The organism is Ruegeria sp. A3M17, assembly GCF_003318255.1.
In the GTDB taxonomy this organism is placed as follows: domain Bacteria; phylum Pseudomonadota; class Alphaproteobacteria; order Rhodobacterales; family Rhodobacteraceae; genus Ruegeria.
In genome coordinates, this window is sequence record NZ_QOCF01000028.1 from 56,669 (window position 1) to 113,140 (window position 56,472).

55 protein-coding genes (2 of these 55 only partly in view) are annotated in these 56,472 nt (G+C 58.9%); 33 read left to right on the top strand and 22 right to left on the bottom strand.

Annotated elements, in window-relative coordinates; all coding sequences use genetic code 11:
- On the top strand, window positions 1-382 hold the 3' portion of the coding sequence (locus tag DS906_RS14645; RefSeq protein ID WP_113791210.1) for a hypothetical protein. 11 nt of this gene lie to the left of the window's left edge; the window shows 382 of its 393 coding nt (coding positions 12-393); its start codon lies off the left edge, out of view; it ends in the stop codon at window positions 380-382.
- Window positions 383-385: 3 nt separating this feature from the next.
- On the opposite strand, the gene DS906_RS14650 is transcribed toward DS906_RS14645, so the two are convergent.
- From DS906_RS14650 to DS906_RS14675, 6 genes are all read right to left on the bottom strand, one after another.
- Window positions 386-1,615: a DNA recombination protein RmuC gene (locus tag DS906_RS14650; protein WP_113790880.1), complete on the bottom strand. Its 1,230-nt coding sequence runs from the start codon at window positions 1,613-1,615 to the stop codon at window positions 386-388.
- Between the two features lie 52 nt (window positions 1,616-1,667).
- Window positions 1,668-3,512 carry a DNA mismatch repair endonuclease MutL gene (gene mutL / locus DS906_RS14655; protein ID WP_113790881.1) on the bottom strand — a complete coding sequence of 615 codons (1,845 nt, stop codon included), beginning with the start codon at window positions 3,510-3,512 and terminating at the stop codon, window positions 1,668-1,670.
- 281 nt (window positions 3,513-3,793) lie between these two features.
- Entirely contained in the window at window positions 3,794-4,723 is a 930-nt protein-coding gene (locus DS906_RS14660; RefSeq protein ID WP_113790882.1) for a metal ABC transporter permease, read from the bottom strand.
- A complete protein-coding gene (locus DS906_RS14665) occupies window positions 4,720-5,925 on the bottom strand; it encodes a metal ABC transporter permease (RefSeq protein WP_113790883.1) in 1,206 nt (401 codons plus the stop codon). Before DS906_RS14665 ends, DS906_RS14660 begins: the two co-directional genes overlap by 4 nt.
- A gap of 3 nt (window positions 5,926-5,928) precedes the next feature.
- The gene (locus tag DS906_RS14670; RefSeq protein WP_113790884.1) at window positions 5,929-6,732 is read right to left on the bottom strand and encodes a metal ABC transporter ATP-binding protein; all 804 of its coding nucleotides are present in this window, start codon (window positions 6,730-6,732) and stop codon (window positions 5,929-5,931) included.
- A gap of 3 nt (window positions 6,733-6,735) precedes the next feature.
- A complete protein-coding gene (locus DS906_RS14675) occupies window positions 6,736-7,689 on the bottom strand; it encodes a metal ABC transporter solute-binding protein, Zn/Mn family (RefSeq protein WP_113791211.1) in 954 nt (317 codons plus the stop codon).
- Between the two features lie 198 nt (window positions 7,690-7,887).
- Between DS906_RS14675 and deoC the strand changes: the two genes are divergently transcribed.
- From deoC to DS906_RS14695, 4 genes are all read left to right on the top strand, one after another.
- Entirely contained in the window at window positions 7,888-8,886 is a 999-nt protein-coding gene (deoC, locus tag DS906_RS14680; RefSeq protein WP_058275227.1) for a deoxyribose-phosphate aldolase, read from the top strand.
- An 11-nt stretch (window positions 8,887-8,897) separates the two neighbouring features.
- Window positions 8,898-11,231: an aldehyde dehydrogenase family protein gene (locus DS906_RS14685; protein ID WP_113790885.1), complete on the top strand. Its 2,334-nt coding sequence runs from the start codon at window positions 8,898-8,900 to the stop codon at window positions 11,229-11,231.
- Window positions 11,232-11,255: 24 nt separating this feature from the next.
- Window positions 11,256-12,071 (top strand): SDR family oxidoreductase, encoded by an 816-nt coding sequence (locus DS906_RS14690; RefSeq protein WP_113790886.1) that lies wholly within the window; start codon window positions 11,256-11,258, stop codon window positions 12,069-12,071.
- Between the two features lie 85 nt (window positions 12,072-12,156).
- The gene (locus tag DS906_RS14695) at window positions 12,157-12,888 is read left to right on the top strand and encodes a cyclic nucleotide-binding domain-containing protein (RefSeq protein WP_113790887.1); all 732 of its coding nucleotides are present in this window, start codon (window positions 12,157-12,159) and stop codon (window positions 12,886-12,888) included.
- Window positions 12,889-12,894: 6 nt separating this feature from the next.
- Here DS906_RS14695 and DS906_RS14700 read toward each other — a convergent pair whose 3' ends face one another.
- From DS906_RS14700 to DS906_RS14730, 7 genes are all read right to left on the bottom strand, one after another.
- Window positions 12,895-14,199 (bottom strand): pitrilysin family protein, encoded by a 1,305-nt coding sequence (locus DS906_RS14700; RefSeq protein ID WP_113790888.1) that lies wholly within the window; start codon window positions 14,197-14,199, stop codon window positions 12,895-12,897.
- The gene (locus DS906_RS14705; RefSeq protein ID WP_113790889.1) at window positions 14,196-15,536 is read right to left on the bottom strand and encodes a pitrilysin family protein; all 1,341 of its coding nucleotides are present in this window, start codon (window positions 15,534-15,536) and stop codon (window positions 14,196-14,198) included. Before DS906_RS14705 ends, DS906_RS14700 begins: the two co-directional genes overlap by 4 nt.
- 81 nt (window positions 15,537-15,617) lie before the next feature.
- Window positions 15,618-16,136 carry a DUF3035 domain-containing protein gene (locus DS906_RS14710; RefSeq protein ID WP_113790890.1) on the bottom strand — a complete coding sequence of 173 codons (519 nt, stop codon included), beginning with the start codon at window positions 16,134-16,136 and terminating at the stop codon, window positions 15,618-15,620.
- Between the two features lie 50 nt (window positions 16,137-16,186).
- On the bottom strand, window positions 16,187-16,657 hold the full coding sequence (lspA, locus tag DS906_RS14715; RefSeq protein ID WP_113790891.1) for a signal peptidase II: 471 nt from the start codon (window positions 16,655-16,657) through the stop codon (window positions 16,187-16,189).
- On the bottom strand, window positions 16,657-18,246 hold the full coding sequence (purH, locus tag DS906_RS14720) for a bifunctional phosphoribosylaminoimidazolecarboxamide formyltransferase/IMP cyclohydrolase (protein ID WP_113790892.1): 1,590 nt from the start codon (window positions 18,244-18,246) through the stop codon (window positions 16,657-16,659). The genes lspA and purH overlap by 1 nt, the downstream gene beginning before the upstream one ends.
- 22 nt (window positions 18,247-18,268) lie before the next feature.
- Window positions 18,269-20,008 carry a heparinase II/III family protein gene (locus DS906_RS14725; protein WP_113790893.1) on the bottom strand — a complete coding sequence of 580 codons (1,740 nt, stop codon included), beginning with the start codon at window positions 20,006-20,008 and terminating at the stop codon, window positions 18,269-18,271.
- 90 nt (window positions 20,009-20,098) lie between these two features.
- Window positions 20,099-21,355: an RsmB/NOP family class I SAM-dependent RNA methyltransferase gene (locus DS906_RS14730; protein ID WP_113790894.1), complete on the bottom strand. Its 1,257-nt coding sequence runs from the start codon at window positions 21,353-21,355 to the stop codon at window positions 20,099-20,101.
- An 89-nt stretch (window positions 21,356-21,444) separates the two neighbouring features.
- On the opposite strand from DS906_RS14730, the gene DS906_RS14735 reads away from it, so the two are divergent.
- Window positions 21,445-21,627, top strand: a complete 183-nt coding sequence (locus DS906_RS14735) for a DUF1674 domain-containing protein (protein WP_113791212.1) — start codon at window positions 21,445-21,447, stop codon at window positions 21,625-21,627.
- Between the two features lie 4 nt (window positions 21,628-21,631).
- On the opposite strand, the gene DS906_RS14740 is transcribed toward DS906_RS14735, so the two are convergent.
- Window positions 21,632-22,486, bottom strand: coding sequence for a LysR family transcriptional regulator (locus DS906_RS14740; protein ID WP_113790895.1), 855 nt, complete (start codon window positions 22,484-22,486; stop codon window positions 21,632-21,634).
- A gap of 99 nt (window positions 22,487-22,585) precedes the next feature.
- Here DS906_RS14740 and DS906_RS14745 point away from each other — a divergent pair, with 99 nt between their 5' ends.
- The 4 genes from DS906_RS14745 to DS906_RS14760 all read left to right on the top strand — a co-directional run bounded on the left by DS906_RS14745 (window position 22,586) and on the right by DS906_RS14760 (window position 25,933).
- Complete coding sequence (locus tag DS906_RS14745; RefSeq protein WP_113790896.1) at window positions 22,586-23,722, top strand: gamma-butyrobetaine dioxygenase; 1,137 nt, start codon at window positions 22,586-22,588, stop codon at window positions 23,720-23,722.
- Window positions 23,719-24,309 carry an HD domain-containing protein gene (locus DS906_RS14750; RefSeq protein ID WP_113790897.1) on the top strand — a complete coding sequence of 197 codons (591 nt, stop codon included), beginning with the start codon at window positions 23,719-23,721 and terminating at the stop codon, window positions 24,307-24,309. The genes DS906_RS14745 and DS906_RS14750 overlap by 4 nt, the downstream gene beginning before the upstream one ends.
- On the top strand, window positions 24,306-24,974 hold the full coding sequence (locus DS906_RS14755; RefSeq protein WP_113790898.1) for an ureidoglycolate lyase: 669 nt from the start codon (window positions 24,306-24,308) through the stop codon (window positions 24,972-24,974). The genes DS906_RS14750 and DS906_RS14755 overlap by 4 nt, the downstream gene beginning before the upstream one ends.
- A gap of 98 nt (window positions 24,975-25,072) precedes the next feature.
- Window positions 25,073-25,933 carry a hypothetical protein gene (locus DS906_RS14760; protein WP_113790899.1) on the top strand — a complete coding sequence of 287 codons (861 nt, stop codon included), beginning with the start codon at window positions 25,073-25,075 and terminating at the stop codon, window positions 25,931-25,933.
- Between the two features lie 6 nt (window positions 25,934-25,939).
- On the opposite strand, the gene dapB is transcribed toward DS906_RS14760, so the two are convergent.
- A complete protein-coding gene (dapB, locus tag DS906_RS14765) occupies window positions 25,940-26,749 on the bottom strand; it encodes a 4-hydroxy-tetrahydrodipicolinate reductase (RefSeq protein ID WP_113790900.1) in 810 nt (269 codons plus the stop codon).
- 91 nt (window positions 26,750-26,840) lie between these two features.
- Between dapB and rbfA the strand changes: the two genes are divergently transcribed.
- The 7 genes from rbfA to DS906_RS14800 all read left to right on the top strand — a co-directional run bounded on the left by rbfA (window position 26,841) and on the right by DS906_RS14800 (window position 31,628).
- Window positions 26,841-27,236, top strand: a complete 396-nt coding sequence (rbfA, locus tag DS906_RS14770; RefSeq protein ID WP_058274960.1) for a 30S ribosome-binding factor RbfA — start codon at window positions 26,841-26,843, stop codon at window positions 27,234-27,236.
- Window positions 27,233-27,970, top strand: coding sequence for a phosphodiester glycosidase family protein (locus tag DS906_RS14775; protein ID WP_113790901.1), 738 nt, complete (start codon window positions 27,233-27,235; stop codon window positions 27,968-27,970). Before rbfA ends, DS906_RS14775 begins: the two co-directional genes overlap by 4 nt.
- 60 nt (window positions 27,971-28,030) lie before the next feature.
- The gene (gene truB, locus DS906_RS14780; protein WP_113790902.1) at window positions 28,031-28,936 is read left to right on the top strand and encodes a tRNA pseudouridine(55) synthase TruB; all 906 of its coding nucleotides are present in this window, start codon (window positions 28,031-28,033) and stop codon (window positions 28,934-28,936) included.
- A gap of 21 nt (window positions 28,937-28,957) precedes the next feature.
- Window positions 28,958-29,461 (top strand): DUF1643 domain-containing protein, encoded by a 504-nt coding sequence (locus DS906_RS14785; RefSeq protein ID WP_113790903.1) that lies wholly within the window; start codon window positions 28,958-28,960, stop codon window positions 29,459-29,461.
- A 95-nt stretch (window positions 29,462-29,556) separates the two neighbouring features.
- Entirely contained in the window at window positions 29,557-30,564 is a 1,008-nt protein-coding gene (locus DS906_RS14790; protein ID WP_113790904.1) for a calcium-binding protein, read from the top strand.
- A gap of 144 nt (window positions 30,565-30,708) precedes the next feature.
- A complete protein-coding gene (gene rpsO / locus DS906_RS14795; RefSeq protein WP_113790905.1) occupies window positions 30,709-30,978 on the top strand; it encodes a 30S ribosomal protein S15 in 270 nt (89 codons plus the stop codon).
- Window positions 30,979-31,202: 224 nt separating this feature from the next.
- Window positions 31,203-31,628, top strand: a complete 426-nt coding sequence (locus tag DS906_RS14800; RefSeq protein ID WP_113790906.1) for a VOC family protein — start codon at window positions 31,203-31,205, stop codon at window positions 31,626-31,628.
- A 45-nt stretch (window positions 31,629-31,673) separates the two neighbouring features.
- Here DS906_RS14800 and DS906_RS14805 read toward each other — a convergent pair whose 3' ends face one another.
- Complete coding sequence (locus DS906_RS14805; protein ID WP_233494809.1) at window positions 31,674-32,642, bottom strand: LysR family transcriptional regulator; 969 nt, start codon at window positions 32,640-32,642, stop codon at window positions 31,674-31,676.
- Between the two features lie 80 nt (window positions 32,643-32,722).
- Between DS906_RS14805 and DS906_RS14810 the strand changes: the two genes are divergently transcribed.
- The 4 genes from DS906_RS14810 to DS906_RS14825 are packed head-to-tail and all read left to right on the top strand — an operon-like array spanning window position 32,723 to window position 40,315.
- The gene (locus DS906_RS14810) at window positions 32,723-34,252 is read left to right on the top strand and encodes a trimethylamine methyltransferase family protein (protein ID WP_113791214.1); all 1,530 of its coding nucleotides are present in this window, start codon (window positions 32,723-32,725) and stop codon (window positions 34,250-34,252) included.
- Complete coding sequence (locus tag DS906_RS14815; protein ID WP_113790907.1) at window positions 34,252-36,618, top strand: FAD-dependent oxidoreductase; 2,367 nt, start codon at window positions 34,252-34,254, stop codon at window positions 36,616-36,618. Before DS906_RS14810 ends, DS906_RS14815 begins: the two co-directional genes overlap by 1 nt.
- A complete protein-coding gene (locus DS906_RS14820) occupies window positions 36,615-38,993 on the top strand; it encodes an FAD-dependent oxidoreductase (RefSeq protein ID WP_113790908.1) in 2,379 nt (792 codons plus the stop codon). The genes DS906_RS14815 and DS906_RS14820 overlap by 4 nt, the downstream gene beginning before the upstream one ends.
- A complete protein-coding gene (locus DS906_RS14825) occupies window positions 38,990-40,315 on the top strand; it encodes an aspartate aminotransferase family protein (RefSeq protein ID WP_113790909.1) in 1,326 nt (441 codons plus the stop codon). Before DS906_RS14820 ends, DS906_RS14825 begins: the two co-directional genes overlap by 4 nt.
- A gap of 118 nt (window positions 40,316-40,433) precedes the next feature.
- Here the strand turns inward: DS906_RS14825 and DS906_RS14830 are convergent, their stop codons facing one another.
- Entirely contained in the window at window positions 40,434-42,035 is a 1,602-nt protein-coding gene (locus tag DS906_RS14830; RefSeq protein ID WP_113790910.1) for a BCCT family transporter, read from the bottom strand.
- A gap of 292 nt (window positions 42,036-42,327) precedes the next feature.
- Between DS906_RS14830 and DS906_RS14835 the strand changes: the two genes are divergently transcribed.
- The 5 genes from DS906_RS14835 to DS906_RS14855 all read left to right on the top strand — a co-directional run bounded on the left by DS906_RS14835 (window position 42,328) and on the right by DS906_RS14855 (window position 47,038).
- Entirely contained in the window at window positions 42,328-42,681 is a 354-nt protein-coding gene (locus DS906_RS14835; protein ID WP_113790911.1) for a helix-turn-helix transcriptional regulator, read from the top strand.
- On the top strand, window positions 42,662-43,084 hold the full coding sequence (locus tag DS906_RS14840) for an SRPBCC domain-containing protein (RefSeq protein ID WP_113790912.1): 423 nt from the start codon (window positions 42,662-42,664) through the stop codon (window positions 43,082-43,084). Before DS906_RS14835 ends, DS906_RS14840 begins: the two co-directional genes overlap by 20 nt.
- The gene (locus DS906_RS14845) at window positions 43,081-43,449 is read left to right on the top strand and encodes a DUF1761 family protein (protein ID WP_113790913.1); all 369 of its coding nucleotides are present in this window, start codon (window positions 43,081-43,083) and stop codon (window positions 43,447-43,449) included. The genes DS906_RS14840 and DS906_RS14845 overlap by 4 nt, the downstream gene beginning before the upstream one ends.
- Window positions 43,450-43,680: 231 nt before the next feature.
- The gene (gene pnp, locus DS906_RS14850) at window positions 43,681-45,831 is read left to right on the top strand and encodes a polyribonucleotide nucleotidyltransferase (protein ID WP_113790914.1); all 2,151 of its coding nucleotides are present in this window, start codon (window positions 43,681-43,683) and stop codon (window positions 45,829-45,831) included.
- 229 nt (window positions 45,832-46,060) lie between these two features.
- The gene (locus tag DS906_RS14855; protein ID WP_113790915.1) at window positions 46,061-47,038 is read left to right on the top strand and encodes a Hint domain-containing protein; all 978 of its coding nucleotides are present in this window, start codon (window positions 46,061-46,063) and stop codon (window positions 47,036-47,038) included.
- Window positions 47,039-47,139: 101 nt separating this feature from the next.
- On the opposite strand, the gene DS906_RS14860 is transcribed toward DS906_RS14855, so the two are convergent.
- The gene (locus tag DS906_RS14860; protein WP_113790916.1) at window positions 47,140-47,775 is read right to left on the bottom strand and encodes a DUF1326 domain-containing protein; all 636 of its coding nucleotides are present in this window, start codon (window positions 47,773-47,775) and stop codon (window positions 47,140-47,142) included.
- 237 nt (window positions 47,776-48,012) lie between these two features.
- Between DS906_RS14860 and DS906_RS14865 the strand changes: the two genes are divergently transcribed.
- The 4 genes from DS906_RS14865 to DS906_RS14880 all read left to right on the top strand — a co-directional run bounded on the left by DS906_RS14865 (window position 48,013) and on the right by DS906_RS14880 (window position 50,463).
- A complete protein-coding gene (locus DS906_RS14865) occupies window positions 48,013-48,285 on the top strand; it encodes a PepSY domain-containing protein (protein ID WP_113790917.1) in 273 nt (90 codons plus the stop codon).
- A gap of 23 nt (window positions 48,286-48,308) precedes the next feature.
- Window positions 48,309-48,830, top strand: coding sequence for a LuxR C-terminal-related transcriptional regulator (locus DS906_RS14870; protein ID WP_113790918.1), 522 nt, complete (start codon window positions 48,309-48,311; stop codon window positions 48,828-48,830).
- A gap of 150 nt (window positions 48,831-48,980) precedes the next feature.
- Entirely contained in the window at window positions 48,981-49,670 is a 690-nt protein-coding gene (locus DS906_RS14875) for an outer membrane protein (protein WP_158541331.1), read from the top strand.
- 70 nt (window positions 49,671-49,740) lie between these two features.
- Window positions 49,741-50,463 (top strand): glycosyltransferase family 25 protein, encoded by a 723-nt coding sequence (locus tag DS906_RS14880; protein ID WP_113790920.1) that lies wholly within the window; start codon window positions 49,741-49,743, stop codon window positions 50,461-50,463.
- Window positions 50,464-50,519: 56 nt separating this feature from the next.
- Here the strand turns inward: DS906_RS14880 and DS906_RS14885 are convergent, their stop codons facing one another.
- Window positions 50,520-51,170, bottom strand: a complete 651-nt coding sequence (locus DS906_RS14885; RefSeq protein ID WP_113790921.1) for a peroxiredoxin — start codon at window positions 51,168-51,170, stop codon at window positions 50,520-50,522.
- A 206-nt stretch (window positions 51,171-51,376) separates the two neighbouring features.
- Between DS906_RS14885 and DS906_RS14890 the strand changes: the two genes are divergently transcribed.
- Entirely contained in the window at window positions 51,377-52,816 is a 1,440-nt protein-coding gene (locus DS906_RS14890) for an aldehyde dehydrogenase family protein (RefSeq protein WP_113790922.1), read from the top strand.
- Window positions 52,817-52,873: 57 nt separating this feature from the next.
- Here DS906_RS14890 and DS906_RS14895 read toward each other — a convergent pair whose 3' ends face one another.
- The 3 genes from DS906_RS14895 to DS906_RS14905 all read right to left on the bottom strand — a co-directional run bounded on the left by DS906_RS14895 (window position 52,874) and on the right by DS906_RS14905 (window position 55,283).
- Window positions 52,874-53,308 (bottom strand): glyoxalase superfamily protein, encoded by a 435-nt coding sequence (locus tag DS906_RS14895; protein WP_113790923.1) that lies wholly within the window; start codon window positions 53,306-53,308, stop codon window positions 52,874-52,876.
- Between the two features lie 178 nt (window positions 53,309-53,486).
- Window positions 53,487-54,380, bottom strand: a complete 894-nt coding sequence (locus tag DS906_RS14900) for a cation diffusion facilitator family transporter (protein WP_113790924.1) — start codon at window positions 54,378-54,380, stop codon at window positions 53,487-53,489.
- Between the two features lie 51 nt (window positions 54,381-54,431).
- A complete protein-coding gene (locus DS906_RS14905; protein ID WP_113791215.1) occupies window positions 54,432-55,283 on the bottom strand; it encodes a bifunctional helix-turn-helix domain-containing protein/methylated-DNA--[protein]-cysteine S-methyltransferase in 852 nt (283 codons plus the stop codon).
- 118 nt (window positions 55,284-55,401) lie between these two features.
- Between DS906_RS14905 and nth the strand changes: the two genes are divergently transcribed.
- Window positions 55,402-56,046, top strand: a complete 645-nt coding sequence (gene nth, locus DS906_RS14910) for an endonuclease III (RefSeq protein ID WP_113790925.1) — start codon at window positions 55,402-55,404, stop codon at window positions 56,044-56,046.
- Window positions 56,043-56,472: the 5' end (the start) of an adenosine kinase gene (locus DS906_RS14915; protein ID WP_113790926.1), read on the top strand. The gene runs 560 nt beyond the window's last position; only the first 430 of its 990 coding nucleotides appear in the window; the start codon lies at window positions 56,043-56,045; the stop codon falls past the right edge of the window. The genes nth and DS906_RS14915 overlap by 4 nt, the downstream gene beginning before the upstream one ends.

The window sequence follows — 56,472 nt, forward strand, 5'->3', positions numbered from 1 at the left end:
TCTTCCCCTTATGGGTTTTGCATCTGTCGCTTCGGCACAGCTGGTCGCTGACGTGAAGTTCGAACCGGGCAATTTCGGGACGATGGTCAATGGGACCGTTACAGGGAACGAGTACTTCGACTACAAGCTGGGCGCAAAGGCCGGGCAAGAGATGTTTGCCGACCTCAAAGTCAGCGATACAAACGGCAATGGCGTGATCTACTTCAACATCCTGCCACCGGACAGCGATGGCGTCGCGATCTACAACGGCTCGATCGACGGGAATACCGCTCGCATCGAACTTCCAGAGGATGGAGATTACACAATCCGAGTCTATCTGATGGGCAATGACCGCGATACTGACAAGACGGTCGGTTATAACCTGGATTTGTCAATCCAGTAGCGCCTACCCCTCGGACTGGCCCAGAGGCACAACGTTGGTCTGATCATCCGGTGCCAACTCCTCGAAATCGAAGTTATCCAACCGCTGAGCCCGGCGACCAGCCTTTTCGGCACTGATCTTGATTTCCGAGATATCCTTGGCCGCCTGCCCGAAATGGCGGTCCAGATTGCCGACCCGATCCCCCAGACGCTCAACATCCTTGTGAAGCAAACCCAGTTCTTTGCGGATCGCCCCAGCTTGTTCCCGCATCCGCGCGTCTTTGAGGATCGCACGCATCGTGTTCAGTGTCGCCATGCAGGTGGTGGGCGAGACGATCCATACGCGTTTGGTAAAACTCTCCTGCACCAGTTCCGGAAACTTGGCGTGCAGTTCGGCATAGACCGCCTCGGACGGCAGGAACATCAGTGCACCATCGGCCGTTTCACCGTCCAGAATGTACTTCTCGGAAATATCCGTAATGTGCTTGCGCACCGTGCTGCGGAACATCTGAACCGCCGCCTTCAGCTCCATGTCATTGGTTGAACCGATCAGCGCCTCATAGGCCTCCAACGGGAACTTGCTGTCGATCACAATCGGCCCCGGAGGGTTCGGCAGGTTGATCAGGCAATCTGCGCGTCGCCCGTTCGACAGGGTTGCTTGCAGCTTGAAACTGTCCGAAGGCAGCGCTTTAGTCACGATATCATTCAGCTGAATCTCGCCGAATGCACCGCGTGTTTGTTTGTTCGACAGGATGTCCTGCAGGGACAGAACATCGCCCGACAGCTTGGTGATGTTGTCCTGTGCCTTGTCGATGGCCGCCAGACGTTCCTGTAACTGCGTCAGCGATGTCGCGGTTTGTTTTGACGAACCGTGCAGGGATTCCTTCATCCGTTCCTGCATCTCGGCAAGCGCACGCGCCGACTTCATTGCATTGTCTGCCAGCCGGTCATTCATCTGCTGCTGGACCGAAGACAGGCGGGATTCAACCGTCTGGATGACTTGCACCTGCGCATTGGCTTGCGTGTCCGAGACATGCTGCAATCCACCGCGCAATTGTTCCTGCCCCTGCCCCAACTGCTGCACATGCTGTCCCAGATGCGCCATCTGGCGGGACAAAGGTTCCGCCATCCGAGCCGACCGGTTGGCCGCGCGCAGCGACAGGAACAGCAGCAGCAGGATCAGCGTAACAACCCCACCCACGGCCAGGATCACGGGGTCGTTCAGCGCATAATGGGTTCCTGCAATCTCGATCATGTCGCCTCGGATGTTCTTGTTTTATTCTCCATAGCCCAACCAAGCCAATGGATCAACTGCGGCCGAACAATCGTTCGATATCGCTCAGCTTCAATTCCACATAAGTCGGCCGCCCGTGGTTGCACTGACCGGAATGGGGCGTGGCCTCCATTTCCCGTAGCAGGGCGTTCATTTCTTCGGCCCGCATACGGCGACCCGACCGGACCGAGCCGTGACAGGCCACCCTGCTGAGGATCGCCTCAATCCGCGCTTGCACCATCTGGCTTTCGCCCTGATCGGCCAGTTCATCCAATATATCCAGGATCATCGCCCGTGCGTCCACGTCGCCCAGAATGGCCGGCGTTTCACGCACAGCGACCGCACCGCCGCCAAAGGGTTCAATCGTCAGCCCCAGCTTTGTCAGGTCATCCGCAACCTGCATCAGGCGCGCGCAATCGCTGTCGGACAGTTCAATGATTTCCGGGATCAGAAGCGCCTGCGCCGCGACCCCGTTTTCGGCCATCTGGTTTTTGAGCCTTTCATAAACCAGCCGCTCATGTGCCGCATGTTGATCTACGATCACCATGCCGTCTGCGGTTTGGGCGATGATGTAGTTCTCATGCACCTGTCCACGCGCCGCCCCCAAAGGCAGGTCTTCGACCGGTGTTTCTGGGACCGAAGCCGGTTCGACAATGCTGCCGCTGTAGTCCTGAGACAGCTCGGCAAATCCCGGTGCCTGTGCCTGATACGCCACTTTTCGAGCAGCTGGCGAGGGACGGTCCATCTGATAGACGCGTGCCGGCGCAGATTGTGCCGGTTCCGGACGCATAGCGCCCAAAGTCGCATTCGCCACTGTGGAGGAGGCCCTGTGCCCGGCCTCGGCCAGCGCGTGCCTCAGGGCCGAGACGATCAACCCGCGCGCGACGCCCGGATCGCGGAACCGGACCTCGGACTTAGCAGGATGCACATTCACATCCACCAACGTCGGATCGCAATCAACGAACAGAGCAGCTGCCGGATGACGATCGCGGCTGAGAAAATCGAAATAGGCCGCCCGAAGCGCGCCCGTCAGCATCTTGTCGCGCACAGGACGACCATTGACGAACAGATACTGCGCCACCGCCGCACCGCGGGAATAGGTCGGCAAGGCGGCATATCCGTACAACCGGATCCCCTCGCGCGTGGCATCGATCTGCAGGGCATTTTCAGCAAACTCGCGCCCGATCACGCGGGCCAGTCGGGCGTGAAGCGCGTCGAACAGATCACCATTTTCGCGGTCGGCGCGGAAGGTCACGCGCCCCTCTCCACCACCAGAGACGTCACGCAAAGTGAAAGTCACCGAAGGTTCGGCCATGGCAAGACGTTTGACTGTGTCGCTGATCGCCTGCGCTTCGGCCCGGTCGGTGCGCATGAATTTCAATCGCGCAGGCGTGGCAAAAAAGAGATCGCGCAGGTCCACCACTGTGCCAGCACGCAAGGCGGCAGGTTTCACCGCCTCGATCCGACCACCTGCCACATGGACCGAAGCCGCCTCGCCCCCCGGCACCCGGCTTGTAATGGTGAGGCGCCCGACCGCGCCCAGCGATGGCAGCGCCTCACCCCGAAACCCGAAAGTGTGGATATTCAACAGATCGGACCCGTCGATTTTTGACGTCGCGTGGCGTGACAATGCCAATGGCAGATCTTCCGCAGAAATCCCGCAGCCATCATCGGTGACGCGAATCAGCGTCTTACCCCCATCGGCAATGTCGATCGCGACGCGGGTTGCGCCTGCGTCGATGGCATTTTCCACCAATTCCTTGACCGCAGAAGCCGGACGTTCAACAACCTCGCCTGCCGCAATACGGTTGATTGCTGCGTCGTCAAGTTGCCGGATGACCGGTCGATTTTCGCTGATATTGGGGTGTGCCTGCGCCATACCACCAGACCTAGCACAGTCGCGCACGATTCTGCCACCGCTTTGGCTTGTATTTAATGTGAGGAGGGGGCGTTCGAACAATCTCACCATGCCAGCCTAGGCTTGCGGCCAGTCTGGGCGCGATTGCTCGAACGATCCGGAGTGAGTGGTGGTCATCCAATAATCAATGGACCAATTTATACCACGAATACGGCCTCACGACGTGAAGACTCTCCGCGCCCCATTCAGGTGGCGAAGTTTGGCCGATGCGGTGCAGAGCCTGACGGCGGGAAAATGCCGGGTCAAGCGGGTCCGGGCGCACCTGCCCGCGTCCGGCACGGCCCCCACAAAGCCGCAAACGCAAGGATCAGACCGGACATCGTTGCGATCATGCCCGCTGCACTGACCGCGTCCGCCGCCCCCAGCCAGAGCGGACCGTATCCGGCCAGCACGTACCCGGAGACAGCCGACAGGATGGCAAAGATGATGCTCCACGCGATTTGGGTTTCCAGCCGGTTAGTCATCATCCGCGCCGCCGCCGGGGGGCAAATAAACATGGCAATCACGATGATCGAACCCACTGCGTCAAATGCCGCTACGGCGGCAATCGCTGCCGTGATCACAAGGGCCATGCCCAGAACTCCGGTCCGGACACCAATGGTGCGCGCGAACCCTTCGTCAAAGGTGGAAATCTTCAGCGGCCGCCAGAACAGCCATACAAAGACAGATACCCCCAGCAAAGTCAGCGCAATCCGAGGCAATTCCGGCGGCAACCCCGCCAGTGCCACGGGATCCAACACCGAAGACCAACCCACCGCGTCCAACCAGATCAGGCTTTCCAGATTGCCATAAAGCGCATGTTCAACATCCAGGTGCACGGTCGAGGTATCGGTTTGTTCCAACAGCAGCACACCGGCTGCAAACATCGTGGTGAAAACCACCCCCATCGCGGCACCCGCCTCGATCTGCCCCAGCCGCCTGACGGCTTCGATCAGAACCACAGCCACCACCGCCGCGCCCGCGGCACCCAGAATCATCGGCCAGGTTGAAATCGTTCCGGTCAGCAGAAAGGCCACGACAATACCCGGCAGCACCACATGGCTGATCGCATCCCCGATCAGAGCCTGTTTGCGTAGGACCAGAAAGTTCCCGGGCAAAGCACACGCGATGGCGGCAAACGTGCCGATCAGCAATGGTGTCAAAGACAGGGGTACGAATTCTTCACCGCTCATGCGGGAACCTCCTGCGGGCCACCGATCTGACGGTCGATCTCGGCGATCTGATCGTGGGTCAGGACGGTTTCGATGTCCCGCAACCCGTCATAAAGCGCAGCCGTTGCCTCTTGCATCTGATCTGCCCTGACGATTTCCCAGCGCTTTTCATCGCGCAGCGCCTTGGCAGCGCGGGCCTTGCCTGTGTCGGTGGCCACGCCATCTGCCCGCGCCAAACCGGTGCGCCGCAAGAGACGCAAGGTCAGCGGCTCATAGATCTTTTGCCCTTGCGCCAGTGCCAGAAGACCCTGCCGAATGTGAACCCGGCGCTGGAACCGCAGTTGCCGCAGAATGGCAGCCAGAACACCCCGAACAGGCGCAAGTAACAGGGACAGTGCGAAAAAGCCAAAGCTGACCAGAACAATGATCGGGCCGGTGGGCAGATTGGGGGCCGAGGCCGACATCGCCGCACCCAGATAACCCGCCAACCCTCCGGCCAGGCCAGCCAGCAACACCACGCGGTCCGAGCGGTCCGTCCAGAACCGCGCCGTGACAGGCGGGATGATCAACAACGCCACAATCAGGATCAGCCCGACGATTTTCAGGCCCACCACAGTAACTGCCATGACCAGCCCCATCATCGCCAGATCAATCCGGTGCACCGGCAGGCCCCGTGCTGCGGCGTATTCCGGGTCAAAGGCGACCATAGTCATCGGGCGCCGAATGATCATGACCAGCAACAATGTCGCTGCTCCGCCAATCGCAATGACCAGCGCATCCGCCCACAGCATCCCTGCGGTCGAGCCCAGCAGGAACCCTTCCAGCCCGGCCTGACGACCGACGCCCATAGTCTGGATCACGGTCAACAGCACAATGCCAAGACCGAAGAACACCGACAGGATGGCACCAATGGCGGCATCCTCGGCCAGTCGTGTGTGGCGTGTCAGCCAGTTCATGCAAAGCAAACCGACCCAGGCCGACACGGCCGATCCGGCCAGCAGACCGATCAGGTTGCGCCCATCGCCGCCAAGGGCGACCAAAACCATGAACCCGAGGCAGACGCCGGGCAGAGTCGCGTGGCTGATTGCGTCGCTGACCAGCGCGCGTTTGCGCAGGAACAGAAACGTGCCGGTCACACCAGCGGATATACCCAGCAAGGTCGCACCAATCGCGACCAGCGTGGCGTTATAACCCAGCTGCAGGGTCAGAGCATCCCAAAGCATGATTTACCCCAATGCGCGTGAAATCTGGTCGATCTGCGCAGTGGCCAGACGGCCGCCATACGCCGATTGCAGGGTTTCGGCGGTAAAGGCCTCGGCCACAGTTCCCTCGGCCACTTTGCGGGTATTGATCAGGAATACATGGTCGAAGTAATCGGTTACGGTGGCCAGATCGTGATGAACGACAACAACGGTCCTGCCCGCCTCTTTCAGCGACTTCAGCACTGCGATAATTGCTTTCTCCGTCGCGGCATCGACACCGGCAAAGGGTTCATCCAACAGATAAAGATCAGCATCCTGCGCCAGAGCACGGGCAAGAAAAACGCGCTGTTGCTGGCCACCGGACAATTGACCAATCTGACGATCGGCAAAATCGCGCATCCCGACCCGGTTAAGACAGTCCATGGCCCGGGACATATGCCGGGCACGGACACGACCCAGCAAGCCCAGCTCACGGGACAGACCCATCAACACAACATCAATCACGCGCGTCGGAAAATCCCAGTCGACGCTTGCGCGTTGCGGCACATAGGCAATTCGTGCACGCTGTTTCTCCAGCGGTTCACCAAAGACGGACACCTGCCCGGACAGGGGCGAAACGATGCCCAGCGCCGCCTTCAGAAGCGTAGACTTCCCCGCCCCGTTCGGGCCGATGATCGCCGTCATCGCGCCGGGTTGCACGGTCATATCCACCGAAAACACGGCAGGTTTCTGACCGTATGAGACAGTCAGACCGCGAATGGCCAGCGGGCAGTCCTTTGTAATTTTTTCAGCAACCGAAGCACCCTGATGCGCAGCCAGCGACAGCATCGTTCAAGACCCCGCCGACAATTTGCCGTTCATGCCGCGTTCGGGCACGTCTGCGCCCAGCGCTCCGGCGATCACAGAGATGTTGTGATCCAGCATACCGATATAGGTGCCCTCGTAGGTGCCCGGTTCTCCCATAGCGTCGGAATACAGCTCTCCGCCGATGCCAACATCATGATCTTTGGCCGCAGCACCCTCAATCAGCGCGCGCATGGACCGATCAGAAACCGAGCTTTCCACGAAGACTGCCGTCAGCTGCTGATCCACCAAGGTATCGACCAGCTCGCCAATCCGGTTCAGACCGGCTTCGGACTGGGTCGAGATGCCCTGAATGCCAAGCACCTCATAGCCGTATTCCTCACCGAAATAGCCAAAGGCGTCGTGCGCCGTCACAAGCACACGGTTGTTTTCCGGCACCTCGGCCAGCACTTGTTTGCCGTAGGCCTCCAACTGATCGATTTCAGCCAGAAAGGCCTGCGTGTTGGCCGCGAAGGCATCCGCAGCCTCGGGGCGCGCGTCTGTCAGGGCTTTTTGAACCTCGACCACCACATCGCGCCAAACGGCCGGGCTCATCCATACATGCGGATCATACTTGTCGGCATAATCGTCATGCGCACGCAGCTTGGACTTATCGACGCCCTCGGCAACAGCCACAACCGGGCGTTTGCGCCCAAGATCATGGAAAAAGTTCTCCATCTGCGCCTCAAGGTAAAGACCGTGCCACAGGATCAGATCGGCGCGGGTCATCGCAACGATATCGCTGCGGGTCTGACGATAGGCATGCGGGTCGACGCCCGGGCCCATCAGGCCTTTGACCTCAACCTGATCGCCACCGATCTGACGTGCCGCATCAGCGATCATGCCCGTGGTTGCGACCACTTTCAGCGGTGCCTCGGCCCAGGCTGAGACCGGCAAAGCGGCGGCAAAAGCCAAAGCCGCAAGAAAACTACGACGAATCATTTCTGACCCCATTTAGGTATCCTCTTGAGAATGAATATGCGAACCATTCGCAACTAAGTCAACGCTATTGCGAATTATTCGCAAGAAAACTCTAATTTTGTCCATTTGGTCAAAAAAAATGCGCGCGAAAGGCTGCTATGCCTTCCAATCGGCCGCAAGCCGTGCGAATTTGACGCAAACCTCCCAAAGGATGTGAAGATGGAAACGCAGAGCTCAGAAAGCCCCGTGCGCACCGCGCATCTGCCGCAAGTGACCGAGCCCAGAAATCCCGGCATGGATCTTGATCTGGACTGGGTACGCGCCGTGCAGGTCAATACTTCGGCCATTGAACGCCGCGCCGCGACCCTGCCCGGTCGTCGGTCGGTAAAAAAAGAGTATCAGGCTGCATGGCTGCTGAAAGCGGTCACCTTGATCGACCTGACCACGTTGTCAGGCGATGACACGGTCGGACGTGTGCGCCGTCTGTGTGCCAAGGCACGGCAACCTGTTGCACCTTCGGTTCTGAAGGCGCTGGATATGCCGCCTATCACAACCGGGGCCGTTTGCGTCTATCACGACATGATCGAAACCGCCGTGGACGCGCTGCACGGTACCGGCATCCCTGTAGCCGCGGTTTCCACCGGCTTCCCGGCAGGTCTGTCGCCATTCCATCTGCGCGTGGCCGAGATAGAAGAAAGTGTGAAAGCCGGTGCCGAAGAAATCGACATCGTGATTTCCCGCCGCCATGTACTGTCTGGCGACTGGCAAGCCTTGTATGACGAGATGAAGGCGTTCCGTGTGGCCTGCGGTGATGCGCATGTCAAAGCCATTCTCGCCACCGGTGAACTGGGAAGCCTGCGCAATGTCGCGCGTGCCTCGCTGGTCTGCATGATGGCCGGGGCGGATTTCATCAAGACCTCGACCGGCAAGGAAAGCGTCAACGCCACCTTGCCTGTTTCGCTGGTCATGATCCGCGCGATCCGCGACTATTATGACCGCACCGGATACCGGGTCGGCTATAAACCGGCGGGCGGCATATCCAAGGCCAAGGACGCGCTGGTATATTTGTCGCTGATCAAGGACGAACTGGGCGACCGCTGGCTGGAGCCGGACCTGTTCCGTTTTGGCGCGTCGTCCTTGTTGGGCGATATCGAGCGGCAGTTGGAACACTATGTAACTGGCGCATACTCCGCCGGTTACCGTCACTCCATGGGCTGAGGACAAAAACAATGACAGTCAAAGAGATATTCGAAACCATGGATTACGGCCCCGCCCCCGAAAGTGCCGCCGAGGCTCTGGCCTGGCTGGTCGATCAGGGCGACAAGTTCGGCCACTATATCGATGGTGCGTTCACCAAACCCGGCAAAGGGTTCGACAGCCGCAACCCGGCGACCGGAGAGGTCTTGGCCAAGCTGACGCAGGCCAAACAGGCCGATGTGGAGGCTGCCGTTTCTGCCGCCCGCAAGGCACAACCGAAGTGGGAGAAGCTGGGCGGCGCAGGCCGCGCGCGGTACCTCTATGCCATCGCGCGCCTGTTGCAGAAGCATTCGAGGTTATTTGCGGTGCTTGAGAGCCTCGACAACGGCAAACCGATCCGGGAATCGCGTGACATCGACATCCCGCTGGCGCAGCGTCATTTCTACTACCACGCGGGCATGGCGCAGCTGATGCAAAGCGAACTGCCCGATGCTGAGGCGTTGGGCGTCTGCGGGCAGATCATTCCGTGGAACTTCCCGCTGCTGATGCTGTCGTGGAAGATTGCCCCGGCCTTAGCCATGGGCAACACGGTGGTTTTAAAACCTGCCGAGTACACCTCGCTGACAGCCCTGTTGTTCGCCGATATCTGCACTCAAGCTGCATTGCCGAAAGGTGTGGTCAACATCGTCACCGGTGACGGCGCGGTGGGTGAGATGATCGTGAACTCGGACGTCGACAAGATCGCCTTTACGGGCTCGACTGTTGTTGGCCGCCGTATCCGTGAAGCGACCGCAGGGTCGGGCAAGGAATTGACGTTGGAGCTGGGTGGTAAGTCGGCTTACATCGTCTTTGACGACGCTGATATCGACAGTGCTATCGAAGGTTTGGTCGATGCGATCTGGTTCAATCAGGGTCAGGTTTGCTGCGCAGGGTCCCGCTTGCTGGTCCAAGAAGGCATCGCGGACCGTTTCCACGAGAAGCTGCGCGCCCGGATGGACTCGCTGCGCATCGGCGATCCGCTGGATAAGTGCATCGATGTGGGCGCGGTTGTAGACCCTGTCCAACTGCAAACCATCAAGAGCATGGTCGAAAGCAACACCGCCGGTCACGTGCACCAAGCGGCATGCGATCTGCCGGCGAACGGGTGTTATTACCCGCCGACACTGATCTCGGGCCTCGAGACATCCGACCCGCTGATGCAGGAAGAGATCTTTGGCCCGGTTCTTGTGTCGTCAACCTTCCGCACGCCGGAAGAGGCGGTCGAACTGGCCAACAACACCCGTTACGGGCTGGCGGCGACGGTCTGGACCGAGAACGTGAACCTCGCACTGGATATCGCGCCCAAGCTGGTTGCGGGTGTGGTCTGGGTCAACGCCACCAATCTGTTCGATGCGGCCGCTGGCTTTGGCGGTGTGCGCGAAAGCGGCTTTGGTCGCGAAGGCGGTTGGGAAGGACTGACGGCCTATACCAGGCTCAAGGGCAAGGCCAAGCCGCTGGCCAAGGTCGATGCGGCCACCGGCGAAGGTGCTCCGGTCGATCCGATTGACCGCACTGCCAAGATGTATGTCGGCGGCAAGCAGGCGCGGCCTGACAGCGGCTATTCTAAACCTGTCTGGGGCAAGTCAGGTCTATTGGGCCATGTGGGGGTTGGTAATCGCAAGGATGTGCGCAACGCGGTTGAGGCCGCGGCAGGTGCCAAAGGTTGGTCCAAGACCACCGGTCACTTGCGGGCTCAGATCCTTTATTACATTGGTGAAAACCTCTCGGCCCGTGCCGATGAATTCGCTGCGCGTATCGACGCCATGACCGGCAAGAAGGACGGCGCGAAAGAGGTCGAAGCCTCAATTCAGCGCCTGTTCACCGCCGCCGCTTGGGCCGACAAGTATGACGGTCAGGTGCACGGCGTTCCGATCCGTGGCGTGGCGATTGCCATGAAGGAATCCGTTGGCGTCATCGGTGCGCTATGCGCGGATGAGGCACCTCTGCTGGGTCTGGTCTCGGCCATGGCCCCGGCGATTGCGATGGGCAACCGGACGGTTCTGGTGGCCTCAGAGCCCTACCCTTTGGCAGCGACTGATTTCTACCAGATCCTTGAGACATCTGACGTCCCCGCTGGCGTGGTCAACATCCTGACCGGCAGCCACGCGGAACTGGCGAAACCGCTGGCTTCGCACCTGAACGTGGATGCGGTCTGGTCGTTCTCGTCCACCGACCTGTCGAAGGAGATCGAGGTCGTCTCGGCCGGGAACCTGAAACGGACCTGGGTGAATAACGCGACGGCAATCGATTGGGGCGTGGACCATTCCCGCCGCTTCCTGCAGGCTGCGACCGAAGTCAAAAACATCTGGGTGCCCTACGGCGAGTAGGGCTCCCCGCCAAGGGAGGCCTACATGGACTTTTCAGGAAAAACCGTCGTCGTCATCGGCGGAACCAGCGGTATCAATCGCGGCATTGCCGAGGCTTTTGCGGCCTCGGGTGCCAAGCTGGCGGTCGCCAGCCGATCGCAGGAAAAGGTCGATGACACCGTTTCTGCGCTGAAAGCTGCAGGGGCACAAGACGCCATCGGCGCGGCCTTTGACGTACGCGACCCAGAGGCCGTGACAGACGGGCTGAAACAGTTCCACGACGCGCTCGGTGACTTCGACGTGCTGGTATCGGGCGCGGCGGGCAACTTCCCGGCATTGGCGGCCGAAATGTCAGTCAATGCCTTCAAGACCGTGATCGATATCGACCTGATGGGCACGATCCACGTGATGAAGGGGGCCTATCCTTTCCTCAAACGTCCGGGTGCCAGCATCATCAACATTTCGGCCCCGCAATCCTACCTGCCTTACGAAGGCCAGGCCCATGTCTGTGCCGCCAAGGCAGGCGTGGATCAGATCACCCGCACCCTGTCGATGGAATGGGGTGTCGAAGGCATCCGCGTGAACTCGGTCGTGCCCGGTTTCATCGAAGGCACCGAAGGGGCGAAACGTCTGGCCCCCACGCCAGATGCCGGAGAGGCGCTGCGCAAGGATGTCCCATTGGGTCGCTGGGGTCAGCCGCAGGACGTCGCGAATGCCTGTATGTTCCTAAGCTCCGATCTGGCCAGCTACATCAGCGGCACGGTTTTGGCCGTGGACGGCGCGCTGTACCAGCGTGGTTCGGGCAAGTTCGGCCAGATGATGGGGCAAATGTTGCGCGCGCAGGCGAAAGCACGCTCATAACGGCCATTAACCTGTGAAATTGTTCATTTACGGCTTCACGGGATTGACGCAGCGTAAAGTCCATTCATTGAGGGTGGGTCCTGGCATGCTGAATAGTCCATTTGAGTTCACCGAACTTGTCGAACTGGCCACGATGGTCGGCGTGGCCGGGGCTGGCCTTTACATTCTGAACTACTTTTTACTGCAAATCGGTATAGTCCGAGGCAATGGCGTGCTCTACCCGGTTCTGGTTATCGTTGCTGCAAGCTGCGTTCTGATCAGCATGGTAGAAGAATTCAATCTTGCCGGTTCGATCATACAGATGGCCTATATCGCGATCTCGGTCATCGGATTGCTGCGGGGATACCTGTCGCGGCATCTCATTCGCTTTTCCGCAGCCGAGCGCCAGTTCATCTCGCATCATCTTGGGTCACTGAAACCGCATCACGCCCGAAAGCTATTGAACACTGCGTCGGTTCAGGAGTTCGCCAAGGGCGACATTCTGATCGAAGAAGCCAGAACAACAGATTTCCTTGGCTATCTCCTGAGCGGGCGAACAACCATCCTACAAAATGGTCAGGTCATCAATATTTGCGGCTCGGACGAGACACTGGGAGAGCTGACGTTCGGCCTTGGTTTGCCCGCAACGGCCACCGTCATCGCCTCGGAACCGACAACCTGCCTGGTGTTCGACAATTACCGTCTGTCGCGCCTGCTGCGCCGGAACCGGCTTATCGACGACGCGTTGAAAGCCGCGCATTTCAGGCATGCGCGGCAAAAGCTACTGAGCAGCAACAAGCATACGCTTCGGGCACAGAAACAGCCCGTCGCGGCCTGAACGGGTTTAGCCGTCCAGACCCTCGGGCTTGCCGACTATGGTGAAATGAAGCCCGTCAGGGTCCAGCAATTCGCTGGCGACCCGGTTGATCTCTTCCAGCGTGATCGCATTCACCTTGTCGTTACGGGTGGCAATATAGTCGATAGGAAGATCTTCCATCTGCATCCCGACCATGATCCCCGCGATCTGGCCGTTACCGTCGAACCTTAGCGGGTAAGCGCCCGTCAGATAGGTTTTGGCATCGTCCAATTCTTTCTGGGTTACACCTTCCGACGCAGCCCGAGCCCACTCGTCGCGGATCACCTCGACCGCTTCGGCAATGCGATCATTGCTGGACGACACGGACCCCAGATAGACCGACGCCAGGTCCTTGGGCACCAGATAAGTGCCGATACCATACGTCAAGCCACGCTTCTCTCTCACTTCCTGCATCAGGCGGCTTTCAAATCCGCCCCCACCAAGGATGTGGTTCAGGATGAAGGCGGCAAAGAAATCGGGATCATCGCGGTCAATGCCGGCATGTCCGAACAGGGCCACAGATTGCGGCGTGTCGAACTCGACAACGCTGACGCCACCGGGAATGGACACATTGGCACGTTCCGGGATCGGCTTACCTGTTTCCGGCAGGTCGGCCAGCAATTTATCCAGCAACACGCCCAGCTCTTCGGGGGTGATGTCACCCACTGCGCCTACATACATCCGGTCTTGGACAAAGACATCCTGATAGGCGGTGACCACATCATCGCGCGTCAGGGCGGTCACGCTTTCGATCGTGCCCTTACCTTCAGTGCCGTAAGGGTGGTCGCCATAGGCCATTTGGGCAAAGTTACGACCCGCAATGTCATTCGGGTCGGTTTGATCGGATTTAAGGCCGGACAGCACCTGCGCCTTTACCCGGTCCACCGCATCCTGATCAAAGCGCGGCTCGTGAATGGTGGTGCGCAGCAGGTCGATCACATCATCCCGGTTTTCGGTCAGGAACTGCGCGGTGATCGACACCGTGTCATCGGTTGCACTGTACCGGAACGAGGCCGCCAGCGATTCCAGCTCACGCGCATAGGTGCGGGCATCCATGTCACCTGCACCTTCTTCGACAAGACCGCTCATAAGGTAGACCGCACCCCGTTTATTCGGGTCATCCAGCGATGTGCCGCCGCGGAAACGTAACTCTAGCGCGGTGAAGGGGATCGAGTGATCCTCGACCAGCCACGCGGTGATACCACCAGGAGAGGTGACCTCTTTGATCTCGATATCGGCCCACGCAGGCAGAGCGACAACGAACGCGATCAGGGTTGCGAATATCCGTTTCATTGCGTCACCTCATCATCGCGCATCAGCCAGCCGGTGACGGATGTTTCCGGTTGTATCACCTCGCGGGCAGCGGCGATGATCTCATCCCCAGTGACAGCCTGCAGAATATCGGGCCAGGCCTGCACATCCTCGATAGTCAGGCCGCTGGTCAGCGCGCGGCCATAGCGGTTGCCAATCCCGTCCACATTGTCGCGCGCATAGGTCTGCGACGCCCGCAGCTGCATCTTGATCCGGTCAAGGTCTTCTTCGTTCACACCCTCAGCGATGAAGTCGGCAACCACCTGATCCAATGCATCTTCGGCCTCTTGCAGGGAAACGCCTGCAGCCGGGACGACGATCAGATCAAAGGTCGTATCATCCAGCGAGACACCCCGATAGAACGCCCCGGTGTAGACAACTTTCTGCTGCTCGAACTGCAGCTTTTCGTTCAGGTAAGATGTCGTGCTTCCGCCCAACAGTTCTGCCAACAGAAACAGAGCAGCTGCTTTCTCCTGTTCGCCCGGATCACGTTCGGGCGCCAGATAGCTGCGTTGAACATAGGGCTGCGACACGCGCGCATCTTTGTACGTCAGACGGCGTTCTGCCGTTTGCGGCGGTTCCTGCGACCGGACCCGTTCGGGCAGATCAGGGTTGGCGGGGATCACACCATAATATTGCTCGGCCAGCGACTTGACCTCGTCAGGTTCGACATCACCGGTGACGACCAGTATGGCGTTATTGGGCGCATAATGAGTCTGGTAGAAGGACAGCGCGTCTTCCATGTCGAGTGTTTCCATCTCGTGCCGCCAGCCGATGATCGGCACGCCATAGCGATGGTTGAGGTATTGCGAAGCGCTCATCTGTTCGCCGAACAGGGCACGAGGGCTGTTGTCGGTGCGCTGATTGCGCTCTTCTAGGATCACGTCACGCTCGGTGGCGATATCCTCGTAGTTCAGGCGGATATTGCGCATCCGGTCTGCTTCCATCCGCATCATCAGTTCCAGCCGGTCGGCGGCAACGCGTTGAAAATACGCGGTGTAATCATACGAAGTGAACGCGTTGTCGGTGCCGCCATTGGCCGCAACGGTGGCCGAGAATTCGCCCGGGGCCAGAGTGTCGGTGCCTTTGAACAGCAGGTGTTCCAGGAAATGCGCCACCCCCGACGATCCCACGGGCTCATCCGCTGACCCTGCGCGATACCAGACCATGTGCTGCACAACCGGTGCGCGGTGATCTTCGATCACGACGACATCCATGCCGTTGTCCAACGTAAAGGTAGTGACCGCTTCGTGCCCCTCGCTTGCAGCAAGAGGGGTTGCGGCCATCAGGGCTGCCGACAATGCCAGGGCCCGAACCATAGGGCGTCCTCCGTTTGATTTATGCAGTTCAAACTACGGTGGCGCCGCGCGGGTTCAAGGCCAATGACGAAAAGTTAAAGATTATTCATCTACCGGTGGCGCCGATGGTGTTTCTATCCCGGCCTGGCGTGCCGCCTCATTCTGACGGTCGGGGTTCAGCGTTTCGCGGCGGTAAATCTGCGAATACCGATCCACGTTGAACATGCGCAGGCGCGTCAGGCGTCCCTGCTTTCTGCGGAATTCTGCATCCTCGGCATCAACCACCTGCCGTGAATTTGCTGCAACCCCATACCGGCTGGAGGCCGTCACAAGGGCCGCGTCCGTGGATGGAATGGCCGTATTTGTGTTCAGCGAAGATTCGTTCCCGCCAAGGGCAACGACAGCTTCGGCCTTAGGGTTCGGATCGGTCAGGTTTTCACCACCCAGCGTGGGCGCGGGCAGGAACTTGTAATCCTTGGGCTCGGTCAACGGCTTGACAGGCAGGACCGAGAATTCGTCCGGCCCCTGCCCGGGCGCTTCGAGATGGCGCAATCCGATATCGGAACAGCCCGCAGCCGCAAAGGCCAATGTCAAAGCAAATATGGAACGCGGCAGCCGCATCAGAGTCTCCAGCCTGTTTCAGGCGCTTTTATCGCATTTCAAATGGCACGTCACGAGGCCTTTTTGCCTTCGAACAGCACCAGACCAATCGCTCCCGCGAAAATGAACACATCAGCAAGGTTGAACACGAAAGGGTTGTTGATGCCGCAACAGGACATGTTCAGGAAATCCAGAACATAGCCATAAAGCAGGCGATCCACGACGTTGCCCAGCGCCCCGCCAATCAGCAACCCGCCGCAAACCAGCATCAGTTTCGACGGGGCAGTGCGCATCAGCCAGATCAGCACACCGATTGCGATGACCATGGAAACACCGATCAACGCCCATCGGGCAGCATCGGTATTGCCTTGAAACAAGCCGAAATTGATGCCCCGATTCTCACCGTATTTGAACACCAGCAGCGGCGGCAGAACATCAATGTTCCCATCGGCCACGCGCATCACGTGAACGACCAGATACTTGCTGATCTGGTCGATCAGTAACGCGGCCAAAACGGCCCAGAGAAGCAGACGATAGCGCATCAGTGGCGGAAGTGGCGCATGCCGGTAAAGACCATGGCCAAACCGGCCTCATCCGCAGCTGCGATCACTTCATCGTCGCGCATCGAGCCGCCCGGTTGGATAACACAGGTCGCGCCGGCCTCGGCCGCTTCCATCAGACCGTCCGGGAACGGAAAAAACGCATCCGACGCCACGGCAGAACCGATGGTCAGTGGTTGGGCCAAGCCCAGAGCATCAGCCATGCGTTCGGCTTTCTTGGCTGCAATCATCGCCGAGTCCAGGCGGCTCATCTGACCGGCACCCACACCCACGGTTGCTCCGTCTTTGACATAGACGATGGCATTGGACTTGACGTGTTTGGCGACTTTCCACGCAAACAGAAGATCGCGCATCTGTTCCTCGGTCGGGGATTTCTTGGTAACGACCTTCAGGTCATTAAGGCCGACAAATCCGTTGTCCTTGTCCTGCACCAGCAGGCCACCGGCAACCTGGCGGACGGTTTTACCACCTGCGGTCACGTCCGGCAGACCATCGGTTGTCAGCAGACGCAGGTTCTTTTTGGCGGCAAAGATTGCCTTAGCCTCATCCGACGCACCCGGAGCGATCACGACTTCGGTGAAAATCCCGGTAATTTCCTGCGCGGTTTCGGCATCCAGCGGCTGGTTCAGCGCAATGATCCCGCCAAAGGCCGAAGTGCGGTCACAATCGAACGCGGCCTTATAGGCCTCGATCAGTGTCGCGCCCTTGGCAACACCGCAGGGGTTGGCATGTTTGATGATCGCACAGGCCGCGCCTTGCGCCGGATCGAACTCAGCCACCAGTTCAAATGCCGCGTCCGTGTCGTTGATGTTGTTGTAGCTCAGTTCCTTGCCCTGATGCTGCACCGCGGTCGCGACACCGGGGCGGTTGGTGCCATCAGTATAGAAGACTGCCTGTTGGTGGCTGTTTTCGCCATAACGCAAGGTCTGTTTCAGCTCACCGGCAAAGGCGCGACGGCGCGGGGCCTGCGCGGCCAGCGCATCAGCCATCCAGTTCGACACAGCCGTGTCATAGGCAGCAGTACGGGCATAGGCTGTCTGCGCCAGGTGCTGACGGAACGCATAGGAGGTCTGCCCATCATTGGCCGCCAGCTCGGCCAGGAGCGCGTCGTAATCCTGAACATCCACAACCACATTCACAAAAGCGTGGTTCTTCGAGGCCGCGCGGATCATCGCCGGGCCACCGATATCGATGTTTTCGATACATTCGTCGTAACCCGCACCTTTGGCTACGGTGGCCTCGAACGGATAGAGGTTCACCACCAGCAGGTCGATCGCGCCAATGCCATGTTCGTCCATCGCCGCCACGTGGCTGTCACTGTCGCGCAGGGCCAGCAGCCCGCCATGCACCATCGGATGCAGCGTTTTCACACGACCATCCATCATCTCGGGGAAGCCGGTAATCTCGCTGACGTCCTTCACCGCAAGCCCTGCATCGCGCAGCGCCTTGGCTGTACCGCCGGTCGACAGCAGTTCGACCCCGCGTTCGGCCAGTGCCTTTCCCAGCTCGATCAACCCGGTCTTGTCGGAAACGGAAAGCAACGCGCGGCGCACGGGGTGAAGATCGGTCATGGGGTCAAAGGTCCTTTTGGCGTCAGTCAAACTCGGGCTCGTCCCGGTGTATATCCCGCACGGCATAGGCTGTGTCCTGGGCCTTGCTGAGCGTCCACCGGATGCGCGTCGCATACTCCATTGCGCGGCCAGATAGAACGATCTGTTTTGTCGCGCGTGGTTTTAAACGCCCGTTTTCAAGATAAACACTTGGTTCTAAACTTAATTTTCCGACGCCGTCGTGGCGGAAAACCCAGATCTCACCACTTTTCAAGGCCATCGAAACCGCAGCCCCCCCCAGATCCAACGCCGCATCCACGTCTGGATGCAGGTGAAACCGGATATCAAAGGCGATGCCTTTCAGGCCCGAAGCGTCCATTGCCTTGTCGAATTGGCGCTTCGCCTTGTCGGTGGCGGTCAGCAGAATATCCTCACACGCCAGCTCACGCCCATCAAAGCGCAGCTCAAAAGTGCGGGCATGAGTCAATCCGAAGACTTTAGTATACCCGTCGTGACCCGCCATGAAGCGCGTGCCTTCAAAGGCATCCTCGAAATCAATGGGAACCTCATGCGGCGCATCCACCAGTGCCTCGCGTTCGGCGCCCTGCGTCGGTGGCGCCAGCCGAGCGCTTGAATACCCATCAAGGCACAGTGTCGAATGCGACGGTGTCGCCCGACCCGCGCGCCGCCATTCCATTCCAAAACTTTCGCCCGATCCGCAATTGACCACCAGCGGTCTGCGGCCCGAGGTTAGTTCGAACGCCAGGGTCGAGGCATGGGCGTTGTATGACGCCGCCCCCTTGGGCGGAGTGGCGGCATCCACAATCACGCTGGTTCTGGCCGCATAAAGCCGGGCAAATCCCATGGACAGCCCCGTGTCGTGATGTGGCCTGACACCGCTTTGCGCCAGTGCCTGATCCAGACGCCCTTCGACACCGCGCCCACCGCCGTGAAATCGGGCCAAGGCCCCGTCCGCATGACGCAGGCTGCGCAAGGTGGGGGCCATGCGTTTAATGGCACTTGCCTGCGCCCCGGGCGTGCCCCGGCCCAACGCGCTAAGCGCGGCCGAGGTCCATGAAAGCAGCATAAAAACTTCAAGCAGTTCTTCCGGGTTGCGGGTTAAGATTCCACCCTGTTCGTCGACCTGACTGTCACACTCGCGCGCCAAAGCACGAAGGGCAGGATCAGCCATTTGCTCCAACCCCTCCAACGCCAATCCGGCCTGCACCAGCCCGGCAAGCGCCTCAAACCGGGGAAGACCCGGGGTCGCTGCCTTCCAGCGCTTGGACAAAAACCAAGTCTGTTGGGCCAACGAACGAAAAAACATCCTACTTTGGTGTTCATCTGCGCCGCGCAACAGGAAAATCGCATGGTTAATCCAGCGTATGACGCGCCGACCGGTCAGATCAGGTGCCCAGCCCGGCCCCTGACCGCGACCATGCGCGTTGATCCAGCCCCAGACCCACCGCTGGGCCTTTTCACGCGCGCGCATATCGCCGACAGCCGCCAGATCGTCGAGCCAGGCAAAGCCGTGGCGTTCATTGTCGAACCCGGTGCTGGGCGCGGCCACATCCCATAGCTCGGTATCCTGAGCTTCAACCAGAAAGCCCGCAAATAGCAGATTTCCGGCGACCAACTGACGCCCGCGCGCAAATGAGCCGACCGTGCGTGGTTCCGGCTCGCCAACAAACCCCGAGACCGCTTTGCGACGCTGGCTGAGCCGCGCGTAGAGACGGTTCTGAAACCGTGTCCACTGATTGGTCATGGTATCTGTCTTCGACATGACGCTCGTTACTCTGCCCCTTGCGCTCTGCTGGCGCCTGAGACCCAACGATAGACCGGGGCGATCGTCAAGTCATCGAAAAGCGTGCTTCTACGCCGATTTGTTCAAGCGTGCGATGTAGAACCCATCCATTCCACCAAGATCAGCCCAGTAATCGGGTCGCAGACGCAGGCCGCCTTCCTCGGTGATCCATTCGGACTCGATTCCGGCAATGTTCAAAGCCGCCCAATCCACCGACATATCGGGGTGTTGGTCCAGCGCTTCTTCGACCTGCACCTCGCCCTCATCCGGCAGGAGCGAGCAGGTGCAATAGACCAGCCGCCCGCCAGGTTTCAGCAAGCTCCAGGCGTGGGCCAGCGTCCGGGCCTGCAGTTCGATCAACTCACCAAATTCCGATCCGTCTTTGGCAAAAGGCAGGTCAGGGTGCCTGCGGATCGTTCCCGTGGCAGAACACGGCGCGTCCAAAAGGATGGCGTCATACTGGCCCTGATGTTCAAGCGCGTCGCCTGCGACGACAGTGGCTTTCAGCCCGGTGCGTTTGAGGTTCTCATGCACCCGCGCCAACCGCGTTTCCGAGACGTCGAGCGCCGTAACATCGGCCCCAGCCGCCGCCAACTGCAGTGTTTTTCCACCCGGAGCGGCGCAAAGATCGAGGATCTTTTCGCCCGATTTCGGAGCAAGTATGCGCACTGGAATAGCGGCCGCCGCGTCCTGCACCCACCAATCACCTTTGGCATAACCCGGAAGGGCCGTGACCTGACCGGCATCGTGCAGCCGCATCGAACCGGTCGGCAGGGTCTCACCCGGTCCGCTGTCGCCCGGCTTCACAGTCAGGTCAAGCGGTGCGCCAGTAAATTGCGCCTTTTCCATTCCCGCGATTGCATCCTCACCCCATGCCATGATCAGCGGATCACGTAGCCATTCGGGCAAACGCGGCACGCGCATTTTGGGCCATGCATCGGGCCCTTCGGCGGCCACTTTCCGCAACACGGCATTCACCAGGCCTTTCAGCCGTCCGTGCTTGCGGGAACGCCCTACGATGTCGACCATTGAATTCACCACACCATGAGCCGCTTCACCGTGGCACAGCTCGACCGCGCCAAGGCGCAGGGCATTGTGCACAGTCAAAGCCGGCGTACGGTTCAGGTGGTTTTCCAGCAGACGATCCGCACGCTCCAAGCCGCGCAAGGTTTCCAGCGTTAGACGTTGCGCCCGCGCGCGATCTTCAGGGGCCAACCGGTCCAGCGCACCGGCGGCCAGACATTCGGACAGCAGGCGTCCTTCACCCAGAATCTGATCCAGCAGATAGATCGCGCTGCGTCGTGCCGCTGTTGCGTTGTCGGACATGGAATCGCCTTTGAATAAATCCTCGCCCGCATTGCCAATGGCGGACGCGGGCGTATATCAAGCCCATGCACGGAAAGGAACCCGATGTCATGAGTGACGACCGCAAAGACCTGCCGCCCGCCGCCCAGCGCGCCCTGGCCGAAGCCGAAGAGCGCCGCAAGAAAGCCGAGGCAGAGGCGAAAAAGATGCCCAAGGAACTGGGCGGTCGTGACGGCCCCGATCCGGCCCGCTATGGCGATTGGGAAAAGAAAGGCATCGCGATCGATTTCTGATCGCCTATCCCCGCAAAGCTTCCAGAAAATCCGCTATCAGAGCGCGCTGCTTCTTTGATTTCGCCCGTTCTTCGGGCCATGTCAGCCAATACCCATCCTTCGTTTTCAGCTCGGGCAGGTTTAACCGGCGCAACCGTCCGGCCTGTAGATCCGCCTTGGCCAAGGGCACCGACCCCAGCGCCACGCCCATGCCCTGACGTGCCGCGGACAACGCATGTTCCATTGAATCGAAGCTGATGTGCGACGTCGTCACATCGCCCTGATCTGCCTTTTGCGCCCAGTCTCGCCATCCCGGCCGTTCTCCGCGCAGATCAATCAAAGGCGCATCCCATTCAACACCCGGAGCCGCCATTGGCACCAGGACTTCAGCTGCGATCAATTCGGAATCCCGCCCCGGCCAAGCCCCGCGACCATAGCGGATTTGCAGCCAGGTCCGCTCTTCATCCAGCGACGACCGCCGCGCTACGGAATCGGTCAGGACACGCACCTTCGGCTGCATCTCCTGAAATCGCGCAAGGCTGGGGACCACAAGCGCATGGATGTGCGACGACAACCCGGCCACCCTCAATTCGCGCGGGGATTTTCCAAACAAATCCTCGGTATTTCGTTCAAGCGCCTGCAAACTGTCTTGCACCAGTGGCAGATAGCTTTCTCCTTCGACAGTCAGTGATACGCCACGCGCCTCACGCACAAACAACGTGCGCCCAAGCCATGCCTCAAGGTTGCCGATCCGCTGACTGACCGCAGCTTGCGTCAGACCAAATTCCCTCGCCGCTGCCGAAAACCCGCCCAGACGCCCCGCCGCCTCGAAAACGCGCAGCCAGTCCAAGGGTGGTAAACCGATCTTTTTCTTAGCCATAAGTTTTTCCAAGCCTCAGCAGAAAGAAGGATTAATTGTCGTAATGCCACAAGAGGCGTATCTCCTCAATCAAAGCCCGCGCTGAACAGGAGACCCCCCATGCTGCGCTCTGCCACCCATGACGCTTCGGTCGTAACCGTTGAATTCGACACCGGCACCAAAGCTCGCTTTCACGCCATTTGGCTGCGCGACAACGCGCTGGACCCCGAAACCCGCGCGCCCGGCAATGGCCAGCGTCTGATCACCATCGGTGATATCCCCTCAGACATTTCGGTTAGCGCCGCCGAAATCAGCAATGGTGATCTGACAGTCACCTTTCAGCCCGAAAGCAAGACCGTCACCTTCCCCGCCGACTGGCTGGCCGCGCACAGCTATGACCGCGACCACGGTCTGCCCACCGGTCGGACGGCCCCCGGCATCACCACCTGGGAACGCGGCATCGACGCGCCCAGCGCCGATTGGGATGAGGTCCACGCCAACCCCGCCGCCAAACGCGGCTGGCTGGGCGCGGTGGCCGAGTACGGCTTTGCAAAGCTGACCGGCGGCCCGACCGAACCGGAATCCCTGCTGAAAGTCGCTGACCTGTTCGGTTATGTGCGCGAAACCAACTATGGCCCCTATTTTGAGGTCCGGACCGAAGTGAACCCGACCAACCTAGCCTATACCGGCCTTGGTCTGCAGGCGCATACCGACAACCCCTATCGTGATCCGGTTCCGACGCTGCAAATTCTGTATTGCCTGGAAAACAGCGCCGAGGGTGGTGATTCCATCGTGGTTGACGGCTTCCGCGCTGCTGAAAAACTGCACGAACAGAACCCGGAAGGTTTTGCCTTGCTGGCAGGCTACCCCGCCCGGTTCGAATACAAGGGCTCGGACGGTATCTGCCTACGGTCACGCCGCCCGATGATTGAGCTGTCACCGGATGGTGAATTGGTCGGTATCCGGTTCAACAACCGCTCATCCGCGCCGTTCGTCGACGTGCCGTTCGACCAGATGGAGGCCTATTACGCCGCCTATCGCCAATTAGGCGAGATCATCGACGACCCCGCCATGGGCGTGTCGTTCAAACTGGAACCTGGTGAAAGCTTCATCGTCGACAACACCCGCGTGCTGCACGCGCGTCTGGGCTATTCCGGTGCGGGCTCTCGTTGGTTGCAGGGCTGTTACGCCGACAAGGACGGGTTGCTGTCCACATTGGCCGCGATGGAGATGAGCCAACCGGAGGCCGCAGAATGAAGCCCGATTTCTCGACCCTGAGCCGGGACAATATCGTGGCCTTCATCGGCGATATCTTCGACCGCCGCGGCGGTGAGGAATATCTGGGTGAGCCCGTCACCATGGCCGAACACATGCTTCAAGGTGCAATGATCGCCGAGCAGAACGGCCAGCCCGAGGAAATCATCGTCGGCGCATTGCTGCACGATATCGGCCATTTCACCTCCGAGTTCGGCACCTATCACCCGGATGACACCGAGGATCGTCATCACGAGGATGCAGGTGCGGAAGTTCTGGAACAGTTCTTCCCCTCGGTCATCACCGATTGCTGCCGCTATCACGTGGCCGCCAAACGGTATCTCTGCGCCACCAAGCCCGAATATTTCAACCGTCTCTCCACCGCCTCCGTCCATACGCTTGAATTGCAGGGCGGGCCGATGAGCGCTGAAGAGGTCGCAGAGTTCGAGAGCAATCCGAACCTGAAAGAGATTATTCAGGTGCGCTATCTGGATGAGGCGGGCAAGCGGGCGAACATGGAAACCCCCGATTTCACCCATTTCGCACCGATGGTGCAGCGTATGGTCGACAGGCATCTAGGCGCGTCATGAGCGCGCCTGAATATATCTTCGAGGCCAGCTCGAAACCGTCCCTTCCTTGGCACGAGGTTCCGCTGATCCGGGCCACGGACACGTCGGTCAAAGGCTATGGCTGTCTGGTCGACGACCCCGAAACCTTCGAGATTGAAATCACCCGTTGGCCGCAACAAGGCTGGCGACCGATTGACGAAGGCACCGGCGACGAGGGCGGCTGGGTCGAAGGCACGTTCAAATGCGACTGGCAAGGCGACGTGCTTTATGGTGAGAACGAGGCCGTCAAAGGCCACTATGTTCTGGGCTGGTCCGCTGATCCACAACAGGCGCAGACCGACCGCCAAACAGCACCGCGCGATCAGGTTCTGCTGTGGCACATGAACTATCACCCCGATGGCGGGCAGATGTTCTGGCCGCTGGACAACAAGCCCTTCATCGTGCCTGTCGCGCTGCCCGGCGACAACCTGTCGCCAGAAAAGGTGGTCGCATTCTGGTGTGACGGCACGCGTGGCCTCTATATTCATCCCGGCATCTGGCACGAAGGGATATTCCCCGTCGAAGACAACCAGCGCTTCCTTGATCGGCAGGGCCGGGTGCACGCCCGGGTCAGCGCGGATATCGGAAACGAATTCGGCGTTTACCTCGCCTGTCCACTGCGCGCGGACAAGATACGTGATCTGTAGCCAAACGTGTTGCTTCCGGGCGGCGCTTTTCAGATTCCCTTAACCTTTGCCGCAAACTTCTGCGATAATCTCCTTGTGCGTGCATAAAGGAGGCGCAGATGGGATTGAACCGTCGGAAACTGGTACAACTGGGCACCGCAGCCACCGCGAGTGCGGTGCTGCCGCGATTTGCTATCGGCGCAACCGGCCAGAATGAGGCGTTCGAGGCAGAGTTCGCCGAGACACTGGCTGGCCTCAAAGCCGCATTCGCCAAGCTCGGGTTTTCCGAGTCGCAACCTTTTTCGATTGTCACCGGGAACGTCGACTATAATGGCGGGCTGCGGCACGATTTCGAGCAAAAGAAATTGCGACCAAACGCTTTCGTTATACAACCGCTGGCACGCGTCGCAGATGTGGAAGAAAAATCCCGCCCCGATGTCCTGCCCCTGTTTCACGAGGTTGGCTGCCATCCGGAAGGCGCAGTCAGTGGGCGCGACACCACCGAACTTATGGTGCGCCTTCTGGCCGAAGAGTTCAGCCTTGACCCGTCCCGCATTGCTTTTGTCAGCGTGCCTCAGGCCGATGACGTGCGCCCGGTTCTGGATGAGATGAACTTGCCGTTTTCGCAAAAGGTCCTGCTGCGCGATGAGGCCGAGGCATTGGCCGCCCGCGACGCCTCAGGCTATTTCTTTCCCGATCCGTTTGGCGAGGATTATCTGGTCACGATGGGCGTCTATTATCGCGTCGGCAATCAAACTGAACCCGCACCCGAATCCTATCCCCCCTCTGCCAACTGGACCGAAATCGGAGAGATCATCATCGGCGGCGAGGCCGCACCGTTGGGCATATCAATCGGAGCCGAGCGTCTGACCTATGCGTTGACAGGTCAGTTCCCGACATGGGACCAGCGTTTGGATGCTCTCTTCGCGCATATCGACCTGCGACATGCAGAACCGCCGGGGATCGCCGCGTTCAGGTAGGACCCCTTACAGCCCCAATACATCCACCATGTCATACTGACCCGGAGCCTTGCCTTGCCCCCACAGGGCCGCCTTCAAAGCGCCGCGGGCAAAGATGGCGCGGTCGGTGGCCAGATGGCGCAGGACGATGCGCTCTCCGGGGGCTGCGAACAGCACGTCGTGTTCGCCGACGATGTCACCGCCGCGAATAGCATGGAACCCGATATCGCCCCTCTTGCGCGCGCCGGTGATGCCATCGCGGCCCCGATCGGACACATCGGCCAGATCGACGCCGCGCCCTTCGGCGGCGGCCTCGCCCAGCATCAGTGCAGTACCCGAGGGCGCGTCGACTTTGTGGTGATGGTGACCTTCGATGATCTCGATGTCGAAATCTTCATCCAGCGCTGCGGCAACCTTTTTGGTCAGCTGCACCAGCAGGTTGACGCCAAGGCTCATATTCCCTGCCCGCACGATAACCGCATGGCGAGAGGCCGGTTCCAGCGCTGCGATCTGCTCATCCGACATGCCAGTGGTACCAATCACGTGGACGCACCGTGCCTGCGCGGCCAGTGCGGCAAACTCCAGCGTCGCCTCGGGCGCAGTAAAGTCAATCACCGCCTGCGCCTGCGAAAACGCCTCTAGCGGGTCGTCTGTGACGGTGACGCCCAGCGCCTGACCGCCCATCGCCTCGCCCACATCCTGACCGATCCAGTCATGGCCCGTCCGCTCAACAACACCGACCAAACGCGCCTGATCGCTGTCGGTGACGGTCTTGATCAGCATCTGCCCCATACGGCCCGAAGCCCCTGTGATGACGATCCCCGGAATGTGGGTCATTGCGCTGGTCCTTTTGTTGAATTCGGCTCAAAGCCTCCTACCCCGTTCGCGCCCGCTTGGCAAAGCCCTGCTTTGGGCTTAGATCGGGGATATGGCAAAGAACAAATTCCACGATGGCCCCGGCCCGTCCCAACGACAGCTCCGTGTCGGCGAACTGATCCGCCGCACCCTGTCCGAAGTTCTGGCGCGCGGAGATGTCCACGACCCCGACCTGAACCGCATGTCGATCACCGTAGGTGAGGTGCGCACCTCGCCCGATCTGAAGATCGCCACTGCCTATGTGCTGCCGCTGGGCGGCAAGGGGCAGGAGGATGTGATCGCGCTGCTGGCCCGCAACAAGGGTGAATTGCGGCGAGCGGTCGGCAAGAAGGTCGGCCTGAAATTCTCACCCGATCTGCGGTTCCGGCTGGATGACACGTTTGACCGAATGGATGACACCCGCCGGATGTTCGATCAGGACGCGGTGCGCCGCGATCTGGACGAGTGATCCGCGCATTTGTCATTTTGGGCGCGGTCTTCTGGGCCGCGCAGGCTTCGGCGGTCACGTGCGAGAAGGTGACCCATGAGGACAAGCGGTACACCGTCTGCGAGGTGGATGCCGCCAGCGAAGAGTTGGGCCTGTTTCTCAATGATGATGACGGTAAGGTGCTGGGCCATTTCTCATCGGTGAACGAGACTCTGGCCCCACAGGGAAAGCGTCTGGCATTTGCCATGAACGCGGGCATGTATCATGACGACCGCTCGCCCGTCGGGCTTTATGTCGAAGGCGGCCAGGAACAGATGCGGGTGATCCCCAATGCCGGGCCGGGCAATTTCGGTTTGTTGCCGAACGGAGTGTTTTGCATCCGCGAAAGCCGCGCCGACGTGTTTGAGACATTGGATTATGTGGATCAGGACCCGCAGTGCCGTTTCGCCACGCAATCTGGCCCGATGCTGGTCATAGATGGTGAACTGCACCCGCGCTTCCTGCCCGATTCCACCTCGCGCTATGTACGCAACGGCGTTGGTACCAGCGCAGATGGGACACGGGCGGTATTCGCAATCTCGGACGACTATGTCACCTTCCACGAATTCGGCAGCCTGTTCCGCGATGTACTGGATACCCCGAATGCCCTGTTCTTCGACGGCAATATCTCTCGGATGTATGAACGCGCGGGCAATCGGTCGGATGTCGGGTTTTCGCTTGGCCCTATTGTAGGTGTGGTCGAAGATACGCCCTGAAATTGACAGTGGCAGAACGATCCGTTAGGTCGCGCGCCTCGGTAAGATTCAGGGTGTAGAATGGGACGCAAACGCAAGGGTCGCGACATTTTCGGTTGGCTGGTGGTGGACAAGCCCGCGGGCATGACCTCGACCGCTGTGGTCAACAAGGTTAGGTGGGCGATGGATGCCAAGAAAGCGGGCCATGCAGGCACGCTTGACCCCGAAGCAACCGGCGTTCTGGCCGTGGCTTTGGGTGAGGCGACCAAGACCGTTCCCTACATCACCGATGCGTTGAAAGCCTACACCTTCACCGTCCGTTTGGGTCAGGCAACCAACACCGACGATGCCGAGGGCGAAGTGATCGCACAAAGCGATGCGCGCCCTTCGGATGACGACATCAAACAGGCGTTGACCCCGTTTCTGGGCGATATCATGCAGGTCCCGCCCAAATTCTCGGCCGTGAAGATTGACGGGCAACGTGCTTATAAACTGGCGCGCGATGGCGAGGAAGTAGAGTTATCCGCCCGCCCGCTTTGGGTCGAAGAGTTGATTCTGGTCGACCGCCCAGACGAAGACCACGTCGTGCTAGAGATGACTTGTGGCAAGGGCGGATATGTCCGCTCGATCGCGCGTGATCTGGGCGCGGCGCTGGGATGCCACGGCCATGTCAAAGTTCTTCGCCGCGTCTGGTCCGGCCCGTTTGAGGTTGAAGACGGGTTGAGCATCGAACAGATCGATGAAATGGCCAAGACAACCGCCCTGGACGATTACCTGCACCCGCTGGAAACCGGCCTCGCCGACCTGCCTGAATTGAAATGCACACCAGAAGGCGCCACCCGCCTGCGCAACGGCAATCCGGGCATGGTTCTGGCTTCGGACGTCGAATACGGCGATGAGGCATGGGCGTCGCTGGACGGCAAAGCGGTGGCGGTGGGTATCTACAAATCCGGCGAATTGCACCCCAGCCGGGTGTTCGTTACCTGAGCCACGTGCTAGGCGAAGTCCATGATTACCCGTTCCCACACCAAGGGCGACGCGCCCTCGACCGCCATCTATTCCGATTGCGAGAAATATCGCTATAGCCTGACCCGCATCTGGGATCCGGCGGGGCGCAAGGCGCTGTTCGTGATGCTGAACCCGTCAACTGCGACCGAGGTTCAGAACGACCCGACGGTGGAACGCTGCGAGCGCCGCGCGCGGACGCTTGGGTTCGGCGCGTTCCAGGTGACCAACATCTTCGCATGGCGCGATACCGACCCACGCAAGATGCGCGCCGCCGCCGATCCGGTAGGGCCCGAGAATGACACGACCATTCTGGACGGCGTGCAATGGGCCGATCAGGTCATCGCCGCCTGGGGCACTCATGGCGCGCATCTGGACCGTGGCCCAGCGGTTGAAACCCTTCTGCGCGGCACCGGGCAGACGCTGTTTCATCTGGGGCTGACCAAGGGCGGGCATCCCAAGCATCCGCTTTACATCGCTTATACCCAGCAGCCCGAACTCTGGTGACAAAAGGTTAACCACAAGTTCAGCTTGTCTTTGACCAACTGACTGATCACATGGGATATTTCATCCTCAGAGCAGTGCGTTCTCGGAGGGTTGCCATGTTTCTGTTCGGATTGCTGAGCCTGGCCGCAATGGGCGGAGCCGCCTATGCGATGGGCGGTATTATCGAGGCTGACGACGACACCGAAGAAGACGAGATCATCGAAGATGAACCGCAACAGGTCTCTGACGGCAGCTATCTTGAGATTGGTGAAAACGTCGACGAAGTCGAAGAGCCCTCGACCGGGACCATAGTCTCAGAATTCGAAGGCGATCTGGTTGTGGCCGGCGACGACCAAGCAGACATTCTGACTGGGCAGGATGGCGACGACCAGATCAACGGCTACGGTGGCGACGACACTGTGCTGGGGGGCATAGGCGATGACACCCTGCATGGCGGCGATGGCGTTGATACAATCCAGGGCGGCGAAGGCGATGATGTTTTGCACGGCGAAGGTGACGATGACGTCCTGTCCGGAGATGATGGCGACGACAAGCTTTTTGGCCATTTCGGCGAGGACAGGCTGGACGGCGGCGACGGGGATGACGATCTGTACGGCGGTCAGGACAACGACACGCTGACCGGAGGCGCGGGCGAGGATGCGCTGCATGGGGGCTATGGCGACGATGAGCTCGTTGGTGGCACAGGTGAAGACGTCTTGTTTGGAGGCGACGGTGACGATGTGCTGACCGGTGAGGATGGCGAAAACGAAGACGCCGAAGATTTTCTGAATGGCGGTGCCGGCGACGACACTATTGTTGCCCATAGCGGCGATATCGTGACCGGAGGCGAAGGCGCTGACAGCATCCACCTGAACCCCGAGGATGACGACGATGCCGTCAAGGTCATGGATTTTGAACCCGGGCAGGACAAGCTGTTGATCTCGTGGGAAGGCGAAGAAGATCCGGAGATTCGCATTGAAACCGACACTGAAAACGAAAACCTGACCCGTATCATGGTCGACGGACAAGACGTCGCCCAACTGCTGGGTGCCAAAGGGTTGACCCTGGACGATATCCAACTGATCAACGGTCAGGAACTGTCGCAGCTCAATGCGCTGAGTTGAAGCAATAGAATCCCTTTGCCATTTACCTGAAATCCGCTTATACGCGCCCATCCGCATCGGAATCGGTGCGGTTTTCTCCATGGGCCTGTGCTGGACGACATCCCGGCCTGCGCCATCAACTCTAACCTATTAAAGGAGACCCCGATGTCGATTACTGCCACTGAAAAAGCACGCGTCATGAAAGAATTCGGCACCAAGGACGGCGACACCGGATCGCCAGAAGTCCAGGTTGCCATCCTGACCTCGCGCATCACCACCCTGACCGAGCACTTCAAGACCCACAAAAAAGACAACCACGGTCGTCGCGGTCTGCTGAAAATGGTCGCCCAGCGCCGTAAGCTGCTGGACTACCTGAAGGGCAAAGAAGAAGCGCGCTACCAGGACCTGATCAAAAAGCTGGGCATCCGCCGCTAATACCGGTTTCTGCCGCTTTTGGATTTTAGACGCCCGCCCTAATTGGCGGGCGTTTTTTGTTGGATTAGGGAACGCGCGCTCGGAGTAGCGGTATGGTGGGGCTCAATCCGGCTTGCAGTTCACTAACTCTGTCGGCACTATCCCGGGACCTGGTCAACCGCTGCTCAATACCTCAGTCCCCCAAGCACACATCCAGTGTGTGACGACAAGTAAAATGGAACCAAATGAAGCTGGAATTTCATCATATTAACCTGGTGGCAGACGACGTAGATCGCCTGCACGACTTTTATACAAACGTCTTGGGTTTAGGTGATATTCCGCAGCAGAATTTCCCGCGCTCTGAAGCAACCGAAGACGCCGGTTATGACGGCCAGATCCGCTTTGCAACGGACGGCAGCATGCAAATGCATCTGGCGGAACGGGACTTTGACGTCGCTTTTAAAAATGATCAGGTCATCAATCCGGTGAGCCGCGGACACATTGCGTTCCGAACGGATGATCTTGCCGCTGTCCTGAGGATACTTGATGAAAACGCGGTTCCTTATTCGGACTATGGCACTGCCTTTTCGAAAGAGTGGCACCAAGTGTTCTTTCGCGACCCCGAAGGCAACGTTGTCGAAGTTCACCAACAGGTAGCGACTTTGGACTGAACCTGAGCCCGAAGCTCCACGCGCTGTTCAGCGTGTGACGGCGCACTAGACCATATCGTACTTTACGCTTTTGGCTCCGATGTCGCCCATATGGCCGGTGATGCGTTGCAGCAATTTCTGCCTGGACATTGCTGCAAGCGCCTCCGGAAAGCTCTGAAGCTCTTCCTTTCTGGCGACAACCGTCAAAGTGCGCGAAAGGCCCGAGACAGGAAGATCTTTCAACTGCAGGCTCATATTCTCAACCAAGCCATCGATCAGCAATGTCGGCGTCAAAAGGCTGAACCCCTGACCTGCGGAAACACAGGACGTAACCATGCTGGAGCGGTCCGCCTGGATGACCTTGTCGGGCTCAAACCGCAATCGGCGCAGATGCTGCGCAATCTGGCGGCCCGCGTTGGTTGTATCTCCGAACCGCACCAGAGGAAGCCGCGTTTGGATCGCCTCCAGGCTGTCCGTCGGACCGTCATATGTTTCTGGTAGGACCAGAAGGTATCGTTCGGTCAGAACGTGATGACGCTCCAATCCATCCATATCCAGAAACGGGTTAGATGTGATCGCGAGATCCGCTTGTTTCGTCCGCAGCAGGTGTTCATGGTTACCGCTTTGACCGGCATGCAGGGTGATATCTTCGACGTTGAACTCACGCTGGGCAAAATCGACCAAGGAGGGCGTCAGCGTTGTGGCGATCGAGGCCTGAATGCCGACTCGCAGCAGCGTCAGGGATTTCTGGCCAACATGGCGCAATTCCGTTTCCATGTCGGAAAGTGCATCCAGAATTTTCTGCGCTCTTCCATGCAAACGCGCACCCGCATAGGTCAGCCGTGCCGGTCGCGTACTGCGATCCAGAAGCACAGTACCAAAAGCCTTTTCCAACGCAATGACGTGCTGGGAAGCCGCCGGCTGCGACAGATTCAGAAGTCTTGCGCCCGCCCGCATCTGACCCGTTTCCGCAACGGCGACGAAAACCTCAAGTGAACGCATCAGACTTGGTGAGAGTTTACGATGATCCAGCATTGCTCATCCTTAGTATAAAAAATCTTTATACTGTTGGAATTTTCTTGGTTTACGTCAAGCACTCGGTCAACGCTTTGGCCATGACACGTTCGCGCTCATCTCGACGCCGCAGGGTCGCTGGACCTCGCACTCTTCCCGAGGCGCGCGCGCCGTTTATTCTGCGCAAGCTTTCGACCTTCAATGTCCTCAGCGAGGCAGGGTTGGAACAGATAGAGGCCAATGCGGATACCATCCTTGCCGAAACCGGGATGGAGTTTCAGGACGACCCAGAGATTCTAGGCATTTTTGCCGAAGCAGGCTGTGACGTAGATAGCTCGCGTGTGCGGTTCGCGCCGGGGTTCTGCCGCAAAACGATCATGGCAACAGCGCCGGCTCAGTTCGTTCAACATGCCCGAAACCCGGCCAACAACGTTCAGCTGGGCGGCAACGCCAGCGTGCTATGCCCGGCTTGGGGTCCGCCCTTTGTGCACGATCTGGACCGCGGGCGGCGCTATGCCTCGCATCAGGATTTCGTTGATCTGGTCAAGCTGCATCACAGCCTGCCCTGGCTGCACCATTCGGGCGGTGTGGTCTGCGAGCCGGTGGATTTACCGGCCAACAAACGCCATCTCGACATGCTTTATGGTCATATTCGCCATTCTGACCGCGCCTTTATGGGGGCCTTTATCGGGGCCGAACGCGCGTGCCACGCGATCGACATGGCAAGGATTGTGTTCGGCGAAGACTTCGTGGCGGAAAACGCCGTCCTGTATTGCGTCTCTAACACAAATGCGCCGCTGGTGATGGACTGCCACATGTCGGGCGCGTTGAAAACCTATGCCCGGGCCGGGCAACCGGTCGCTTGCACCCCCTGGGTTCTGACCGGGGCCATGTCGCCGTCCACCGTGGCAGGAACGTTGGCTCAGGTGTTGGCCGAGACCATGGCAGCGATGACGCTGACCCAACTGATAAACCCCGGGGCACCCTGCATGATGGGCAGTTTTGCCTCAACCATGTCGATGAAGTCCGGGGCACCCACCTTTGGTACGCCCGAAGCCGGGTTGATGGTTTTGGCGGCCGGTCAGCTTGCCCGCAGGCTGGGGGTGCCGCTGCACACGGTTGGCACGCTCAGCGCCTCAAAAGTTCCGGACGCTCAGAGCCAGCAAGAGGCCACATGGGGCCTGATGATGTCGATGTTCGCAGGTGCCAATCTGATCAACCATGCCACGGGATGGCTCGAAGGTGGGTTGGTGACCTCGTTCGAAAAAACGATCCTGGATCATGATCTGTGTGGCAAAGTCGGACGGTTTTTCGATGGCATCGACATGAGCGAGAATGCGCAGGCGATGGAGGCAATTGCCGCGACCGGCCCGGGGCAGCACTTCCTAGGGTCCGAGCATACACAGGCCAATTTCATGTCCGCATTGTTCCGGCCCTGGACCCCGGATGACAATTCATTTGAACAATGGCACGCGGCCGGAGAGCTGGACGCCGCAGCCCGCTCCAATGCAATCTGGAAAGAGCGGCTTGACGCGTATGAAGACCCCGGACTTGACCCCGGCATTGACGCAGAGTTGCAGGACTATATCGCGCAGCGCAAATCCGAAAAACCAGATCAGGATTACTTTTGATGACTGGTACCTTGATCATCGGAGGCGGCGCTATTGGCCTGAGTCTGGCTTACCATCTGGCCAAACGCGGTTCGAATGACCTCACTGTTCTGGAGCGCAATCAGCTGACCTCGGGTACTTCCTGGCATGCGGCGGGGATTGTCGGCCCGCTTCGAGCAACTCCAAACATGACCCGATTGGCAATGGCCGCACTTGAGGTTTTTCCGACCCTTGAGGCCGAGACTGGCATGTCCACTGGATATCGCCAAACCGCTGGCTACTGGCTGGCCCGCGACCCCGCCCGCCTGGACGAGCTGCGCCGGATTGCCGATCTGGGCCAGGTGCTGGGACTGACCCCACGCATGGTCAAGGCCTCGGGCGTGCCTCTGTCGCATCTTGATCTGAGCAACCATGTTGGCGCGTTGCATGTGCCGGAAGATGCCAATGTGAATCCGGTCGATTTGTGCATGGCATACGCCAAAGGTGCACGGGATCGTGGGGTGACTATACGCGAATATACCGGGGTTCAATCCTTGCGAAAGCAAGGCGGGCGCATTACCGGTGTTACCCTGACCGATGGAACAGAACTGGACGCCGATCAGGTCGTAATTGCGACCGGCGCTTGGTCCCGCGAGCTGGCCGCCAGCGTTGGCGTCGCTCTGCCTTTGCAGTCGGTCGAACACATGTATGTGGTGACCGAACCCATGCCCGACCTGCCCAACCCGTTCCCGGTGATCCGGGATCTGGACCGGGGCATCTACATCAAGGGCGACGCGGGCAAGCTGGTGATTGGCGGCTTTGAACCCAATGCCAAATGCTGGGACGCATGCGGCCCCGAAGGCGACCGGCCCTTTCTTGAACTGGCCGAGGATTGGGATCAGTTCGCTCCCTTCATGGAGGCCGTATTAGAGCTGTGCCCCTGCCTTGAAACCGTCGGTATCCAGCATTTCATGAATGGCCCGGAAAGCTTTACCGCGGACACAAGGCCGCTTGTTGGTGAAACCACGGTCGATGGATTGTTTGTGGCTGCGGGTATGAACTCGGTCGGGGTCATGTCTTCGGCGGGGATTGGGCGGGCGCTGGCGGATTGGATGGTCGACGTCCACCCCCCGATGGATATGTGGGAGGTCGATGTCGCCCGGGTCGACCCGCACACAGCCAGCACCGAACATATGGCCGACCGCATGGAAGAGGCCGTCGCGGATCTTTTCGCGTTGCATTGGCCATTTAAACAGCCCAACGCCGGCCGAAGTCTGCGCACCACAGCACTGCACGATTTCTGGGCTGAGGCTGGGGCGCATTTTGGCCTGACGGCCGGTTGGGAACGCGGGCTGTATTACGGACCGGCACAGCCCTATTCGACAACAGATCAGGGGTGGTGGCCGCTGGTTGAGGCCGAAGCGGCGGTCTTGGATCAGGGCACTGCGCTGATTGACCTAAGCCCGTTTACCAAACTGGACATCACCGGGCCGGATGCTCTGAAGGCATTGAACCACCTGACGACCGCGCAGATGGATGTGCCCCTTGGTCGGGCTGTCTATACGCAGATACTTAACGCGCGCGGTGGGATCGAAATGGATGTGACCATCACGCGGTTGGGTAGGGATGCGTTTCATCTGACCTCAGGTGCCGCCACGCGGATGCGCGATCGGATGTTCCTGCGCAGGCATTTGAAGGGCGATGTGTCTGTAAAGGATTTGACCGAAGCATTCTGCACAATCGGTGTAATGGGAGGTGGCAGCCGGACGCTGCTACAGGGTCTTGGCAGCCTTCCAGAAATGACATTTGGCCATGCCGCCACCGCCAAAATGGCAGGCATTACTTGCCGCGCCACGCGCGTTAGTTTCGTCGGAGAATTGGGCTGGGAAATGACCGTTCCCAACGCGCAGGCCCCTCAGCTGTTCGACACCCTTCACACGGCAGGCGCGCGCCCGCTGGGCCACTATGCGGTGGATGCCTGCCGGTTGGAGAAGGGCTTCAAACACTGGGGCCATGAACTTGGCCCCACGATCACTCCGCTGGAAGCCGGTCTGGGGTTCACCATCGACTGGGCCAAGGAGTTTCAGGGCAAAGCGGCGCTGGAACAGCAAAAGTCCAACGGCTTGCAACAGCGCCTGATCCTTCTGCAGGTTCACGGCAATGCCCTGATGTTGCATGACGAACCGGTGTTCGAGGACGGCATCCATGTGGGGCTGACAACCTCGGGCGGGCGCGGGCCGCGTACGGGACTGAACCTGTGTTTTGCCATGGTCGCGGTCCAATCGGGCGAGACGTTGACCCAGACATGCGATCGAAAATTCGCGGTTCGGGTCGCCGGGCAGGACTATCCCGCGCAGCCCTTGCGACGTCCGCCCTTTGATCCCTCAGGCGAAAGGATGCGCGCATGATCAAGGCGCAGGTTACTATCATCGGCGGCGGGGCCATGGGCGTGTCGCTGATGTATCACCTGGTCAAGGCTGGCTGGTCCGATGTTCTGCTGGTCGAGAAAAACGACCTGACCCATGGGTCAACCTGGCATGCGGCAGGTCTGTGCACGCATTTCGCGCATAATCCCACCATTCAGGAATTGCGCGCCACATCTGTCCGGCTCTATCGCGATATCTTGCCTCAGGAAACCGGACGCGATTGCGGTTTTCACCGGTCGGGCGCGATGCGGATCACACGCAACCCCGACCGGATGGACGAGTTTCGCCATGTAGCCAGCCTGTCCGAATTCACCGGCTACCCGCTGGAGGTGCTGACGCCCGACCGGATCGCCGAGCTTTTCCCTCTGGCCAAACTGGATGGGCTGATCGGTGGGATCTATGAACCCGATGACGGTCACGTAGACCCGACGCTGGCAACCCACGCGATGGCCGAGGTTGCCCGGCGCGGCGGGGCGCGGATCATGCGAAACTGCCCGGTTACTGCGATTGAGCGTCGACGGGATCACTGGTGGATTGAGACCGAGAAAGAGACCATCGAGACCGTCCACGTGGTCAATGCCGCAGGCACTTGGGGCTGGGAGATCGGCCATATGATGGGGCTCAACATCCCGTCGGTTCCGGTGTTGCACCAGTATCTGGTGACAGACACGGTTGAGGCCGTATCCTCCCGGATCAAAGCCGGCTTGCCCGAGCTGCCAATCATCCGAGACCCTGAAGAAAGCTGGTATGTGCGACAAGAGCGCGATGGGCTGATCCTTGGGCCGTATGAAAAAGACGCCAAGGTTTGGTCCGTTGATGGTGTGCCACCGGAGTTTGGCGCGGACCTGATGCCGCCGGATCTCGATAGTGTGGAACACATCATACTGGCCGCAATGGAGCGCATACCCGCGCTGGAGACCGGCGGCGTCAAGTCGGTGATCAACGGGCCGATTACCTTCACCCCGGATGCAAATCCATTGATCGGACCTGCATACGGGCTGGAAAACGCGTGGCTTTTGACCGGCTCGTCCATGGGGGTGATGGAAGGTGGTGGCGCAGGTTGGTTTCTGGCCCATTGGATGACCCGCGGCGCGCCGCCGATGGATGCGCTGGCCGTGGACTCGCGCCGCTTTGGGTCCTGGGCTGATCGTGATTATCGCGTGGCCAAGGCCGTCGAGTGTTTCGGCTTGCAATTTGGAGTGCACTATCCGCATGAGGAACGGCCCGCAGGGCGCGGCCTGCGGCTGTCCCCGCTGCACGACCTGATGGTCGAACGCGGAGCGGTGATGGGCGCGGCTTATGGGTGGGAGCGTCCAAACTGGTTCTCAAACACGCCCGGAGCAGTCGCCGATGAAACCTTCCGCCGCGCCAATTGGTTTGAACCCGTGGCGCAAGAGGTCGAGGCCGCGCACAACCGCGTCGCCATGGCGGACCTGTCGGTGTTTTCAAAATTCGACGTCATCGGCCCCGATGTTGCGGCCTTCCTGAAAACACTGGGCGCGAACCGCGCGACCCGTCAGGGCCGGATCGGCCTGACCCATGCGCCGACCCCTGCAGGCGGCGTGTTGTCGGAATTTACTGTCACACGCTTGGCCGAGGGTCACGCCTATCTGACCAGCGCTGCCGCGGCCGAGCAGATCGACCATGATCTTCTGACACGGGTTGCCAAGAGTTTTGACGTCACCGTTCGGAACGTCACCGAGGATTTGGCAGTTATCGGCGTTATGGGCCCCAAATCCGCCGATGTGTTGCCCGAGTTGAACCATATGCCATGGCTCACCGCGCAAGAGATCCATGTAGCGGGGTTTCCCCTGCGTGCCCTGCGGGTGTCCTATCTGGGCGAATGCGGCTGGGAACTGCATGTGTCCGCAGAACATGCCGCGCAGCTATTCCTGAAGCTTGAAGAGATCGCCAAACCACATGGCCTTGGGTTCTATGGGGCCTATGCTGCAAACTCCATGCGCCTTGAAAAAGGCTATCGCGGTTGGGGCAGTGATCTGACGACCGAACGCAGCCCACTTGAGGCCGGTCTGACCCCGTTTGTCCGAAAGGACCTGCGCGAGGGGCTGGCCCGGGACAACGAATGGGTCATGGTGCTGCTTGAGGTCGAGGCCGGTGAGATAGATCCGTTCTACGCGCACACGGTCTGGAAAGACGGTCTGCCGGTCGGCATCGCCACCTCGGGTGCCTACGGCCATCGGACCGGCAAGGTTCTGGCCTTGGCCTATCTGCGCGACCCGGCTGGGCGCGAGGGGCTGACCATCTCAATCCTGGGCAAGCATCGTGCAGCAACGATCCTGTCTGAGGCCCCCTTTGACCCCGAAAACTCACGCCTGAAAACCAGAGGTTCCAAATGACCGACCACGCCCTTCACACCGACTGGGACTTCTCGAACACAGCCGCGCGACGGGACCAGTACTATGCGGCCTCACTGACAAAGTTCACACCGTTTCGCGAACCCATCGTTTTCAAGAAAGGTCAGGGCCAATACCTTTGGGATACGGAGGGGCGAAAATACACTGACCTGCTGGGCATGAACGTCTGTATCTCCGTCGGACATTCGCATCCTCGTGTTGTGGCGGCGGCAACTGCACAGGCGCAAGAGCTGACCCACTGCACGACAATGTTCTACCACCCAACACCTGCGCATCTGGCCGAAGAATTGGCCGCGACCATGCCCAAAGGACATGAATGGGTCGTGCATCTGACCAACTCCGGATCCGAGGCGGTTGATCTGGCGATGACCATGGCGCGCACATACACTGGCAATCTGGACTTGCTTGCCTTGCGTACCGCCTATCACGGGCCAACGGCTGCGGCGCAGTCGATCACCGGTATCTCTGGCTGGCGCCACCCGGGCATGCCCGGCAACGTGGCCTTTTTGCCGGAACCCAACCAATATCGCGGCATCTTTGGGCCGGGCACGCAGCCCTATCTGGATGAGATCGATCGCACCATCGCCACAGCCACATCCGGCAATGTGGCGGGCATCTTTGTCGAAAGTGTGCAGGGCTATGGCGGCATCATCGAAATGCCCCCCGGTTATATGTCCGGCGCGGCCGAACGCGTGCGCGCGGCAGGCGGACTTTATATCGCGGATGAGGTTCAATCGGGCTTTGGCCGCACGGGCGAAAACTTCTGGGGGTTCGAGGCAGACGGCGTTGTTCCGGATATCGTCGTCATGGCGAAGGGTCTGGGAAATGGCTTCCCGATCGGGGCGGTTGTGGCTAAGAAATACATTGCCGAGCCCATGGCCGAAAGGTTCATGTTCCACACCTATGGTGCCAACCCGACATCGGCTGCCGCGGCCCGCGCCGTTCTTGCCGTAATGCGGGACGAGGGATTGCAGGAGAACGCCCGTACCGTCGGCGCTGCGCTGCTGGAAAGGCTGCATAGCCTGAAAGAGAAGTTTCAGGTCATCGGCGATGTTCGCGGAAAGGGCCTGATGCTTGCGCTGGAGTTCGTCAAAGACCGGGACAGCAAGACGCCTGACAAGGACATGACGACAGAGGTTTTCGAAGCCTGCCGCGCACAAGGGATTATCTTGTCGAAATCCGGTCCATTTCAACAATGCCTGCGGATGGTGCCACCGCTTTGTTTGTCACTGGACGATGTGGATCAGGTGGCGAACAGTCTTGATCAAGCGCTCGAAGCTGCCGTGAATGTCGCCAAAGCATAATCGACAGGGCCACAGATCCGTGCCATTTGGCCTCGAAGTTTCCGGGCTTTTTCGGTTGTCCAGTGACAATAAAGCGCCCGCCAAAAGGCGGACGCTTAAAGGTTCCTAGATCAAGAATCTACATCTTGGCCAGTTCCGATTTCAGCGCCAACCACAAGCAGTAGCACATGATCAGAACGACCAGCGTGAACGGGATACCGGTCGAAACCGCCGCGCCTTGCAGGGCTGCAAGACCGCCGCCGAGCAACAGTGCAATGGCAACCAACCCTTCAAGCGTACACCAGAACACCCGCTGTACAACCGGGGCGTCCATCTTGCCACCTGCGGTAATCGTGTCGATCACCAGTGAACCGGAATCCGACGAGGTGACGAAGAAGATCACGATCAGGACCAGTGCGATTGGCGCGACAATACCATAAAGGGGCAGCTCTTTCAGGAAGCCGAACAGTGCGCCTTCGGGAGCGTAGCTGTCGATCACCGTAGCGCGGACACCTTCGGCTCCGCCTGCGTTCAGCATGTCGATGGCAGCACCACCAAAGGTCGACATCCACAAGGCACAGACTGCCGTCGGTGCCAGAAGGGCGCAGAGGATGAACTCGCGCACTGTGCGACCCCTCGAGATGCGGGCGATGAACATGCCGACGAAGGGTGACCATGCGATCCACCAGGCCCAGTAGAAAGTGGTCCAGCCGTGGAAATAGCTGGTGTCTTCACGTCCGAACGGGTTGGACAATGCCGGAAGGTGCAAAACGTAGTCTGTCATCACGTTGAAATACCGTGCGAAGGCAGTGCCGACCCCGGTAACAACGATCACGAAGATAAACAGACCCACGGCCATGATCATGTTGATTTCACTCAACCGTTTGACGCCAGCATCCATGCCCATCAGGACCGAGCCCAGCGCAATCAGCGTGATGCCGATGATAAGCAAAACTGTGACGGTTGGGCTGGGTTCGATGCCGAACACCTCATACAATCCTGCCGCAACTTGCTGCGCCCCAAGCCCAAGCGAAGTGGTCAGTCCGAAAAGCGTCGCAAATACAGCCAGAGTATCGATGATATGGCCCCACCAACCCCACACACGCTCTCCGAGGATCGGATAGAAGGCCGACCGCAGGGTCAGGGGAAGATCAAGGTTATATGCAAAGATGGCCAAGCTAAGACCAACTGCGGCATAGACCGCCCAGCCTTCCAGCCCCCAATGGTGGATCGTTCCGACGATACCAGCATATTCATTGCCCGGAACCGCGATATCGATACCCAGCGGCACCGCGTTCCCGTCTTCGGCAAAATTGTAATAGACGGGCTCCATCACCCCAAAGAACAACAGCCCGATGCCGATACCGGCCGCGAACATCATCGCAATCCATCCGGCATAGGAATAGTCGGGCTTTGCGTCCTTGCCGCCGATCCGCACCTTGCCAACCGGCAACACGATCAGAACAAGACAGAACAACGTGATTGCATCGACCGACAGGACCAGGAACCAGTCAAACGTGCTGGTGAGCCATGGTCGTAGCCAGCCAAAAAGTGCCGCAGCACCCTCTTGATTGGCCAATGCGATCAGAACAAACGCGAAGATCAGGATGCTCGAGATCAAAAAGACTGGGTTATGGATGTCCAAACCGAATGGCCGGACGTTGTCTTGCCCAAGCTCGTATTCGGTCTCGAAGTCGTAAATCCGGGGGTCCGGATCCAGCATTTTCTTGGTTTGTGCCATTCGTCTGCCCTTCTGTTCGCTAAGTGCAAACGCCAAGGTATTCGACCAGCGGACGGAAACGAGATTTTGTCCCTTGGCGCTTCTCCGTCAATTCGACCGCGGGCTTCGTGATAACAGCTTACACTGACGACATAATTTCACCAAACGCATTCCCGTTAGTGAATTTATCTGACTTGATAGACGATTTTGGGCGGCACCGGGATCATTGGTCCCAACTTCTGGCCAAGGGGCTTTATCCGTGTTATTCACCCAAATGGTTGACTGAAGCAGAATAAGGATATAATTCATCCATATGGTTGAACGAGAGAGTCGCTCTGATCTGAGCGCGATATTGAAGGCCGCGTCCGACCCGACCCGCCGTGCGATCCTGACGATGCTTGCGCAGCAGGGACCCTTGCGGGTGACGGACATCGCGCGGCAATTCGATATGAGCCTCAATTCGGTATCCAAGCACATAAAGGTGCTGGAAAACGCCGAACTGGTGCGGCGCCGGACGGAATGGCGCGAGCATTTGATCGAGGTTCAAATGGATCCCTTGTCAGCCGTGGATGAATGGTTTGCCGGTTTGCGTTCGATCTGGGCGCTTCGGCTGGACGCTTTGGAAACTGCTTTGGAGGACCCAAAAGATGACGGACCTGTCTCTTGAAATTACACGCGCAATCCCGCACCCACCTGAAAAGGTGTTCGACGCCTGGCTGAACCCGGATATGCTGGCCAAATTCATGCTGCCAGGGCCGGGCATGACGGTGCCCGAGGCGCATTCCGACGCAAAGGTCGGTGGGCGATTCAAAATCATTATGCGTGCACCCGAAGCGGGTGACTTGCCGCACGAGGGCGAATACAAGGTCATCGACCGCCCGAACCGGCTGCAATTTACGTGGAATTCTCCGTACAGTCAGGATGATTCCACCGTGACGCTGGATTTCACGCCAACCGATGCAGGGACCGAATTGCGCCTGCATCACGTCAGATTCCCATCACAGGAAAGCCGCGACAATCACGAGGGCGGATGGGCTGCGATCCTTGCAGCGCTGGAGACAGCGCTATGATCAACTGGCTGGCTCTTGCAGCGGGGGTGATCGCGGCCTTTCTGCTGGGATGGCTGGTCTATGGACCGGTCGGATTCCAGAAACGCTGGGCCGAAGGAACGCGGATTGATCCGACACCTCCGGAAACGCCGCCATTGCCTCAGATGGCCGCGCAGATCGTGTTCCTGATCTTGCTGGCCACTGTGATCGCGCTCACCGAAACCACCAACAGTCTGGGCGTCGCCCTTCTGGCCATCCTTGCAGTGGCGGCGCAGACGGCCTCGGTCGGGGCCTGGGCGCAAAAAAACGTGTTCGCGATCATGGTAGATACTGGCTATGCTCTGGGATGCGGCGTGGTGATGATCCTCGCGCACGCAATCTTTTGAACGGCTCTGGCCCGGTCCAAAATGGATCGGGCGTAAGCTGTGCAGTCCTCCACCGGCCTTGTGCGGTTCCCCTTTCCTTCTACACCAATCTCATGTATGCGCGCGGTATCTGAGACGTTGTGCCCTGATCCCGGCACTCAGACGAAAGCTAAAATGGGATCGGCGGCAATGTGGCCGCCATGCAAACGGGAGACCCGCAGGGGCGGGAGTGCTCCCATCTAGGATACGCATATGTTTGATGTAACGAAAAAATCTATGCAGTGGGGCGAAGAGACGCTCACACTGGAAACCGGCAAGGTTGCCCGTCAGGCTGACGGCAGCGTGATCGCGACACTGGGCGAAACCAGCGTCATGGCGAACGTGACCTTTGCGCGGCAGCAAAAACCGGGTCAGGACTTTTTCCCTCTGACCGTCCACTATCAGGAAAAATACTATGCCGCCGGTAAGGTTCCGGGTGGCTTCTTCAAGCGTGAGGCGCGCCCGACCGAAAAAGAGACGCTGACCGCGCGTCTGATCGACCGTCCGATCCGCCCGCTGTTCGTTGACGGCTTCAAAAACGAAGTTCTGGTGATGTGCACCGTGCTGTCCCACGATCTGGTCAACGACCCCGACATGGTTGCGATGATCGCTGCCTCGGCCGCGCTGACGATTTCCGGCGCGCCGTTCATGGGTCCGATCGCCGGTGCCCGCGTTGGTTTTGAGGACGGTGAATACGTTCTGAACCCGACCGTTGACGACATGCAGGACCTGCGCCTGAACCCTGAACAGCGCCTGGATCTGGTTGTTGCCGGTACCAAAGACGCCGTGATGATGGTTGAGTCGGAAGCCTACGAGCTGTCCGAGGCCGAAATGCTGGGTGCGGTCAAATTCGCACACGAGCAGATTCAGCCGGTCATCGACCTGATCATTGATCTGGCCGAAGACGCTGCAAAAGAACCGTTCGACTTTCAGCCTGCCGATTACTCAGAGCTGTCTGCTGCTGTCAAAGCTGCTGGCGAGACTGAGATGCGCGCCGCATTTGCGATCAGCGACAAGCAAGAGCGCACTGCCGCGGTTTCCGCCGCACGTGACACCATCAAAGCCGCTTTGACCGAAGAGCAGCTGGGTGACGCGAATCTTGGTTCGGCCCTGAAAAAGCTTGAAGCTGGCATTCTGCGCGGCGACGTTGTCAAAACCGGCAAGCGTATCGACGGTCGTGCGACCGACGAGATCCGCAGCATCGTTTCGGAAACCGGAATGCTGCCCCGGACGCACGGTTCCGCCCTGTTCACCCGTGGTGAAACGCAGGCGCTGGCTGTGACCACGCTGGGCACCGGCGACGATGAGCAGTTCATCGACGCGCTGCATGGCAACTTCAAATCGAACTTCCTGCTGCACTATAACTTCCCTCCCTACTCGGTTGGTGAAGTTGGCCGCGTTGGTGGTCCGGGCCGTCGTGAGATCGGCCACGGCAAGCTGGCATGGCGTGCGCTTCAGGCGGTTCTGCCTGCAGCGACAGACTTCCCCTACACGATCCGCATCGTGTCGGAGATCACTGAATCCAACGGCTCGTCCTCGATGGCGTCTGTCTGCGGCGGTTCGCTGTCGATGATGGATGCGGGTGTTCCGCTGAAATCAGCGGTTGCCGGTGTGGCCATGGGTCTGATCCTGGAAGATGACGGCGAATATGCCATCCTGTCCGACATTCTGGGTGACGAAGACCACCTGGGCGACATGGACTTCAAAGTTGCGGGTACCGAAAACGGCATTACCTCGCTGCAGATGGACATCAAGGTTGCGGGCATCACGCCCGAGATCATGGAGAAAGCCCTGGCGCAAGCCAAGGACGGCCGGATGCACATTCTGGGTGAGATGGGCAAAGCCCTGTCCGAGACCAACGAATTCTCAGTCCACGCCCCGCGCATCGAGACCATGAACATCCCCACCGACAAGATCCGTGAAGTGATCGGTTCGGGCGGTAAGGTGATCCGTGAGATCGTCGAAGTTTCAGGTGCCAAGGTCGACATCAACGATGACGGCGTGATCAAGATCGCCTCGCCCGATGGTGAATCGATCAAGAAGGCTTATGAGATGATCCACTCGATCGTCGCCGAGCCGGAAGAAGGTCAGGTTTATACCGGCAAGGTCGTCAAAATCGTCGACTTCGGTGCCTTCGTGAACTTCTTTGGCAAGCGCGACGGTCTGGTGCACGTGTCCCAGATCGAAAACCGCCGCCTGAACCATCCGTCAGACGTTCTGAAGGAAGGTCAGGAAGTAAAGGTCAAGCTGCTGGGCTTTGACGATCGCGGCAAGGTCCGCCTGTCGATGAAAGTTGTCGATCAGGAAACCGGCGAAGAGATCGTTCCCGAGAAGAAAGAAAAGAAAGAGGAAAGCGCAGAGTAATCTGCCCCTCTTTTAAATGATCAAGGCCCCGGCAGAACTGCCGGGGCCTTTTTTTGTCTTTGCGCCATCTGGTTAGGTCTGATGCTCAGAACTTACTTAACCCGCCTCACTCTGCCATTGGTGCCATAGGTCCCGAAACAAGAAATCAGCACCTTATATAATACACGCATTGCGTGTATTGTGGTGGGAATGAAGATGAGTGTTTCAATTTCAGGGGCATCGTTAATCCATGAATTTTTTTACACTGTATCAAGTAAGTGCCGATCCGCTTGGTAATCCGAATGTCACGGTCACGAACGCCTTTCAGGTGGCAATTACCGACAATGACAACCAACTTGAAAACCCGGACGCCGATGGCAGCCAGCAATTTGATGTGAGCGGCATCGCTGGGTTGAATACTTCCGAAGATTTCCAGGTTTTTGAGAATTACACCGCCAATGTCGGCGGATCGCCAGTAACTTTTACTTTGCTGCAATGGCAAGGAACTCAGTACATCGTTGTCACATCCGGTCAGGTTGCCGTCAACGATGTACTGTCAGGCAACACACTGACGCAAAACCCTGCGTCGCCTTCGGTCTACGATACACTTCCAACTTTCGTTTGCTTTACTTCCGGGTCCCTGATCCTTACGCCGTCAGGTCGACGCCTAATTGAAACACTGGAACCCGGAGACGAAGTGATCACGGCAGATGGCAGTGCGCGGCCGGTGCGCTGGATTGGCCGGCGCCAGTTATCTGCGCAAGAGTTGAAACGTGATCCGCACCTTTGCCCGGTTCGTATCCGCGCCGACCGCTTTACCGAAGGTTGTCCTAGTCGGGATCTATTGGTCTCTCCCCAGCATCGGATTGCTGTAACCTCTGCTGTTATGGAGCTGTATTACTTTGATACTGTAATGCTGGCCCCGGCCAAAGGCATGGTCGACGGTCAGGGCATCGAACAACTCCCTCCGGAACAAGGGGTCGAATACATCCATATATTGTTCGACAAACATGAGCTAGTGAATGTCGAAGGTGTCTGGTCCGAGTCCTTTTTCCCCGGCGACACCACAATGAGCGCAATGGCCCCGGCCACCAAACGCGAGCTGTTTGAACTGTTCCCCGAACTTATGTGCAGCAAAACGGGTTATGGCGAGACCGCTCTGCCAGTCCTCAAACCCTACGAAGTCCGCCTTCTTCGGTCAGACCTGTCGGTCCCAATGATTTGGTGACACCACCTACGCAGCGGAACACTCTGCCTAAGTCCACTTTCGGGTTTACTATGAGCCTATGAGTTCGGGTTTGGTTTAGTCATGCCCGTGTGTCGCATCTGTCAGTGTGAAACGCCGCTTGGACCGTGTTTCATGACATGCCATTGGCCATAACTGTCGTTCAAATCCAGCGAGATCGCGGCATCTGCCTTGGTCGAGGCGCTGCCAATCTCGGCCAGGGTAAATTCGATACCACCGGGAATGTCGATCCGAACGCGATGCGGACCACCGCCATGTGGGGCCTCGATAGGACGGCCAGTTGAGCTCAGCACCTCACCGATTGAGACTTTGGCAGTGCGCCCATCCATGTCCATCTCAAAATCAATCGGCACATAAAGGGTCTCGTGAACCGTGTCGCACATCGTGCGGAAGACATGCCAGTGGGTTGCCATTTCCTCGGTCTCTTCCCCGTGAAAGACCTTTTCCAATGCGGCCCGTTGCGCGTCCGAGGCGCTTGGGTCGATGATCACCTGCATCTGGCCGCCGCCCTCAAAGATCGGGCCAGGCCAGGCGTAGATCAGCGCAGCTTTTGTGCCCGCAAGGTCGGTGTCGCCAAAATGTCCTTTGGAAACCTCAAGCACCTCAAAGCCGCGGCAATTTCCGTGGGTTGGTAATTCTTCGAACTGACAAGGGCAGGCATAGCCGCAATTGCAGTTCCCGAATGCATCGCCTTCAACGTACCAATCTGTGAATGCCATCGTCTTCTCCTGTTTTACACAGTCTGAACGCCCGACGTCTTGGTTATATGCCTGTAGAATTCCCCCGCATAACCCTAGCACAAATCGGTCAAATGCAGAACCAGGTGGCCTGAAACCGTATTTTTCCGGGATAAACCTTGGTCCAATTCCTTGCGTTTCAACCAAAAGCCAATCGCAGCGCACCCGCCCTGTTCCCAGTTTCACAACATCGGCACAACGCAAAAAAGGAGATGCAAAATGGAAACCTTGAAACTGCTGACACTGACCGGATTGATTGCAACAGCGCCAGTTCTTGCATTGGCCAATGTCGGGCTGGGCGACAAACTGGGCACCAGTGAGGCTGATATCCGCGCGACCCTAGAGGCGCAGGGATACCAGATCAGAAAGATCGAATTCGAAGACGGTGAGATCGAGGTTGAACTCATCAAAGATGGTGTAGAAACTGAACTTGTCCTATCCGAGACCGACGGCGTGGTAACTGCCATCGAACTCGAAGAGGACGATGACTGACCCAACGAACTCTCAGGAGCCTCATGAAGCTTTCACAAACGTCATTGCTTTGGCTTCTTCTGGTGGTGCAGGCCGTCTGCGCCGCCTTTTTCGTGACGGACGCGATGTTGGACTGGACTGGTGGGGAAAGCGCGGGCTTTCGCCACCTGCATAGTTTCGAACTGGTTCTGGCGCTGGCATTGCTCGGCGGTCTTGCCGCAACGATTGCACTGATCAGGTCCCAGAACAGGCGTGTGCGCGACATGCAGCGACAGCTGAGTGTCGCGAAGGGCGCGTTTGCTCTACTCATTGCCTCTCAATTCACTGAGTGGAACCTGAGTGATGCTGAACGTGACGTTGCCCTGTTGTCTATCAAGGGTCTGTCAATTGCGGACATCGCGACATTGCGGCAAACCAAAGAAGGCACGGTCAAAGCGCAATGCGCCGCGGTGTATCGCAAGGCAGGAGTCACGGGACGCGTGCAATTGCTGAGCTACTTCATCGATGAGCTGCTTTCCGAACCTTTGCTGACAAACAGTTCTGAAAGGTCGAATTCGACCACATAGACCGTGAATCAAAATGTTAGTTCGGTGCTGATCATATTCACTCACACACGCCCAATATCCTGTGAATTGAAGTGAAGGGCTGGCGCCTTTCATTCCTGCCTTTACTGCCCACATGTGCGCCATACCAATTGTGGAACAAAGGACATGGTCATGGTTACGCGTCTTCTTCTCGCCTCGACAGCTTTGACGATCAGCGCGTCCGCGCTGGCCGCACAGAGCCTTTCCGAGGGTCTCTATCTTCAGGGCTTTGCCGGGTACAGCCAGCTACAGGACAGCGACTTTAGCGGCACGATCAATGGATCGTCGCAGTCGGTGGATACCGATTTCGATGGCGGCTATGGGCTGGGCATCGCGGTCGGCAAAGAGATCCCGCAATGGTCGAACGATCAGTTTGGCACCCGGATCGAGCTGGAGCTGTCCTATCGTGATAATGGCGTGGATGGCGTCAATTTCTCGGGCAACGGTCCCGGCGCGGAAGGCAACATTTCGGGCGACGTGTCGCAGACGTCGTTGTTCGCCAATGTGCTGGTCGATTTTAAACAGGCAGGGGCCTTCACACCCTATGTCGGCGTCGGCCTGGGTGCCACTTACTCTGATCTGGATTTTGTCTACGGACCGGGCGTCGAACTGAACGACACCGACACCACCTTCGCGGCACAAATCATTGCCGGCGTTGCTTATGAAATCAGCCCAAATTCCTCTCTGACCTTGGATACCCGATATGCCCGTGCATTCGACGTATCCTCGGCACGTTTGGCACCAAACGGTGCGTCCACGGGTACGGTTGAGGATGACATCGACGCCTTCAGCGTCAATGTCGGCCTGCGATACGGTTTCTGATACGTCATGGGGAAGTGTTTCTTTCGGGTTTCTCTTCCCCCTTTCGTCGCTGTGTTCTATGCACTGTGCCATGAAGACTTTTGTCATCCATATGACGGCAAGCACAGCGCGGCGACCCAACGCCGAACGGCTGTGTGCCAGTCTGCCCAATGCGGAACTGTTCGAGGCCGTCAATGGGAAAGACCCCGCTCAAATCGCGGATGTACAATTGTTTCCGGGCGATCTGTACCGCCCCAGATACCCATTTCCGCTACGCCCCGCGGAGATCGGAGTTTTCGCGAGCCACCGGCGAATCTGGCGCAAGCTCGTTGATGAAAAGATCGACCGCGCTATTATTACCGAGGATGATCTGCGCATAGATCCGTGCCGTATGGCCTATGCGTTAGAGATGCTGGATCCGCTTGCGACCCCGGATCACTATATCCGAATTCCCGTGAAACAGCGCGAGGATGCGGCACGAACGCTTGTAAAGCAAAACGGATTGCGTCTGATCCTGCCAAAAGTCATTGGCCTGCAATGCGTCTGCCAGGTGGTCGGGCGGCGTGCGGCTGAGCGGTTGCTTGCCGTAACCGACCAGATTGACCGACCGGTCGACACGTTCCTGCAAATGCACTGGGTGACCGGGCAGCCGATCCTTTCCTTGCAAGGAAGCGGCAATCAGGAAGTCGCGCACGAAATCGGCGGTTCGACCATACAGGCAAGCCCGCCGCTGGCCGACAAGCTGACGCGTGAATTCAAGCGTGCTGCTTATCGCCGGAAACTGTATCTGCACCCCCAACGATCCGCGGCCTAAAGGCCGTGGCAGGCATATTGGAATCGGGCAGAGCTTAGCGCCCTGCCCGAGCTGCTTTAGCTGGGCGCTTTGGTTTTACGCAGATACGGGAAGATGGTTTCGAACTCACCGAACTTTTCTTTTGCCTCGTCATTCGACACCGCAGGCGGGATGATCACGTCTTCGCCCGGCACCCAGTTCGCGGGGGTGGCCACGCCCTTGGCGCTCATCTGCAGACCGTCCAGCGCGCGCAGGATTTCGGCAAAGTTCCGGCCCACGGTCATCGGGTAGGTCATCGACAGTTTCAACTGTTTGTCCGGGCCGATGATGAACACCGAACGCACGGTTGCACTGTCGGCAGGGGTGCGGCCATCAGGCAGGTACGCCTCGGCGGGCAGCATGTCGAACGCCTTGGACACGGCCAGACCGTCATCAGCGATGATCGGAAAACCGGGGTTGGCGTTGCCATAAGCCTCGATGTCCTTCTTCCACTTCTTGTGGTCCTCGACACCATCGACTGAGACGCCCATCACCTTGGTGTTGCGGGCTGCCCATTCGTCGTTCAACTGCGCAACGGCCGAGAATTCGGTGGTGCAGACCGGCGTGAAATCCTTGGGGTGTGAGAACAGGATCGCCCAGCTGTCACCGATCCAGTCATGGAACTGAAAAGTGCCCTGATCCGTCTCTGCAGTGAAATTCGGAACGGTGTCATTGATGCGCAAACCCATGGGGCATCTCCTTTTTTGTGAAACAAACCGAGTCGGTTGCTGGAAACCTAATAACTCTGCGCCATTGTTAAACCATTCGCTGCTTGAAAGGGTATTCATTTTTGAGGAAATTAATTTGATCAAATTGCGCCTTGCCACACAGATACGCCGGTGCCAGAGTGGCGCAAATTCCCGCCATCCGGGCCACGGGATCAGGAGGACACGTGATGATCGAGAAACGCAATTTCTACATTGACGGAACATGGGTCACCCCATCTGCAGCGAATGATTTCGAGGTGATCAACCCCTCGACCGAGGAACCCTGCGCGGTGATCTCACTGGGCGCGCAGGCTGATACCGACGCCGCAGTTGCTGCCGCAAAGGCCGCCCTGCCCGGCTGGATGGCCACGCCTGTCGAGGATCGCATCGCGCTGGTCGAAAAACTGATCGGGATTTACCAAAGCCGTTCCGAAGACCTGGCCCAGGCGATGTCTCTTGAGATGGGAGCGCCAATCGACATGGCGCGCACCCAGCAATCCGGCGCGGGCATGTATCACCTTGCGAACTTTGTGCGCGCAGCCAAGGCGTTCCAATTCGACCGCCCGCTGGGGGATCACGCGCCCAATGACAGGATCATCTATGAGGCCGTCGGTGTTGCCGCCCTGATCACGCCGTGGAACTGGCCGATGAACCAGGTCACGCTCAAGGTCGGCGCGGCGGCGATTGCAGGCTGCGCCATGGTTCTGAAACCATCGGAACAAAGCCCGCTGAACGCAATGATCTTTGCCGAGATGATGGATGAGGCCGGCTTCCCCGCCGGTGTGTTCAATCTGGTGAACGGCGATGGCGTGGGCGTTGGTTCCCAGCTGTCGGCTCATCCGGATGTGGATATGGTCAGCTTTACCGGCTCGACCCGCGCTGGCACAGCGATCTCAAAAAGTGCTGCAGACAGCTTGAAGAAGGTACATCTGGAGCTGGGCGGCAAGGGTGCAAACGTGGTCTTTGCCGATGCCGATGAAAAGGCCGTCAAACGTGGCGTTCTGCACATGATGAACAACACCGGCCAAAGCTGTAATGCGCCCAGCCGCATGCTGGTGCAGCGCCCGATCTACGATCAGGCTGTGGAAACTGCGGCTGAAGTGGCCAGCATGGTTTCGGTGGGCAGCGCGCAGGAAGAAGGCCGCCATATCGGCCCCGTCGTGAACGAGTTGCAGTGGAACAAAATCCAGGACCTGATCCAGAAGGGCATCGACGAAGGCGCCCGTTTGGTGACGGGAGGCACCGGGCGGCCCGAAGGGCTGAACAAGGGCTATTATGTACGTCCGACCGTCTTTGCCGATGCCAATAACCAGATGACCGTCGCGCGCGAAGAGATCTTTGGCCCGGTCCTGACCATGATCCCCTTCGACACCGAAGAAGAGGCCGTCGAGATTGCCAACGACACGCCATACGGCCTGACCAATTACGTTCAGACGCAAGACGGCGCGCGGGCCAACCGAATGGCACGTGTGCTGCGGTCCGGAATGGTCGAAATGAATGGCCAGTCGCGCAGTGCAGGATCACCGTTTGGCGGCATGAAACAGTCCGGCAACGGGCGCGAAGGCGGCTTGTGGGGGTTGGAAGACTTCCTTGAGGTCAAAGCCGTCGGTGGCTGGGCGGCAGAGTGACGCCAGACCAGAACTTAACAAAAGGGCGCGGCGGTGGTTACCCGCCGCGCCCTTTTTTTACGTGGGTCGAACGATCAGTTGTGGTCGGCCGTCCGAGGTATGCCGCGTGGATCGACCATCCCAGCCAATCTCACCGGTCACGCGTTGCCGATAGGCCGAGAAGCTGTCGAACTGAACGACATCCACGGGTGTTTCAAAGTGTAAGGTAACGCGCCGATGCGACCCGTCACCCAACAGGGTCATACCACGGATTTCCGCCTTGAATGGCTGACCCAGATAAAGCCCTTCAACCCGGTCACCAACACGCAAATGCATGCGATTTCCGGCCATTGCGTGCAACGTATTCCAATCGCGCACCCCATGTTGATGCGCCAACAATTCCAGCGATTCACTATGCGAGAGCGTGACCCCTGCACCGCGCAGCCTGTCGCGCAATCGCTTCGCCTGCGCTTTTAGCTCCTCAAGCGGAGCAATACTATTTGAACGTGTCATTTCTTGCCTCGTTTCCTTAAACGGGCGCCAAGTCAGGACGGGGTTCGCATTGCCATCCGCGCGCCAGGAAAGGGCAACAGATGTTCATCAACCGGGTTTCACCAATGCCAAATGGCTGCGAACGGCAGGGGACCCAAACCTGACGGCAACATTTCGCACTGGCAGATGTGTCTGTCAATCAGGCTCTGGTACTTTTTAACTCGCTGTCCGGTTCCAGATGGATGACAAAGACTGACCCCGGAAACTTCTTGTTCAGGGCCGCCTCGATATCGTCGCAGATGTCATGCGCGGCCGCGACCGACGTGGCACCGTCGACGACAAGGTGAAACTCAACAAAAATCATGTTGGCTGACCTGCGACCGCGCAGATCATGATACTCCAACGCCGGGCCCAAATTGGCTTCGATTGTTTCGCGCACAGACGTCAATTCCCCATCGACCAGCGAAGCATCCATCAACCCGTCGACAGAGCTGCGGATGACCTTCCACCCCTCCCACAGAATATTGACGGCCACCAGAATCGCGATAATGGGATCAAGGATCAACCAACCTGTCGCCATCGCAATAAGCAACCCGACAACAACACCGACCGAGGTCATAAGGTCGGTCAATATGTGCTTTCCGCTTGCCTCTAACGCTGGTGAGGATTCTCGTCGCCCAACCCGCAACAGCAAATACGCCCAGATACCATTCAGGCACGTCGCACCCACATTTATGGCAATGCCCAGGAACGGTTCCCCGGCCAGATGCGGATCAGGCAATGCGAAAACAGCTTCACGAATGATCAGCAGCGCCGCCAGAACAATCAGCGTCCCTTCGACCACAGCCGACAAGTACTCGGCCTTCTTATGCCCGAACGGGTGCTTTTTGTCCGGCGGCATGCCTGAAATGCGCACCGCGAAAAACGCAAGCAGGGCGGCCGCCACATTCACCACTGATTCCAGGGCATCCGATAGCAGAGCCACCGAACCAGTCACCCACCAGGCCAGAAGTTTCAGCAGCAAAACCGCCACTGAAACCGGAATGGCCCACGCCGCGAATGTCTGTGTGATCTGCCTGCTTTCCTGCTTCATGGAGTCTCACTATCACAGGATGCAGCAGCGCAAAGTCTGTTTTTGACGTGACTATGCGTCGGCCTGAGCGGCCTCAAATGCCAGCATTGCGCGTTTGACCGGCAGGCCCCAGTGATAGCCACCAAGTCCGCCGGATTTGCGCAGCGCCCGGTGGCAAGGGATCAGCCAGCTGACCGGGTTGCGACCAACCGCGGTTCCTACGGCACGCACGGCTTGTGGCGATCCCACACGCTGTGCGATCTCGGAATAGGTGGTGACCTGGCCTGACGGGATGTGCATCAGCGCCTCCCAAACCTTGATTTGCAAAGGCGAGCCAATGAGGTACAGCGGCGTAGGTTCCAGCCGGTCGCTTGCCGCGCCAAAAGCACTTAGAACCCAAGGGCGCAGGCGCATCGGATCTTCGATGAATTCGGCCTTGGGCCACCGCGAGATCATATCCTCCATCGCGTTCTCTTCGCCGGTTTCAGCACCAAAAGCCATGCCGCAAATGCCCTTGTCGGTTCCCATCACCAGTGCCGGGCCAAATGGGCATTCGAACCAGCCCCAATAGATGGTCAGCCCGATGCCTCTGCGTGCGTATTCGCCGGGGCTCATGGACTCCCATTTCAGGAACAGATCGTGCAGGCGTCCACTGCCGGACAGGCCGACGTTATGCGCGGTTTCCAACGTGGTGAACCGTTCCCGCAACAATGTCTTGGCGTGGCCCAGCGTCAGATATTGCTGGTAGCGTTTCGGCGACACCCCGGTCCAACGCGAGAACAGGCGCTGGAAATGCGCCGGGCTCATATCCATCTGGCGGGCTAGCTCTTCCAGGCTCAGGCCCTCGCCGCCCTGATCAATCAGGTCGATCGCGCGGCGCATGACGTTGTAGTGGTATCCGCTTTCCGGTGTCTGGACGTTCATGGCTATTACCTCATTGTCTTGACCAAACCATAGCGCGCAGGTTACGCCCTCGCGACCCGGAACTTGCGCATTGGCTTTGGACTTGTATCGACGCGCCCCGAACGGCATTAAGACGCGGATGGCAAAACAACTCGGATATCACCGGATCCGCGAGATCTTTACGCGCTTTCAGGAAGCTGACCCCGAACCCAAGGGCGAGCTTGAGCATGTCAACGTCTATACTCTGGTGGTCGCCGTGGCCCTGTCTGCACAAGCCACCGATGTCGGTGTGAACAAAGCCACCCGCGCGTTGTTCAAGATCGCCGACACGCCGCAAAAGATGCTGGATCTGGGCGAAGAAGGTCTGATCGAGCATATCAAAACCATTGGCCTGTTTCGGCAAAAGGCGAAGAACGTCATCAAGCTCAGCCGTATTCTGGTCGACGACTATGGCGGCGAGGTGCCCAATTCCCGCGCAGCTCTGCAATCACTGCCGGGTGTGGGCCGCAAGACGGCAAATGTGGTGTTGAACATGTGGTGGCGGTATCCGGCGCAAGCAGTCGACACGCATATCTTCCGTGTTGGCAATCGCACAGGCATTTGCCCCGGCAAGAATGTGGACGCCGTCGAACGCGCCATCGAAGACAATATCCCGACCGACTTTCAGCTGCATGCGCATCACTGGCTGATCCTGCATGGCCGCTATCATTGCAAGGCGCGCAAGCCCATGTGCGGCACCTGCATCATCCGCGATCTCTGCGAATTTGAGGACAAGAACCTATGAAAACCTACCAACTGACCGGCATCGGAAATGCTGTTGTGGACGTGATTTCCCAGGCCGACGACAGTTTCCTGGAGCTGATGGGCATCGAAAAAGGCATCATGCAACTGATCGAACAGGAGCGTGGTGAAGTCCTATATGCCTCGATGGAAGGCCGAGTACAGACGCCGGGTGGTTCGGTTGCCAACACCATCGCTGGCGCAGGTGCGCTAGGGCTTGATTCAGCGTTTATCGGGCGGGTTCATGATGACGCTCTGGGCCGGTTCTACGCGGACGCAATGAATGAAGATGGCGTTGATTTCGTGAACGCTCCGGTGCCGGGGGGCGAGCTGCCAACTTCGCGCTCGATGATCTTTGTCTCGCCCGATGGGGAACGGTCGATGAATACCTATCTGGGGATTTCCTCGGAACTGTCGTCGCAGGACGTAT

What these genes read in the sequence shown, in the direction of transcription:
- DS906_RS14740 (WP_113790895.1), bottom strand. Translation starts at nt 22,486, where the DNA reads ATGGCTAAGAAAAAGATCGGTTTACCACCCTTGGACTGGCTGCGCGTT.
- DS906_RS14865 (WP_113790917.1), top strand. Translation starts at nt 48,013, where the DNA reads ATGGAAACCTTGAAACTGCTGACACTGACCGGATTGATTGCAACAGCG.
- DS906_RS14650 (WP_113790880.1), bottom strand. Translation starts at nt 1,615, where the DNA reads ATGATCGAGATTGCAGGAACCCATTATGCGCTGAACGACCCCGTGATC.
- DS906_RS14745 (WP_113790896.1), top strand. Translation starts at nt 22,586, where the DNA reads ATGCTGCGCTCTGCCACCCATGACGCTTCGGTCGTAACCGTTGAATTC.
- lspA (WP_113790891.1), bottom strand. Translation starts at nt 16,657, where the DNA reads ATGCGCTATCGTCTGCTTCTCTGGGCCGTTTTGGCCGCGTTACTGATC.
- rpsO (WP_113790905.1), top strand. Translation starts at nt 30,709, where the DNA reads ATGTCGATTACTGCCACTGAAAAAGCACGCGTCATGAAAGAATTCGGC.
- DS906_RS14855 (WP_113790915.1), top strand. Translation starts at nt 46,061, where the DNA reads ATGAATTTTTTTACACTGTATCAAGTAAGTGCCGATCCGCTTGGTAAT.
- DS906_RS14840 (WP_113790912.1), top strand. Translation starts at nt 42,662, where the DNA reads ATGACGGACCTGTCTCTTGAAATTACACGCGCAATCCCGCACCCACCT.
- DS906_RS14870 (WP_113790918.1), top strand. Translation starts at nt 48,309, where the DNA reads ATGAAGCTTTCACAAACGTCATTGCTTTGGCTTCTTCTGGTGGTGCAG.
- dapB (WP_113790900.1), bottom strand. Translation starts at nt 26,749, where the DNA reads ATGACCCACATTCCGGGGATCGTCATCACAGGGGCTTCGGGCCGTATG.
- DS906_RS14890 (WP_113790922.1), top strand. Translation starts at nt 51,377, where the DNA reads ATGATCGAGAAACGCAATTTCTACATTGACGGAACATGGGTCACCCCA.
- DS906_RS14820 (WP_113790908.1), top strand. Translation starts at nt 36,615, where the DNA reads ATGATCAAGGCGCAGGTTACTATCATCGGCGGCGGGGCCATGGGCGTG.
- DS906_RS14705 (WP_113790889.1), bottom strand. Translation starts at nt 15,536, where the DNA reads ATGGTTCGGGCCCTGGCATTGTCGGCAGCCCTGATGGCCGCAACCCCT.
- DS906_RS14905 (WP_113791215.1), bottom strand. Translation starts at nt 55,283, where the DNA reads ATGAACGTCCAGACACCGGAAAGCGGATACCACTACAACGTCATGCGC.
- DS906_RS14685 (WP_113790885.1), top strand. Translation starts at nt 8,898, where the DNA reads ATGACAGTCAAAGAGATATTCGAAACCATGGATTACGGCCCCGCCCCC.
- DS906_RS14805 (WP_233494809.1), bottom strand. Translation starts at nt 32,642, where the DNA reads ATGCTGGATCATCGTAAACTCTCACCAAGTCTGATGCGTTCACTTGAG.
- DS906_RS14725 (WP_113790893.1), bottom strand. Translation starts at nt 20,008, where the DNA reads ATGTCGAAGACAGATACCATGACCAATCAGTGGACACGGTTTCAGAAC.
- DS906_RS14755 (WP_113790898.1), top strand. Translation starts at nt 24,306, where the DNA reads ATGAGCGCGCCTGAATATATCTTCGAGGCCAGCTCGAAACCGTCCCTT.
- DS906_RS14885 (WP_113790921.1), bottom strand. Translation starts at nt 51,170, where the DNA reads ATGGGTTTGCGCATCAATGACACCGTTCCGAATTTCACTGCAGAGACG.
- DS906_RS14785 (WP_113790903.1), top strand. Translation starts at nt 28,958, where the DNA reads ATGATTACCCGTTCCCACACCAAGGGCGACGCGCCCTCGACCGCCATC.
- DS906_RS14900 (WP_113790924.1), bottom strand. Translation starts at nt 54,380, where the DNA reads ATGAAGCAGGAAAGCAGGCAGATCACACAGACATTCGCGGCGTGGGCC.
- pnp (WP_113790914.1), top strand. Translation starts at nt 43,681, where the DNA reads ATGTTTGATGTAACGAAAAAATCTATGCAGTGGGGCGAAGAGACGCTC.
- DS906_RS14895 (WP_113790923.1), bottom strand. Translation starts at nt 53,308, where the DNA reads ATGACACGTTCAAATAGTATTGCTCCGCTTGAGGAGCTAAAAGCGCAG.
- DS906_RS14760 (WP_113790899.1), top strand. Translation starts at nt 25,073, where the DNA reads ATGGGATTGAACCGTCGGAAACTGGTACAACTGGGCACCGCAGCCACC.
- DS906_RS14735 (WP_113791212.1), top strand. Translation starts at nt 21,445, where the DNA reads ATGAGTGACGACCGCAAAGACCTGCCGCCCGCCGCCCAGCGCGCCCTG.
- DS906_RS14695 (WP_113790887.1), top strand. Translation starts at nt 12,157, where the DNA reads ATGCTGAATAGTCCATTTGAGTTCACCGAACTTGTCGAACTGGCCACG.
- DS906_RS14860 (WP_113790916.1), bottom strand. Translation starts at nt 47,775, where the DNA reads ATGGCATTCACAGATTGGTACGTTGAAGGCGATGCATTCGGGAACTGC.
- deoC (WP_058275227.1), top strand. Translation starts at nt 7,888, where the DNA reads ATGGAAACGCAGAGCTCAGAAAGCCCCGTGCGCACCGCGCATCTGCCG.
- DS906_RS14690 (WP_113790886.1), top strand. Translation starts at nt 11,256, where the DNA reads ATGGACTTTTCAGGAAAAACCGTCGTCGTCATCGGCGGAACCAGCGGT.
- DS906_RS14700 (WP_113790888.1), bottom strand. Translation starts at nt 14,199, where the DNA reads ATGAAACGGATATTCGCAACCCTGATCGCGTTCGTTGTCGCTCTGCCT.
- DS906_RS14810 (WP_113791214.1), top strand. Translation starts at nt 32,723, where the DNA reads ATGACACGTTCGCGCTCATCTCGACGCCGCAGGGTCGCTGGACCTCGC.
- mutL (WP_113790881.1), bottom strand. Translation starts at nt 3,512, where the DNA reads ATGGCGCAGGCACACCCCAATATCAGCGAAAATCGACCGGTCATCCGG.
- nth (WP_113790925.1), top strand. Translation starts at nt 55,402, where the DNA reads ATGGCAAAACAACTCGGATATCACCGGATCCGCGAGATCTTTACGCGC.
- DS906_RS14660 (WP_113790882.1), bottom strand. Translation starts at nt 4,723, where the DNA reads ATGAGCGGTGAAGAATTCGTACCCCTGTCTTTGACACCATTGCTGATC.
- DS906_RS14835 (WP_113790911.1), top strand. Translation starts at nt 42,328, where the DNA reads ATGGTTGAACGAGAGAGTCGCTCTGATCTGAGCGCGATATTGAAGGCC.
- DS906_RS14790 (WP_113790904.1), top strand. Translation starts at nt 29,557, where the DNA reads ATGTTTCTGTTCGGATTGCTGAGCCTGGCCGCAATGGGCGGAGCCGCC.
- DS906_RS14830 (WP_113790910.1), bottom strand. Translation starts at nt 42,035, where the DNA reads ATGGCACAAACCAAGAAAATGCTGGATCCGGACCCCCGGATTTACGAC.
- rbfA (WP_058274960.1), top strand. Translation starts at nt 26,841, where the DNA reads ATGGCAAAGAACAAATTCCACGATGGCCCCGGCCCGTCCCAACGACAG.
- DS906_RS14880 (WP_113790920.1), top strand. Translation starts at nt 49,741, where the DNA reads ATGAAGACTTTTGTCATCCATATGACGGCAAGCACAGCGCGGCGACCC.
- DS906_RS14670 (WP_113790884.1), bottom strand. Translation starts at nt 6,732, where the DNA reads ATGCTGTCGCTGGCTGCGCATCAGGGTGCTTCGGTTGCTGAAAAAATT.
- DS906_RS14750 (WP_113790897.1), top strand. Translation starts at nt 23,719, where the DNA reads ATGAAGCCCGATTTCTCGACCCTGAGCCGGGACAATATCGTGGCCTTC.
- truB (WP_113790902.1), top strand. Translation starts at nt 28,031, where the DNA reads ATGGGACGCAAACGCAAGGGTCGCGACATTTTCGGTTGGCTGGTGGTG.
- DS906_RS14825 (WP_113790909.1), top strand. Translation starts at nt 38,990, where the DNA reads ATGACCGACCACGCCCTTCACACCGACTGGGACTTCTCGAACACAGCC.
- DS906_RS14665 (WP_113790883.1), bottom strand. Translation starts at nt 5,925, where the DNA reads ATGCTTTGGGATGCTCTGACCCTGCAGCTGGGTTATAACGCCACGCTG.
- DS906_RS14815 (WP_113790907.1), top strand. Translation starts at nt 34,252, where the DNA reads ATGACTGGTACCTTGATCATCGGAGGCGGCGCTATTGGCCTGAGTCTG.
- DS906_RS14710 (WP_113790890.1), bottom strand. Translation starts at nt 16,136, where the DNA reads ATGCGGCTGCCGCGTTCCATATTTGCTTTGACATTGGCCTTTGCGGCT.
- purH (WP_113790892.1), bottom strand. Translation starts at nt 18,246, where the DNA reads ATGACCGATCTTCACCCCGTGCGCCGCGCGTTGCTTTCCGTTTCCGAC.
- DS906_RS14845 (WP_113790913.1), top strand. Translation starts at nt 43,081, where the DNA reads ATGATCAACTGGCTGGCTCTTGCAGCGGGGGTGATCGCGGCCTTTCTG.
- DS906_RS14730 (WP_113790894.1), bottom strand. Translation starts at nt 21,355, where the DNA reads ATGTCCGACAACGCAACAGCGGCACGACGCAGCGCGATCTATCTGCTG.
- DS906_RS14800 (WP_113790906.1), top strand. Translation starts at nt 31,203, where the DNA reads ATGAAGCTGGAATTTCATCATATTAACCTGGTGGCAGACGACGTAGAT.
- DS906_RS14875 (WP_158541331.1), top strand. Translation starts at nt 48,981, where the DNA reads ATGGTTACGCGTCTTCTTCTCGCCTCGACAGCTTTGACGATCAGCGCG.
- DS906_RS14675 (WP_113791211.1), bottom strand. Translation starts at nt 7,689, where the DNA reads ATGATTCGTCGTAGTTTTCTTGCGGCTTTGGCTTTTGCCGCCGCTTTG.